This window comes from Cohnella sp. GCM10027633, assembly GCF_042675445.1.
Lineage (GTDB): Bacteria > Bacillota > Bacilli > Paenibacillales > Paenibacillaceae > Cohnella.
Map to the genome: position 1 here is coordinate 1 of NZ_JBHTGV010000018.1, position 57,020 is coordinate 57,020.

The window sequence follows — 57,020 nt, forward strand, 5'->3', positions numbered from 1 at the left end:
CCGTCCGCCGCTAAGCCATCCCCGAAGGAATAACTCCGCTCGACTTGCATGTATTAGGCACGCCGCCAGCGTTCGTCCTGAGCCAGGATCAAACTCTCCATAAAAGTGAAACTTTTATCGAAGAGCCTTTCGGCTCAATCTGTATTGCTGGTTTGTTCACCGAAGTGAACGATTTATTACCGTAAATTACGCTCGATGTTCAGTTTTCAAAGAACAAGCTGTGTTGCTGTTTTGTTTCGTTATCGCGCCGCCTCGTGAAGCGGCTTAAGTAATATATCACGAATCAAAACCCGATTGCAACCCCCTAGGCGAAGGAAATTTCAAACAAATGTTACCGACCCTCATAACAACCAAAAAACCGGCGTCCGCGCAAGGCGTTCGCCGGTCTTCCCGATAATGATTACGCTTGATCCCGCATATGCGGGAACAGCAATACGTCGCGGATCGACGGCGCGTCGGTCAACAGCATGACCAGTCGGTCGACGCCGATGCCGAGACCGCCCGTCGGCGGCAAGCCGTACTCGAGCGCGCGGATGAAGTCGTCGTCCATCTCGTGCGCTTCGTCGTTACCTGCTTCCTTCTCGAGCAGCTGCGCTTCGAACCGCTGGCGTTGATCGATCGGATCGTTCAGCTCGGTGAACGCGTTGGCGTGTTCGCGCGCCACGATGAACAGCTCGAACCGGTCCGTGAAGCGCGGGTCGGCTGCGTTCTTCTTAGCCAGCGGCGAGATCGCGACCGGATGGCCCGTCACGAACGTCGGCTGGATGAGCGCATGCTCGCAGAACGTCTCGAAGAACGCGTTGACGATGTGGCCGAACGTCATATGTTTCTCGACCGGCACCTTATGCTCGGTCGCCAGGCGATGCGCTTCTTCGTCCGTCATATGCGCGGAGAAGTCTACGCCCACGACTTCCTTGATCAGATCGACCATGGATACGCGGCGCCAAGCCGGAGTCAGGTCGACTTCCTGTCCTTGATACGTAATGACCGTCGTACCGTGCACTTCCTTCGCGATATGCGCGATGAGGGCTTCGGTCAGGTTCATGATATCTTGGTAATCGGCATACGCCTCGTACAGCTCGATCATCGTGAATTCCGGGTTATGGCGCGTCGAGATGCCTTCGTTGCGGTATACCCGCCCGATCTCGTACACCTTCTCCAAACCGCCGACGATGAGGCGCTTCAAGTGAAGCTCGATCGCGATCCGCATGAACAACTGCATGTCGAGCGCGTTATGATGCGTAATGAACGGACGAGCGGACGCGCCGCCTGCGATCGCGTGCAGCGTAGGCGTCTCGACTTCCAGGTAACCCCTATCGTCGAGGTACCGGCGCATCGACTGGATGATCCGCGAACGGGTAATGAACGTCTTCTGCACGTCCGGATTGACGATCAGGTCGACGTAACGCTGGCGGTAGCGCGTCTCGACGTCCTTCAAGCCATGGAACTTGTCCGGCAGCGGAAGCAGCGACTTCGTCAGCACTTCCAGATCCGTAACCTTGATCGACAGCTCGCCCGTCTTCGTCTTGAAGACGATGCCCGTCACGCCGATCATGTCACCGATATCGAGCAGGTCGAACGCTTGATACTTATGCTCGGCGACGGAGTCCGCGCGCACGTAGATTTGAATCTTGCCGCTCAGATCTTGAAGATGCGCGAAGGACGCCTTGCCCATCGCGCGCTTCGTCATGATGCGTCCCGCGATGCTCACTTCCAAGGCCTTCTCGTCCAGCTCTTCCTTGGCGAGATCCGCGTATGCGGCGACCAGCTTGCCCGCCTCGTGCGTACGGTCGAATTTCGTGCCGAACGGATCGATGCCCAGTCCGCGCAGCGTATCCAGCTTGTCCCGTCTAATTTGCAGCAGTTCGCTTAATTCGGCTGTTTCGGTATTTTCCACATGTTCCATGTTCGCTCGTTCTCCTTCGTTGCTCTGTCCGCTAATGTTCGATTAACAGGCAAAAAAGCTTCCCGAGGAAGCTTTCCATGCCGCTGGTGACATCGTATCGCTTATGTTTACGCGTTCCATGCGCTTAACCGCCGGTATTACTTCTTGATATCGACAATTTTGTATTGAATAATGCCCGCAGGAACGTTCACTTCCACCGTCGTGCCCTTCTTCTTGCCGATGATCGCCTTGCCGACAGGACTCTCGTTCGAGATCTTGTTCTGCAACGGATTCGATTCCGCGGTGCCCACGATCGTATATTCCATCGAGTCGCCGAATTCGAGGTCTTCCACGATAACGGTAGAACCGATGCTTACCGTCTCCAGGTCGATCTCCTCGTTATTGATAATGCGCGCGTTGCGCAGCATCTTCTCGAGCGTAATGATGCGGCCTTCGATGAACGCTTGCTCGTTCTTCGCGTCTTCGTATTCGGAGTTCTCGCTGATGTCGCCGTAACCGATCGCGATCTTGATGCGCTCCGCGACTTCGCGGCGCTTGACCGACTTCAGGTTCTCGAGTTCGTCTTCCAGCTTCTTCAGCCCATCGGGGGTTAGAAGCACTTCCTTATCGCTCATCTCACCGATCTCCTGTCTGCAAAGGTTTTCAGAGGGGTTACTCAAATATATGGCGGGCCATCGCTTACATGACCACAACGCGGCGCCACGGAAGCAATTTTCTGTATGTCTCGCGAATATTGGTACTGATTATATTTCAACCCCTGAAAAATGTCAATTCGCGGAAACGGTTAGTTGTAACCGCTTCAAATCAGTGCACGCTCGCTTGGGCGGCGCCCGCTTCATCGGCGAGCTGCTGCTCCACGTTGCGCACGTAGTCCTCCAGAATCGTCTGAACGCCGACGCGGGTCGTTAGATCCATGATCGAATCCTTCACTCTCGCCGAGTCCGGCAGTCCCTTCAGATACCAGGCCAGATGCTTGCGCATTTCCCGGACGGCCACGCTCTCGCCCTTCAGATCGGAGAGGCGGTCGAGGTGAAGCATCGCGATGCGGATCTTCTCCCCCGGGGTCGGATCGGGGAGCAGTTCGCCGGTCGTGAGAAAATGAACGGTCCGATACAGCATCCACGGGTTGCCGAGCGCGCCGCGTCCGATCATGACGCCGTCGACGCCCGTATGGTTCAGCATGCGTTGCGCGTCTTCCGGACTGAACACGTCGCCGTTGCCGATAACCGGAATGGAAACCGCCTGCTTCACGTCCCTAATAATGTCCCAGTTCGCTACGCCGGTATAGAGCTGCTCCCGCGTGCGTCCGTGGATGCTGACCGCCGCGCCGCCGGCCCGTTCGACCGCGTGCGCGTTCTCGACCGCGTAGATATGCTCATCGTCCCAACCGATGCGCATCTTGACGGTAACCGGCTTCTTCGCCGCATCCGCGGCGTAGGACACCATCTCGTATATTTTCTTCGGATCGAGCAACCATCTCGCGCCCGCGTCGCACTTCGTGACCTTCGGCACGGGACAGCCCATGTTGATGTCGATAATGTCCGCGTTCGTGTTCTGGTCGACGAACTTGACCGCTTCGACGAGCGATTCCTTGTCGCCCCCGAAAATTTGCAAGCTCAACGGCTTCTCGCGCTCGTCCACGAATAGCATCTCCAGCGTGCGCTGGTTGCCGTGCAGAATGGCCTTGTCGCTAACCATCTCCGCGCAGACGAGTCCGCAGCCGAATTCCTTCGCGATGAGCCGGAACGCCGGATTGCAGACGCCCGCCATCGGGGCCAGCACGACGTTGTTGTTCATTTGCACGTTGCCGATTCTCAGCATGTACCTTCACTCCTCTCCTTGCCAGATCGCCCATTGCTTGATGCCCTCTTGCTCGAGAGACATGGCGCCGAGCTCGCCGGCCCAAGGGAAGGGCTTCCCCTCCGGCCACGCGTCTTGCAACGGCACCAACACGAACGCCCGCTCGCCCATGCGGGGATGCGGGAGCGTCAATTCAGGCGTATCCATGCTCGTCTCTCCGACGAGCAGCAAGTCCAAATCTATATTGCGCGGTCCCCAACGGATGTCGCGGACGCGCCCCATCTCGCGTTCGATCGCGAGCAGCCGGCGCAGCACTTCTACCGGAGACAGTCCCGTAGAGAGCCTGACGACCATATTCAGAAAAGAAGGCTGGTCCGTATAGCCGACCGGAGCCGTCTCGTAAACCGGGGAAATCGCGCGCGTCTCCATGCCCGGTTCGGCGGCGAGCCGCTTCAGCGCTTCGCGCAGCGAAGCTTCGCGATCGCCGAGATTGGCGCCGAGCGCCACGTATGCATCCTGCAAGTAGGTTCAATCCTCTGCGGGTTCGACGGTTCCGTCCTCGCCCCTTCGCCTGCGGAGCTCCACGGTAACGCCGTCGAACGTAATATCGAACGGCGGATTCGGCTTCGTGACCGATACCGTCGCTTCGATGATACTAGTATACGTACCGAGCAGGGCCGACGCAATCTTTTGCGCGAGCGTCTCGATCAGCTTCACGTGGGGGCCTTCGACGATCGCCTTCACGAGCGCGTGCACCTCGGCGTAATTCACCGTATCGTTCACGTCGTCGGACCGCGCCGCCTTGTCCAAGTCGAGGCGCATGTCGAGATCGACGTAATACTTCTGTCCTAGCCGGTTCTCTTCCGGTATTACCCCGTGATAGCCGAAGAAAACCATTCGCTTCAGCAGCATCCGATCCATATCTACGATCTCCCCGTTCTTCCCGCTTGTCGATAGACGATGGCGTCCGTCATGGCCGCCACCCGCTTCATCTGCTTAATATCGTGCACCCGCGCCACTTGGCAGCCTTGCACGATGCCGAGCGCGACGGTCGCGCCCGTTCCTTCGACCGCGTCTTCCGGCGTCACGTCCAGCGTCCGGCGAATGAACGTCTTGCGCGACGTGCCTAGCAGCACCGGATAGCCGAGCGAGACGACCTCGTCCAATCGGCCCATTAATTCGACGTTATCCGCGTAATCCTTCGCGAAGCCGATGCCCGGGTCGAGCCAGATGTCGGCCTCGGCGACGCCGGCTTCCCGTGCGATCCGCACGCTATCGCGCAGATCGTCCAGCACGTCGGGAACGAAGTCTGCGTAATCGCGCGCCTGCCGGTTGTGCATGAGAATGACCGGGCAGCCGTATTCGGCCGCGACGTTCGCGATCTCGGGTTCCCTGCGGAAGCCCCACACGTCGTTGATGATATGCGCGCCCGCGGCGAGCGCCTGTTTGGCGGCTTCCGCCTTGTACGTGTCGACGCTGATCGGCAGGTTCACCGCTTCGCGTACCGCCCGTATGACGGGGATGATGCGCCGCAGCTCTTCCTCGAGCGGCACCGCCGCATGCCCCGGCCGCGTCGACTCCCCGCCGACGTCGATGATGTCCGCGCCTTCCGCCGCCATCTGCTTCGCCCGCTCGACCGCCGCGTCCACCCGGTCGAACCGCCCTCCGTCGGAGAACGAGTCCGGCGTCGCGTTCAGAATGCCCATGATCAGCGTACGTTCGCCGAGCGTTAGCGAGAGTCCATCGCGAAACTTGTAGGTACGTTCGTAAAATGTCGGTCTCATCGCGCGTTCGCTCCTTCCGCCCGCATGCGGTACGCCTGCATGAGTTGCCGAGAGATCGGACCGATGTCCGCCGTTCCTCCAGGACGGCCCGCTTCGCCTCTATCGTTCTCTAGCCGCGTCACCGGAACAAGCTCTTGAATCGAGCTCGTCAGGAATACTTCGTCGGCCGACAGCAGATGCTCCCACCGGTATTCGGCGCTCTGCCGGATGCCGATTCCAAGCTCCGCCGCCAGCTCCAGCACGTATTCGCGCGTAATGCCTGGCAACAGTCCGGTGTCTAGGGAAGGCGTATGGAGAACGCCTTTCGCGATCCAGAACACGTTGCTCACCATGCCTTCGACGATATGCCCGGCGCCGTCCAGGAACAAGCCTTCCGTGCCCATGCCCGCTCCGGCGGCGACGAGCTCCCGCTTCGCCACAATATTATTCATATAATGGAACGATTTTAACCGAATAGCGCCTTCCGGGGTGCTGCGCGGTTGCTTGAGCAGCCGCAGCGTCTTGCCGCTCCGGGTATCCGGATGGTCCGGCGCGAGCGCCTTCGCGTACACGATCTCGTTCGGCTTGTCGTACGTATCCGCCGGCAGGCCGATCGCGCCTTCGCCCGCCGACACCGACAGGCGGATATAGCCTTCGCTCAGGTCGTTCGCGTCGAGAAGCCGCGCAATCGCGTCTTCCAGACGAGGCAGGTCAGGCTCGTAAGCGATGCCGAGCTGTTCGCACCCCTCGCGCAGCCGCTTGGCATGGCGATCAAGGAGCCAAGGCTTCCCACCATACGTGCGGAACGTCTCGAATAACCCCATACCGTACAAAAAACCGTGATCGAAAGCCGAGATCACGGTCGTCTTGCTATCCGTCAGTTGTCCGTTCCAGAGCAATTTCATTGTCTGATGCCCGACTTGTTCTTCAAGAAATTGCGCAGAATCGTCAGTCCGTTCTCCGTCATGATCGACTCCGGATGGAATTGAACGCCTTCGACGACGTACTCCTTATGGCGCAGTCCCATGATCAGTCCGTCGCTCGTCTCAGCGCTGATCTCCAGGCAATCCGGCAGCGTGTCGCGCTTCACGATCAAGGAGTGGTAACGGGTCGCCGTGAACGGGGACTCCAGGCCCTCGAAGATCGACTTGCCGTCGTGCGTAATCTCGGACGTCTTGCCGTGCATGAGCGCATCCGCGCGAATGACGTCCCCGCCGAACGCTTGTCCGATCGCCTGATGGCCGAGGCAGACGCCGAAGATCGGAATCTCGCCTTTGAACCGTTCCAGCAGCGCAAGGCTAACGCCCGCCTCGTTCGGCGTGCATGGCCCCGGCGAGATGAGGATGTGGTCCGGAGCCAGTTGCGCGATGCCTTCCAGATCGATCTCGTCGTTACGATGGACGACGATCTCCTCGCCGAGCTCGCCCAAGTATTGCACCAAGTTATACGTAAAAGAATCGTAGTTGTCGATCACCAATATCATATCGGCCGCTCCCCCTGTCTCTCCCCGTACTGTACCGCTTTCCAGAGCGCCTTCGCCTTGTTCAGGCTCTCGTAGAATTCCCGCTCCGGAACCGAGTCGATCACGATGCCCGCGCCCGCTTGAATATGGCAGACGCCTTCCCGCATGGCGATCGTACGAATAATTATATTAAATTCCATATTGCCGCTATAGTCAATCCATCCCATCGAACCGGTGTACGGGCCTCTGCGGGTCGGCTCGAGCTCTTCGATGATCTCCATCGTTCGGATCTTCGGCGCTCCCGTAATCGTGCCGCCCGGGAACGTCGCGGCCAGCACGTCGAAGGCGTCTTTGCCTTGCGCGATACGGCCCTCGACTTGGGAGACGAGATGCATGACGTGGGAATACCGTTCGACCGTCAGCAGCTCAGGTACTTTGACGGTACCGTACTCGGATACCCGTCCGAGATCGTTGCGTTCCAGGTCGACGAGCATGACGTGCTCGGCGCGTTCCTTGTCGCTGGAGAGCAGCTCGTCCTCCAGCGCGCGGTCTTCCTCCGGCGTGCGCCCGCGGCGGCGCGTGCCCGCGATCGGCCGCGTGGACAGCTTGCCGCCGTCCAGCTTCACGAGCAGCTCGGGCGAAGCGCTGACGAGCGTGAACGACGGCGCGCGCAACATGCCCATGTAAGGCGACGGGTTGACTAGCCGCAGCCACTCGTAGAGCGACTCCGGCGACGCGTCCGTCGGACGGCTCTGGCGCATCGACAGGTTCACTTGGAACACGTCGCCCTGCGCGATATATGCCTGGATGCGGCGGACCGCCTGATGGAATTGTTCCTTGCTCATCGAAGTCGCGAGGTTAGGAAGACTCTCGATGTCGATCTGCAATTGGTCGGCCGCCATCTTCCCGAGCATGTCGCCGTGCCTGCGCCGCGCGTTCTCGTCCTCGTTGATCGCCGTCCATTCGCGCCACTTCTGCGCCATGGCTTCGGCGCGGTCTCGGGCCGAAGCATACAGCGCTTCGAATGCCTCGCCGTCCGCTGCGATCTCGCCGGTAATCGGCAAGTGAACCGCGCAGTAGACCGCATGCTCCGCGTGATCGACGATCCACAGTTCCTCGAATCGCATGAACGCGTAGTCCGGAATGCCGGAATCGTCCGCGGCCGATACGGGTAACCGCTCCAGGCTGCGTACGATATCGTAGCTCCATAGTCCGATGACGCCGCCGATGCAATCCGGCAAGCCGTCCGGCTTCGGCGCGCGGTACGGCTGCATCCACCGACGCACTTGCGCGATCGGCTTGCCTTCATGCTCGCTCGCGACCTGCCAGTCCGGGCCGCCGACGGCAGTCAGCACCCGCGCGCCGTCGCCTTTGCCCTCGATGACGGATACCGGCTCGCGTCCCGCGATCGTATACCGGCCGCCCTTGCCGCTCTCCAGCAACATCGCGTACGGGGAAGCGTCTTGCCAGAAATTGTCCCAGAAGAGCGGCGTAGCGGGCGTCTCTGGCGGGAGCTCGAGCTTCGTAACGTAAGGCAGCAGCGTATATCGGGGCTCTCCGCCGTTGTCGCGGCCTTCTTCGAGCCATATTTTCCACTGTTCGTATCGTATGTACTGCATATGCCGGAACCCCTCATCCATTCTCTATGTAAGCAGAATACCACAAAAGCCGACATCCATGCGCGCGAACGGCACCGAGGACGCGTCTCCCGCGTTCCCGATGCCGTCATTCGCCGGGCTTATAGGCCCAGCTCTTCGATATTCGACTGGTCGATGACTTTCATGCTGAACGGGTTCGGCAGGAAGTCCTCCTTGTTCATGTAGCCGCCGACTCCGCCACCCGCGGTCACGCGATAGCGATCGCCTTGTTCGCCTTCGATATAGACGGTCGTCAGCGGCGGGAGCTCTTGCTGCGCCTCTCCGTTCACGTTGTAGAGGGTTACGGTCTGCCTCGACGGGTACACGAGTCCTTCCTTCGCCTTGCCGTCCTCGTACGGGATTAATTCGTCTTTGCGTACCCACTTGTTCTCCATATAGGGGGAGTCGTAGGTGACGACCTGAATCTCCAGCCAGTCGTCGCCGAACGTACGGATGACGTTCACGACCTTGCCCGCCCACAGCTCGAATCCCGACGGCGTCGGTTCATCCGGATAGAGCCGGTACGTGACCGGCTTGTCGACGATCATGGGGTAGGATTCGGCAACCGTCTCGACTCGTTCGCCCGTATCGCCTTCGTCGACCAAGTACCATGCCGGAATCCATCCCGCGTTGCCATTGGCATCGACGATCTTCGCATGTTCCGCCGCTCGATCGGCGACCGTGTACGTATCCGTCCCGTTGCCCTCGAATACCGCGAATGTCGCATAAGGTTGCGACTCTGGCAATGCCAACACGGGTCCCTTCAGGAAATAGACCGTCTGCACCTCTTGGGACGGACTTGACGAAGACTGCGATTCGGGCGAAGGCGAGGGCAATGGCAACGGTCCGGAATGAATCGGCAATTCCGGAGACTCGATCGGCCAATAATCGCCTACCAGCGGCCCTCGAACCTCCGCCGCCTGCCCCTCGGGTTTTCCGTTACCGGATAACGGTCCAGCTAGCGTCAACCACACGGCCAACCCGGCAACGACGATTCCCCCGCCTATCCCGCTCCACCTCAGCCACATCGCGCTTCTCCCCGCTTCCCCGGACAACGCGCGACGCTCAATCCGATCCATCGCGTCCGCCGTGAACGTGCGCCCCGGGAACTCTTCGTCCGCGCGCAGCCTCTCGTACCATTCCGGCCGTCCCTGCTCCTCGCGATTAGACTCGCTCATACGCCAACTCCTCCTTCCAAGCCTCGGACACCTTCCGTCGAGCGCGTGCGAGCCGCGACTTCACCGTGCCGAGCGGCACGTCCAGTACTCCCGCGATTTCCGCCAGGCTCATCCCGTACTTCGCGTCCAGCAGCAGCACCTCGCGGAACTTCACCGGCAGCGCCAGCACGACTCGCCATAGTTCCTCCGAACGGCTGCGGCTAAGCGCCTCCTGCTCCGCAGACGGATGCGCATTTCTTCCGTGCTCCCCGGGCCGATCGACGAGAATGACGCGCCGCAGGAATGCCGTCCGCCGATAGTTCAGCGCAATGTTGCGCGTAATCGCGAGCAGCCACGTGCGCATCGACGACTGGCCCCTGAACGTGGCGATTCGGCGATAGGCGGCCAAGAACACGTCCTGCGCTACGTCGTCCGCGAGATCGAATCGTCCCGTCACGTAGTACGCGTAGTCCCACACCGTCTGACCGTACGTCTCCATCAGCTCCCGGAAGCTTTCCGAGCCGAAAGCCTCAATGTTCCTCCAATAGTCCGGCTCCATCTGCTCACCTCTTGCTTATTTAGACACCGCAACCTAGAAGAAAGTTCCCCGAAGTCGTTAACGGAATCTCATGCCGTTATTCGATTTCTCCATAGAAAAAGGCCATCCGCGCGATGGCCTTAGTGCGCTATGTCCCTTTATATCCCGCTATATCTATTCCCTTACTCCATAACGAGCCCGCCGGTTACGGGCGTGTAGGTTCCGGTCAGGAAGCGCGCATCGTCTCCGGAGAGAAAAGCGACGACTCCCGCCACGTCCTCCGGCTCCGCGATCCGGCCGAGCGGCGTGAAGCTACCCACCACGCGGCCTTCATCCTCGGTATACGGTTCGCCGGATTCGGATCTCACGAAGCCGGGCGCGACGACGTTCGCCGAGATCCCATAGGGACCGAATTCCTGCGCGATATGGCGGGCGAAGGAATCGAGTCCGCCCTTCGCCGTACCGAACGCAATATGCTCGGGACTCGGGTCTCTGCCTTCCGTGCTGGACACATAGACGATCCGGCCGAATCGCTGCGCCTGCATCGTCGGCAGAACAGCCTTCGTCGATTCGAACGCCGCCTTCAATTCATCCGACAGTTGCCGCTCGAAGTCATCCCAGGCGATCTCGGCGAACGATCTGGCATGAACTCCCGTGTCGGCATGACAGACGAGAACGTCGATACGTCCGAATGCTTCCATCACGGCGTGAACGAGAGAGTTCCATTGCTCCGCGCTGCGGATATCCGCCTGAATCGGCATCGCCTCTCCGCCTTCCGCCCGAATCTCGGACACGACGGATTCCACGGCCTGGTCGCAACCGTAATCGTTGACCACCACCTTCGCGCCCTGTCTGGCCAACCGAATGCAGATCGCCCTCCCTATTCCTCGGGCGCCGCCGGTTACAATCGCTATTTTGCCGCTTAAGGACATAGCTTTCCTCTCCTTCCTCCGCTTAAACCTCGTCAACGCCGACATACTGCCCGGCAATGGCTAGCGCCTCCCGTCTTACCTTCGCGGCTATCCATGCAGGTTCAAGAACGACGACGTCCGTTCGATAATGAAGAACCGTGCCGATCAGCCAATCCTCGTTCGGGAACGTCGTTCTCACGATCAGCTTGTCATCCGGCAGCCGTTCGATATTCTTGTCCTCGAACCGGTCCATCACGGACGCGGCAGCCGATGCTTGGAACTGTAGAACAACAGGGATTGCCGCATTCGCCCCGTTCGTCTCCGGCTTCTTCCATCGCTCGTTAAGTTCCTCGAGCGATCTATCGCGACGGATGAAAGTGTCGGACCGTACGCTTAATTCCCGGATTCGCGACAGCTTGAAGATCCGGTAATCGCCTCGCAATCGGCAATAGCCGTGAAGGTACCAGGCATAGGTCTTGAGCACGAGCGCCATCGGTTCCACGTCGCGCTCTTGCTCGTCTCCTTGCCTGCCCGTGTACTTGAATCGAATCAGCTTCCGATCGTTCGTCGCTTGACGAAGCGATTCGTAACGGCTTCGGTCTTCTTCGCCGTTCTTCCACGGGGTGAAGTCGATATGAATGCGATCGCCTTCTTCGCCCGCTCGACCCTTCTCCGCTTGCGCCACCATCGCGCCCACTTTGCCGAGAAGAAGATCCATATTCGAACGTGCGTAAGCTTGCGTAGATTCAAGACCGCGGAGCGCGGTCGATAGGGCGGTCAACTCCTCGAAGGACAGCAGCTGCCGATCGAGCCGGAAGCTGTCCATAATCTCGTAGCCGCCCTCCATGCCCGTATAGGAGACGATAGGTATGCCGGCCTGGCCGAGCGTCTCGAGATCGCGATACACGGTGCGCAGAGACACTTCCAGCCGTTCGGCCAATTCCTGCGCCTGAATCCGTCTCCGATTAAGAAGCAGAATCGTAATGGTCATGAGTCGCTCTAGCTTCATCGCCATCTCTCCTAGGCCGGCATATCGCTCGCCGATGTCGTTGATTAGTACGCTGCCGCGAATCCTTCTCCTTCGGCAGCCGGGTCCATCTTATCCTTCGTCATCAAGAACGCGGCGACCAGCGCCAGCGCGGCCGGAATGAGGCTCCAGACGAAGGTCGTTCCGATCGAGCTAGACAGCCCGTTCGTAATCGTATCGAGCAGCTGCGTATCGATCGATTGACGGAACTCCGGAAGCAGCAACGCATGGGGATCGCCTAGATCCAGTTCCGCCGGAATTGCCGTATTGCCCGTGCCCAGCGATTGCGTGAGCTTCGAGAGCAGGCTGTGGCTCTGCACGATTCCGAAGATCGTAATGCCGAGCGCCATGCCGAGCGACCGGTTGAAGTTCAACGTCGCGCTTGCGGCCCCCCGTTGCTCGACAGGGAACGAGTGAAGGACCGCAGAGCCTAACACCGAGAACGAAGCGCCGATCCCGAGTCCGATCAGAATCATAATCACGGTAATCAGAAGTCGAGACGATTCTACCGTAATCTGCGAGAGGAGAACAAGACCTGCCAGCAACACCGCTAACGTCCCCAGCATTATCGCGCGATAGGACAGCTTCGTCATCAGCACGCCGCCCAGCGTCGCGGTAATAACCGAACCGATCATCATCGGCAACAACGTGAGCCCCGAATTGGACGCCGAACCGCCGAGCACGCCTTGCACGTAGATCGGAATGAAGATCGCAGCCGTCATATACGCCGCGCCGCTGAGCATCGCGACCAGGTTACTCGTCGTGTACAGTCTGCTGCGGAACAAGCGGAAGGAGATAATCGGCTCTTCGGCTTTCTTCTCGACGACGACGAGCAAGAGAGTAAGCACGACGAACCCGGCGAACAGACCGATTATCTGCAGAGAATCCCAGGCATAGGCTTTGCCGCCGCCAAGCTCGAGTCCGAAGATTAGGCAGACGACAGCCCCGACGAGCAGAATAGATCCCGCCCAATCGATCTTTTGCTTCGAGTGCACCGCGGACTCCTTGTAGAACAGCCCGATTATGAGGAGGGCAATGAAGCCCAGAGGCAGATTGATGTAGAAGATCCAAGACCAGTTAAGGTGATCGGTGATGTATCCGCCCAGCAGCGGTCCGAGCACGCTCGACAATCCGAATACGGCTCCGAATGCCCCCATCATTTTGCCGCGATCCTTCGGCGAGACGACATCGAACAGAATCGTGAACGCAATCGACACCATCGCCCCGGCCCCGACGCCTTGAACCGCCCGATAGACGCTTAGCTCGACGATGGATTGCGCCATTCCGCACAAGGCGGAGCCGATCATGAACACGATGATCCCGAAGATGAAGAACCGCTTGCGGCCGTACATGTCGGACAGCTTGCCGAAGATCGGCATGCACGCCATCTCGGCGACCATATAAGCAGAGGTGACCCACACGAACTTGTCGAGTCCCCCCATCTCGCCGACGACCGTTCCCATCGCCGTAGCGACGATCGTGTTATCCATGGAGGCCATCAGAATAGCGAGCAGCAGCCCTCCCACGATGATGGCTAGTTTGTTATGCGCCTTTGCCATTTGTACCGTTCCTTCCTTTTGCATACCGTAGTGGTTTGATGAACAATCATCTAAGATCATCATAAGCCACCCTTGTTGACATCAGTGTGTCAGGAAGGAACTCTCCACTGCGATACAATCTTATCAATCGTATCCAGCAGCAAGCCGCAAATAAGACAAAACAGCCGAGACGGGATCACCCCGCTCGGCTGCAGTATGCCAAACCTATGATTAGTTGTCGAAGTTGAACAGCGGCGTGCTCAGGTAACGTTCGCCGTTGGACGGAACGACCGCGACGACGCGCTTGCCTTCGCCGAGTTCCTTCGCGACTTTAAGAGCGGCGAAGATAGCCGCGCCGGAGGAAATACCGACGAGCAGGCCTTCTTGCTTAGCGACCGTGCGAGCCGTCTCGAACGCTTCGTCGTTCTCGATCGTGATGACTTGGTCGTATACTTCGCGGTTCAAGATATCCGGAATGAAGTTCGCGCCGATACCTTGGATTTTATGCGGGCCTGGACCGCCGCCGGACAACAGCGGGGATGCCGCAGGCTCGACCGCGACGATTCTGATGTTCGGGAAAGCCTTCTTCAACACTTCGCCCGCGCCGGAGATCGTACCGCCGGTACCGATACCCGCTACGAACGCGTCGATCTTGCCGTCGTAGGAGTTGATCGCTTCCACGATCTCGGGACCCGTCGTCTCGCGGTGAACTTTAACGTTCGCTTGGTTCTTGAATTGTTGCGGCAGGAAGTAGCTCGGATTCTCCTTCACGATTTCTTCCGCTTTCTTAACCGCGCCGTTCATGCCCTCGGAACCCGGCGTAAGCACCAGTTCCGCGCCGTACGCTTTAAGCAGGTTGCGGCGCTCCAAGCTCATCGTTTCAGGCATAACGAGAATCGCGCGGTAGCCTTTCGCAGCGGCGACCAACGCGAGGCCGATACCCGTGTTGCCGGAAGTCGGCTCGACGATCGTGCTCTCGCCCGGCTTGATGAGACCTTGTTGCTCGGCCACTTCGATCATGCTGATCGCAATGCGGTCCTTAACGCTGGAGCCCGGGTTCTGGTACTCGAGCTTCACGTAGATTTCCGCGCTTCCTTCAGGCACGACGCGGTTCAGTCTGACGAGCGGCGTATCGCCGATCAATTGGGTCACGTTCTGGACAATTCTAGCCATTGGATGATTCCCTCCCGAATGAAATGCGGCCTTGCCGCTTTTTTGCGTTAATCCGACTAAATCAGTCGGCATTGTGTTTGCTTTCATCTTATCAATCGAAGGACGGATTGTCAAGACCGCCGGCCCAGATTAGCCAATCTCATCCATTCGTCCGATCGCACATCCGTTTGCATCCGTTCTTGCGTCATCGCAACGATTCGTCCAGCACCTCGGCGCCGTACTTCGTCAGCAGCGCCTGCTCCAGCGCCCGCGGCGATTCCGCCTTGCCGAGCGCCAGCTCCCGCCGGACGGCCGTCCGAATCTCGTCGATCGGACGGGATTGCTCCGAGGAACGGCCGTTCAGGGCCAGGATCGCGAAGCCGTCGCCCGTAGCGATCGGACCGGCGATGCTGCCCACCGTCATCTCGGCCGCGCTTCGCAGCACCTCCGGATCGATGAACGGATCCTGTTCGTCGATCCATCCGAGCGCGCCGCCTTCTTCCGCCGAGAATTCGTCCAGCGAATAACGCTCCGCCAGCGATTCGAACGACGCGCCGCCTTCCAGCTGGGACAATAGCTGTCTTGCCGTCTCCTCGTCTTCGACGACGATCTGCGCGAGCTCGTAATGGTTACGCTCCGACGTCAGCTCCGGGTGAGAGGCGACGTAGTCGTCCACTTCCCGGTCCGATACGATGACGTTCCGAACGGACAGCTTCTCCGTCAAGAGCCGATACCGCGCTTCCTTCCGCACGTCGTCCCGGCTCATGCCCAGCTGCTCGCGCATCGAATCGTAGAACTGCGCTTCCCCGTCGTAGCCTTGCATCATGGCGAGAAGCTCCTGTTCGAGCTCCTCGTCCGTCGCCTGCAAGCCGAGCGACTCCGCCTCCTGCTCAACCGCCGCGGCCAGCATCAGCTCGCGCAGCGTCTGCTTGCCGCTCTGCGACAGCAGCCGTTCGGCGAGCTGCTCGCGCGTGATCGCGGCGATGCCGACTTTGGCGACGATGTCGTTCGCGTGCTCGACCGCCGAATGCGTCTGAACGGGCGAGTCGGTTGCGCCTTCGGTCGGCAGCGCCGAGCTCGCGCTAGGCGTAAGCGACGGCAGCTCCGAAGCGTCGGGCGAGCTTGAATCGCAGCCCGACAATACCCAAGTGAAGAGGGCAAGCAGTACGAGCGGCCATAGCCGTATCGTCTCCCTCATTCGCACCGCCCCCTCTTACTGGCTCAGCGTCCGGTTATGTATGTGTTCCAGCTCTTCCCGAGAGAATTGGTATCTCTCGTTGCAGAAGTGGCAATGCACTTCCGCCTTCCCGTCTTCGTCGATCAGGCTGCGCAGCTCTTCCGTTCCCAAGCTGACGAGCGTTCCCTCGACGCGTTCCCGCGAACATTTGCAGCGGAATACCGGCTCGACGTGGTCATGGATCGTAATATCGTCCCCGACGAGGAATTGAAGCAACGACTCCGGCGTCTCCCCCTGATCGAGCAGCGCCGTCACGTGCGGCATCGAGCCGATCGCGCGCTCCAATTGCACGAGCCGCTCTTCCGGCAAGCCGGGCATGATCTGCACGATGAAGCCGCCGGCATGGATGACCGATCCGTCCGTATCGACGAGCACGCCAAGACCTACCGCGGAAGGCGTCTGCTCCGAATCGGCGAAGTACAGCGTGAAATCTTCCGCCAGCTCGCCCGAGATGATCGGTATGCTGCCGCTATACGGCTCGCGCAATCCCAGATCCTTCGTTACATAGATGTAGCCGCTCGTGCCGACCGCTCCGGCGACGTCCAGCTTCCCCTGGCTATTGCTCGGCAAATGCACGTGCGGATGGTCCGCGTATCCGCGCACTTCCCCTTCCGCGTTCGCGTCGACGACGATTTTGCCGATCGGCCCGTCGCCTTTCACTTGAATCGTCAGTCTCTCGTTGCCCTTGAGCATAATGCCCATCATCGCGCCGACCGTCGCCGTCCGGCCCAATGCCGCGGTAGCCGTCGGCATCGTGTCGTGCCGCCGTTGCAGCTCGGAGACGAGCGCCGTCGTCCGCGCCGCGAACACCCGGATGCCGCCGTTCCACGCGGTGCCGCGTACGATTTCGTCCTTCATCTGTGTCGTGCTCCTTTATTCTGCGTTGCGTTAGCCGTTAGATGTTCCGTTCATAGATCATGCGCAGCCCTTCCAGCGTCAACAGCGGATCGACGTGTTCGATCGTCTCCGACTCTCCCGCGATCAGCTCGGCGAGTCCGCCGGTCGCGATCACCTTAGGCTGTACATTGAACTCGTTGCAAATACGCCGCACGATTCCGTCGACCTGACCGGCATAGCCGAAAATAATGCCCGCCTGCATCGCCGTCACCGTATTGCGCCCGATGACCGTCTTCGGCTTCGTCAGCTCGATCCGCGGCAGCTTCGCCGCGCGCTGGTACAGCGCCTCGGCCGAGATGCCGATGCCCGGCACGATCGCGCCGCCGAGATACGCCCCCGACGCGTCGATATAATCGAACGTCGTCGCCGTCCCGAAGTCGACGACGACGAGCGGCGTGCCGTACTGCTCGATACCCGCGACCGCGTTGACGATCCGGTCCGCGCCGACCTCGCGCGGATTCTCGTAGCGGATGTTCAGTCCCGTCTTGATCCCCGGCCCCACGATGAGCGGTGCCTTGCCTACGTATTTCACGAACAGCTGCTCCAGCGTGTTCATGAGCGGCGGAACGACGCAAGACAGAATGACGCCATCCATCTGGTCGCACCGGACGCCCGCCAATTGCAGCAGACTCGTAATCAGTATGCCGTATTCGTCGACCGTAGAAGAGCGATTCGTGCTCAGGCGCCAGTGGTGCGTCAGTGCCTTGTCCTGGTACAGTCCGAGTACGATATTCGTATTGCCGACATCGACGACGAGTATCATTCGGACGCCCCCTTCTTGATCTCGTTCAGATCGAGGCTGATGTCCAGCGCGCTGAACGAATGGGTTAACCCGCCGACGGAGATGACGTCGACGCCGCAAGCCGCGATCTCGGCGACGCGCGAAGGCACGATGCCGCCCGAAGCTTCCAGTACGACATGAGGAGCGGCGATTCGCAGCACGCGAGCCGCTTCGGTCATCGCTTCCGTGCTCATGTTGTCGAACATGACGACGTGCGCGCCCGCTTGCACCGCTTCCTGCGCTTGCTCCAGCGACTCCGCCTCGACCTCGATCTTCATCGTGTGCGGGATGCGCGCCTTGGCCGCCGTGACCGCTGCCGTGATGCCGCCAGCAGCCTTAATATGATTATCCTTGATCATGACCGCGTCGTATAAGCCGAAGCGATGGTTGTAACCGCCCCCGACGCGAACCGCGTACTTCTCGAGCGTCCGGTGTCCCGGCGTCGTCTTCCGCGTATCCGCGATGCGCACCGGACGATCTCCCGCCGCGGCGACGTATTCGCTCGTCTTCGTCGCGATGCCCGACAGCCGCTGCATCAAGTTCAGCGCCAGCCGTTCGCCCGTCAGAATGCTATGCGACGCGCCTTCCACGACCGCGAGCACCGTGCCGCGTTCGACGCGATCGCCGTCCGCCGCCTGCGGCCGGAACGTCAAGCCCGGGTCGATGACCTCGAAGACGAGCCTTGCCAGCGGAATGCCCGCTAGCACGCCCGGCTGCTTAGCATGGATAATCCCCCGGGACACGTGCCCCGCCGGCACCGTCGCCATCGTCGTCGCGTCGCCGGAGCCGATATCTTCGGCCAGCCATTCTCGCAGCTGCGCTTTTACCATCTCTATCGCAGGGCCCGCAATCGCCCAATCGCTCATCTTCTCAAACATCGTCGATCCTCTCTTTTCCGATCCCTTTTTCCCTCTGCAATATCGTATGCATGCGCCAGAAGCGGTCATCCCGCTCGGGATAATCTTCCCGGTAATGCGCTCCCCGGCTCTCTTCCCGGTTGATCGCCGCCTCGGTGACGAGAATGGCGCAAGTGAGCAGATTCGCAAGCTCCAGCTCTTCGCGCTTCTCCAGACGCGTCTCGAAGATCGGCAGCAGCCGCTTCAGCTCTTCAAGCCCCTTAAGCAAGCCGCCCCGATCCCGGTGCAAGCCTACGTAGCGTACCATCGCCTTCTGCAGCTTCAACCTGCGTTCTACAAGGGTTCCCATCAGAGAAGCGATTCTTTCGTCCAGCGTATACGGATGATTGCTGATCGTAAGCTCGGAGATGACGATCGGCGACAGCTCGTTAATGCGATCGACGATCCGTTGGCCGAAGACGATCGCTTCCGATAGCGAATTGCTCGCGAGCCGGTTCGCGCCGTGCACGCCGGTGGACGACACTTCCCCGCACGCGAACAGGCGCGTAATGTTCGTCTCGCCTTGCAAGTCCGTCTTCACGCCACCCATCATATAGTGGGCAGCCGGCGCGACCGGAATCCAATCCGTCGTCAGATCGAGTCCGTAGTTCAAGCAATACTCGTGAATCGTCGGGAACCGATGCCGGATGAGCTCGGGCGATTCGTGCGTAATGTCGATGTAGACGTACGTCGACTTCGTCTCTTCCATCTCGGCCACGATCGCGCGCGCGACGACGTCCCGCGGCGCCAGCTCGAGCTGCGGATGGTACTTCTCCATGAAGCGCTCGCCCCGAATGTTGCGCAGATAAGCGCCTTCTCCGCGTACGGCCTCGGAGATCAAGAACCGCGGAGCCCCCGGATAGCAGAGCGACGTCGGATGGAATTGGATGAACTCCATGTCGCGAATGATCGCGCCCGCGCGGTATGCCATCGCGACGCCGTCGCCGGTCGCGACGTCCGGGTTCGTCGTATAGCGATACAGTTGACCCGTACCGCCGGTACAGAGCACGGTCGCGCTGCCGAACACGGCCACGCGCTCGCCGTCCGGCTTCTGCACGATCGCGCCGACGCATTCGCCGTTCTCCGTCAGCAGATCGAGCACGAGATGATCGTCCCACAGCTCGATCCCCGGATCGGACTTTGCCTTGTCCGCGAGCGCCCGGACGATCTCGTAGCCCGTCGCGTCGCCGTTCGCGTGCAGAATGCGGCGCTGGCTATGCGCGCCTTCCTTCGTCAGCGCGTAATGCCCGTCTTCTTCGTCGAAGTTCGTCCCGAAGCGGATGAGCTCTTGCACGCCGTGCGCGCCTTCGTGCACGAGGACGTCGACGGCCGTCGAGTCGCAGAGGCCCGCGCCCGCGATCATCGTATCCTGCATGTGGAACGCCGGCGAGTCGTCATCCGAGATAACGGCGGCGATGCCGCCTTGGGCATAGCGCGTATTGCTGTCGAACACGGACTTCTTCGTGATCATGAGGACGCGCTTCGATTCGCTCGCTTTGAGCGCCGTATATAAGCCGGCAATGCCGGCGCCGATCACGATGACGTCGGTCTGCACGCGCGGAAGCTTGTCTAGATCGAAATCGACTACGTAACGTGGAATCATGGTTGTTCGTCTCACCTCGAGAGAATCGTTCTCCGTGTCTAACGCCATATACGAATACAGCCGACCAATGGTCGGCTTCTTCGCGTTTTATTTAACGAGCAGCATGCGCTCCAACGACAGTCGGGCTTTGTCCGCGACGTCTTGCGGCACGTAGATCTGCGGTTGCATCGTCTCCAAGCATTTGACGACCTTCTTCAAGTTGTTCACCTTCATGTTCGGGCAGACGAGGAACTTCGAAGCGAAGTGGAACGTCTTGTTCGGGCTGTCCACCCGGAGCTGGTACCCCGTTCCGTCCTCGGTGCCGACGATGAACTCCTGGTGGGAGGATTCGCGGCAATACTTCAGAATTCCCGTCGTGCTGCCGACGAAGTCGGCCATCTCGACGACTTCCGGACGGCATTCCGGATGCACGACGAATTGCGCGTTCGGATGCTTGGCGCGCATCTCTTCGACGTCCTTGATCGTCAGCATGTCGTGCGTATTGCAATAGCCTTCCCAGATGATCATCTTCTTGTCCGTGTGCTGCTGCACGTAGTGACCGAGATTCTTGTCCGGACACCAGATGACTTCGTCCGAGTCGACCGAATTGACGACATTGACCGCGTTCGCCGACGTACAGCAGATGTCGGTCTCTGCCTTCACGTCCGCGGAGGAGTTAATGTACGTGACGACTTTCGCGTTCGGATGCTTCGCCTTCAACTCGCGCAGGCCGATCGGATTGACCATATCCGCCATCGGACAGCCCGCGCGCTCGTCCGGCACGAGCACGACCTTGTTGGGAGCGAGAATCTTCGCGCTCTCCCCCATGAAGTGAACGCCGCAGAATACGATGACCTCCGCGTCCGTCTCGGCTGCCTTCTGCGCCAACAAGAACGAGTCCCCGCGGAAATCCGCGACCTCTTGTATTTCATCGCGTTGGTAATAATGCGCGAGAATGATGGCATTGCGTTCCTTCTTCAGCTGCAGCAGACGCTCGCGAAGCTCGCGGTTCTGCTCCGCCTTGCGTTCCAGGGCTAATGCTTCCATGTCGGTCTCCTCCCTACGGCCTGAGCACGTGCCGTGGCCTGATGCGATAATAGATTGCAATGATGCTTCGTCTGGCGAATCGATTATAATAACGCCTAACCTACTGCGCAACTTTGTGAATGAAAGCACAAGCTAGGTCGAGAATCCTCTCATTCGAACGTTAAAATGCGGTTTCTCATTAACACCAATTTACACTCGTCGAGATAGGCTGTCAATTGATCTGGACAAGAAGATTCCGCCCTTTTTTGAGAACGCTTGTCTCGGTTGGACGGATTCGTCAACGGTGCTCTTCTTACTATATTGACGATCGATATATCGTCTGTTATTATATCGTCATACGATATATTGATCGGCGATATATCGACGATGACAAAATGACCGTTCGAGGTGAAACGAATGAAGGAGCTACTTCCCCTGACCGAAGCGTTCTATTACATCCTGGTTGTTCTCTATTCGGGAGACGCGCACGGCTATGCGATCATGCAGGACGCGGAACGACTGAGCGGCGGACGGGTGCGCATCGGCGCGGGCACCTTATACACGGCGCTCGGCACGCTGCAGAAGAAAGGAATGATCGACTATTCGGCCGGAGTCGACAACGCCGATCCCAGACGCAAGCTATATGCGATTACCGACACGGGCAGAGCGGTATTGAGAGCCGAGATGGATCGACTGGAAGAGCTATTGGAGAATGGAAGAAGAGCGGTCCGACCGATAGGAGGAGAACGATGATGACGATAACGATGAACGCGAGCAACCCCGTTGTATACCGGAAGAGATTATCGCTCGTATGGAATTACCGGACTGACGAGAAATGGCTGAGCGACTTGTCGGCCCAAGGTTTGCACCTGACGAAGCCTGGCGTATTCCGCTATCGATTCGAGCAGGACTCTTCCGTGCGGTACGAATATCGACTCGATTATCAGACGATTCATGACGCGAAGGAACTGGAGACGTACGTTGCCTTCTTCGAGGATTCCGGCTGGACGCTAGCAGGTTCGATCATGGGCTGGCATTATTATCGCAGACCGTATTCGGAAGGCAATTCCGCGGAGATCTATACGGACCGTTCCTCCTTGAAGCAGCTTTATCGGAGGGTACAGTTCACGTTGGCCGTCGTTGCAATCCTTAACCTCTTCCTGTTGATCGTGAATTCCTTCAACGCGTTCAGGAATGATGATGAGCCCGTCATACGCAACGTGTTCATCGTCCTGATGAGCATTCAGCTGCTAGCTTCGCTGTTGCTTGCATACGGCTGCGTAAAATTTCAGAAGAAAATCAAGCAAATAGACGTTCCCGAAACCTGACGGTTAACCGACGCCGACGATTCCGGGCCCGCTAATGAAAAACAAGGTGTTCCCTCGCCATGCGGCAATGGGAACACCTTGTTGCGTAATTGCGTTACTTGTTATCTTCCGGGTCGCCTTCCGGAGGACGCGTATCTTGCGTCGGCTCGTCGTCGCGCGTCTGAATGCGCACGCGAACGCCGCTGCCGAGCGTATCGACGATCGGCTCGGCTTTCGATTCCTCGATCGCCGCGGAGCCGCCTTCTTCTTCGTTGATCTCGCCCGTCTCGATCAGTTGCTTGATCTGATCCAGGTCGAGCGTCTCTTCCTCGAGGAGCGTCTTGGCGATGAGGTGCATCTCCCGGCTCTTCTCTGTGAGCAGCTTCTTCGCGCGATCGTAACAATCGCGAGTGATGCTCTGCATCTCTTGGTCGATCTCGTAAGCGATCGCGTCGGAGTAGTTCTGCTCGTGCCCGATGTCCCGGCCGAGGAACACTTGGCCTTGCGTCGCGCCGAATTGCATCGTGCCGAGCTTCTCGCTCATGCCGTATTCCATGATCATCGCGCGTACGATGCTCGTCGCCGACTTGAAGTCGCTATAAGCGCCGGTGCCGATCTCGCCGATGTAGATTTCCTCGGCGGCGCGACCCGCGAGCAAGCCCGTTACCTTATCGAGCAGCTCTTGCTTCGTGACGAGCATGCGATCTTCCTTCGGCAGCATGATGACGTAGCCGCCGGCCTTGCCGCGCGGAATGATCGTAACCTTGTGGACCGTGTCGGCATGCTCCAGGAAGAAGCCCGCGATCGTATGTCCGGCCTCGTGGTAAGCGACGATGCGTTTCTCCCGATCGCTGATCACGCGGCTCTTCTTCTCCGTACCGACGATGACGCGGTCGATCGCTTCGTCTACCTCTTGCATCGCGATGTCCTTCTTGTTCTTCCGAGCCGCGAGGAGCGCCGCTTCGTTGAGCAGGTTCTCCAAGTCGGCGCCGGTGAAGCCGGTCGTCCGCTTCGCGATCGTGCCGAGGCGCACGTCCTTGTTCAGCGGCTTGTTGCGCGCATGAACCTTCAGTACCGCTTCGCGGCCTTTCACGTCCGGACGGTCTACCGTAATCTGACGGTCGAAGCGTCCCGGGCGCAGAAGCGCCGGATCGAGAATGTCCGGGCGGTTCGTCGCGGCGACGATGATAATGCCTTCGTTCGCGCCGAAGCCGTCCATCTCGACGAGCAATTGGTTCAGCGTCTGCTCGCGCTCGTCGTGACCGCCGCCGAGGCCTGCGCCCCGCTGACGACCGACGGCGTCGATCTCGTCGATGAAGATGATACAAGGCGAGTTCTTCTTCGCGTTCTCGAACAAGTCGCGGACGCGGGATGCGCCGACGCCGACGAACATCTCGACGAAGTCGGAACCCGAGATCGTGAAGAACGGCACGCCGGCTTCGCCTGCGACCGCGCGGGCGAGCAACGTCTTGCCGGTACCCGGAGGACCGACGAGCAGGACGCCCTTCGGAATGCGGGCGCCGAGCGCCGCGAACTTGCGAGGGTCCTTCAAGAATTCGACGACCTCGACGAGCTCTTGCTTCTCTTCGTCCGCTCCGGCCACGTCTTCGAACGTTACGCGTTTTTTCTCTTCATTATAGAGACGCGCGCGGCTCTTGCCGAAGTTCATTACCTTGCCGCCGCCGCCTTGCGCCTGATTGATCAGGAAGAAGAACAGAACGAACATAATAATGAAAGGAATAATGGAAGTCAAGAACGTCAGCCAGAAGCTCTGGCCCGGCATCTTCTTGATTTCGACTTCGAAGTTCTTCTCTATGCCGAGATCAGTGAATTGCTTCATGGAATAATCGGCAAGCGGAGCGCGTCCCGTGAACGTCTCGCCCTTCTCGCTGCCGTCCGTCGGCTTCAATTCCCCGGTTACGAGATAAGTGCCGCTTTGAATTTGAATGGTCAGCTTGGCCACGTTGCCCTGCTGTACCGTCTGAACGAGCTGATTGTAGTTCAGGTCCTTCGTCGTCTCGTTCTTGCCGATGAAGAACTGAACGATGCCGACGGTCACCAAAAAGATAAGTAGGTAAAAGCCTGTATTCCGGATGAACCGATTCATCCCTGACCTCCTCTCGACACGCTTACATCATTTTACCATAGCCTGTCTTGGCATCTCAATAGAACGCACCGCCGCATAACGCCGCGCGATTCCGCCCGTATTAACTCGAGTAAATCTCGGGCTTCAGCACGCCGACGTACGGCAGATTGCGGTACTTCTCCGCGTAATCGAGCCCGTATCCGACGACGAACGCATCCGGAATCGTGAATCCCGTATAATCCGCGTTCAAGTCGACCGTACGGCGACCCGGCTTGTCGAACAGCGCCACCACGTTAACCGACAGCGCGTTGCGGCGCTCCAGCACGTCGATCAAGTAGCTCAGCGTCAATCCGCTGTCGATAATATCTTCGACGATAAGGACGTCGCGGCCTTCGACCGAGGCATCCAAATCCTTGATGATCTTCACTTCGCCGGAGGAGCGCGTCGAATTGCCGTAGCTGCTCACCGCCATGAAGTCGAGCTCGATCGGGATCGCGATGTTCTTGGACAAGTCCGCCATAAAAATAAAAGCGCCTTTCAGAACGCAGATCACGAGCGGATTGCGTCCGGTGTAGTCGCGGGTAATCGCGGCTCCCAGTTCTTGTACCTTCTTCTGGATGACTTCTTCCGAGTAAAGAACTTCTTGAATGTCGTTGCGCAAAGATGGTGCCTCCTAGCGAGATTATTACACGGTATGACGGTGTTCCTTCGATAATGCCCTAGTTTTCCGGATGTTCGATCGCGATGCGCAGCGTCTTCCGGGTGCCTTCCCCGATCAACGCGTGCCGCGAACGCCTCAGCCCCGGAATCCATAGGACGCGCCCTTCCCCGTCGACGAGCAGGGGCATGCGGTCCCGCAGGTAACGCGGTACTTTGGCATCGACGAACATATCTTGCACTTTTTTGGAGCCGTTTAATCCATGGGGTTCCATGACGTCTCCGGGCGTCCGGCTGCGAATCCGAAGCGGATAGACGAGCTCTTCCTCGTCGAAGCAAGCTTCGGCCGATCGATCGCCCGAACTCTTCGCGGCGCCCTGCAGCCGTTCGATCGCGAAGCGTTCGCCCGTCTCCCCGACGAGGACCGCATCCGTATCCGTATCGATCGGATAGCAGTAGCTTGCCGGATTCGGCCTGATAGGACCGATATATACCTCATCGTACTCCCGTACGAGCTCCCAACCGCCGCCGAGCTCCATTCGAGTGGCCGCGGGCAGCTCCGGCGTTACGACCGAGACGATGTCCTCCACGAGCCGATAGTCGAATTGCCGCTCCAAGCCCTCAGAACAACTTAATATTAGTTTAACTAATCTGCGTTGTAAAGCGACGTGGAGGCCGCGGAACCGGCGCCGCCCAACCCGATATCCTTCCCCGTCGGCCGTTACGCCGAGCCGGAAAGCTTGAAGCGTCTCCGCTTCCATGTACGCGTCGTCCGCGGCCGCGAGCTCGGCCAGCCTGGCGAGCGAAGCCTTCAGCCGGGGATTGAACGTCTCCAGCATCGGCATCACGTCGAGCCGAACGGCGTTGCGGAAGTAGTGACGGTCGACGTTGCTGCTATCAACCGCGTAAGGCACCCCATTTCGCTTACAATAGGCGAGAAGCTCACCTTTGGTTATACGCACCAGCGGACGAATCAGTTCCATTTCTTCTTCTCGTCGCCGATGAGGGATGCCGGCGAGTCCGCCTGGACCCGTGCCCCGAATGATCCGCATGAGCACCGTCTCCGCCTGATCGTCCGCGTGATGCCCGAACATCGCGTAGGAGCAGCCGTGCCTCGACGCGACTTCCCTTAGAAAAATGTACCGCTTCTCCCTTGCCGCCGTCTGCGCGTTCATTCCCGTCTCTTCAATATAAGCGGGAACGTTCAAGGCGGCCGCCTCGAACGGCAGCCCCCAGTCGCGCGCTACGCCGCGGACAAGCGCTTCCTCGGCGTCGGATTCCGCGCCCCGGAACTGATGGTTCGCGTGGGCGACGACGATGCGCATCGGCGTATGCTCCGCCAGCGTCTTCAGCAGATGCAGAAGCGCCATCGAATCCGGGCCGCCCGATACCGCCGCCAAGACGGCGACGTCTCGCTTCAACCAGCCTTCCGCGCTCGCGTCCGCCGCGAAGCGGACGGCCAATTCGTCTTGCTGCCGCACCTTCATTCCCTCGCGATCGTTATTGGAATAACCACATGGCGACGACCGAGACGCTGGCGATCACCGTCCCCGCGAACAGGCTCGCCATCCAGACAGGCACTTGGCCCGTTGCCGGCTTCGCCAGCTGCGACCGCTGAAGCGCCTCGCGCCATTGCTTGGCCGCGTCCCTCGTGTCGGCGAACCGGCCCGCGAGCGCCCGCTCCATCCAGCCCTCTAACGGCTTCAACCGCGCGTTGGTGCGAACGAGCTTCATCAGCTCGCCCGGATGCCTGTTCTGCGGCAGCAGCGTCTGAGTCAGCTGCATGAGCCGTTTGCGATCCAGCGCGTGCAGCCACAGCACGGCCACCGAGAACCAATCGTACGCCGAATCGGCCGTGCGGCTGCCCGCCGACCAATAGCCGCGATCGTAGATTTCGGTGAACTGCCTGACGCTGCGCCCGATCGCCGACACGCCGCCGTAGTCGACCAGCTCCAGCTTGCCGTATTGGCCGACGAGCACGTTGTCGCTCTTCAGGTCGCCGAACGCCCAACCGGCCTCGTGCAACTGCGCGAGCCTCTCGAGCAGGCGATAGCCGACGACGCCTACCCACTGCGGGCCGTGCTCGCGGATGAACGCGTTCACCGGCACGCCCGATATATATTTCATGCTATAGTAGGGAACTTCGCGCCCGCTCAGGAGCGCATCGTCGACGTCGAGCAAGAACGGCTTGCGCTTCTTCTCCGCGCCGTCGAGTGCGGCCAAGATATTCGCTTCGCCTTGAAGCTCGGCCGCTTCGAGACCGAGCTTCACCGCGCACTTATAATGGCCGTTCATCGTCGCCAAATACACTTGCCCGTTCGCGCCAAGCCCGATCAGCTTCTCCAGCCGGTACGTATTCCCGTTCCACTTGCCGCGCAGCACCGTGCCTTGCGGCAAAGGCTTCGCTTCGACTTCAGACGACGTAGTCACTCCGCACCTCGTTAGATACGCTTCTCGTTGCCTCTTGCCGTGCGTTCGCCGGCTCTGATCTGATCTTACCACATGTTTCGCCTATATACGCGACGACTTGCTGGAGCGCCGGCCCCGTCGGGGTCGTTCCCTTCATCCGGATCTGGCCGAACAGCTTGCCGATCTTGGACGGGCTGTCCGTCCATTCGGAATCGAGCACGCAGATTTCGTCTTGGGAATTGCCGGGGAAATGAAACACCGCGACTTCGCTCCTGCCCTCTCTCGCCTGCAAGCTGAGCGTCAGGTCGCGAATCGCTTCCTCTACCGCGCGAAGCTTCGGCTTCATGCTGGCGCTCGCGTCGATGAGCAAGGCGACAGACAGAGACATCGTCTCCTCCATCTCTTCCATGACCTTCACGACTTCGGAGCGCTTCGTCGGCGGCAAGGCGCCGACGTTCTCCACGCCGAACAGCTGCCGCAGCTCCTGATTCACCGCCTGCTTGATGCTGCCCGCGATCGTCTGCCGCGTCATCATCTGCACCGTCCGGGACAACTGCGCGCTCGTGACGATTCGGCTAATGCCGCCGCCCGCTCTCGCGATCTCCGCGATTTCCGTGGCGCCGTACTCCCCGATCGCTCCCTCGTCGATAATGCCCGCCACGTTAACCGTTATACCCTCCGCGAACGCTTGCGCGGCTGCGACGACCGGGCTGTCTCCGACGTTGGAGCCCCCGTCCGTAATGAGTAATATTTGCTTCATCATCGCTATTCCTCCCATTCTATCGTTCCTATTAGCATTGTCGCCAAGGAATGAGAGGTTTAGACGATCGTTATTCGGTTACGCGACCGGGTAACGACTTCTCGTAGAGACAGAATCCGTCTCGTTCGCCTATATACGCGTAGCCGGCTTCCCTATAGAAGGCATTCAGCGTCGGATTGCTTGCGATGCAATCTAGCCGGATGCACGTCTTGCCCGGAGGAAAATCAACGCCCTCGTCGAGCCACTTCATAATCTGCCGCCCGAGTCCGTTACCTGCGAAGACGCGATGGACGGACAACCTGTGCAGATAGACGGCATGCTCGTCCGCGGCGAGGTCGCCCCACAAGCCGTTGTCCCATTCGCTCGGACGGGGCATCAGAATAACGACGGCCGCCGGACTGTCGTCTTGCTTGAACAAGATAACCTCCAGCCTCTCGATGGCAGCCGCCGTATCGTGCCGATCGATGCCGACAAGCAAGTCGGCCCATTGGGCGGAGCCCTTCGAGCGCAGCCACTCCGCGGTTATTCTGAACAGCTCCATGATGCGCGGCGCGTCCTCCGGCGTTGCGAGATGCGCTTGTATGCTCGGGTTGACGGCGGCAGTCGTTATCGTCATCTTCTTCGGTGTCATGATCGCTCGCCTCCATATTCGTTTCCTTCGTCGTTTACTAGCTTAGCATGTCCCATACCGAATGACGAAACCGGACGCGCAATAAGCCCCCGCTTCGTCCGGCGCCTCTCGCGCCGAATCGAATGGGGGCTTCATCTTCATCTATATGAACCTTCCTATCTCTCGGTAACGAGATCAGCTCACCGTCCTTGGCCGTTCCATCCGGTGGAAGCCCGGCCATCGGAAGGCCGCCCACTCCGGCTGGTGGCGCGTCATTCGCGTCACGATGACCGTCATATCGTCTTTCACGCCGCCCGGATATTGCCGCAGCGCGGTTTCCAGCAGCGCGTCCGCGATGTCCTGCGGATCGTCCGCGTCCAGTTCCTGAAGCACGCGCTTCATCCACTGCTCCTTGTTGAGCGCGTGTCCCGGCGCATCGAGTATGCCGTCGGTCATCATGACGAGCGTATCGCCCGGCAGCAGCTGAACGCGCAGCAGGTCGATCTCGATGTCCTGCAGAATGCCGATCGGCAAGTTGCTCGCGGCGATCGGGATGATCTCCCTCCCTCTCTTAATGAAGCTCGGCGTGGAGCCGATCTTCAGCATCGTGGCATGTCCGCTGTGCAAGTCGATGAGGGCAAGATCGACCGTCGCGAACATCTCTTCCGGGGAGCGGAGCAGCAGGACGGAATTGACCGACTTGACCGCCAGCCGCTCGTCGATGCCGGATTGGAGCAGCTGCTCGAGCATCGACAGCGCCGCGCTGCTCTCCTCTCGCGCCCGAATCCCGTTCCCCATGCCGTCGCTCAGCGCGACCGCGAACTTGCCGGTAGGCAGCTCCATCATGCTGAAGCTGTCTCCCGACAGCACGTCGCCGTCTTTGGCGGCGCCGGCGACTCCCGTCTCGACCTCGAACACCTTGGCGGAGGCGAACATGACCGTCGACAGATGAGCCGCCGGCACGCCCGATCGCTCCGAGCTTACGGTAACCGTCTCGCCGAGTATTTCGGTGAGGATGGGCGCGATCATTTTCCGGCATTCGTCGTAGCCGGACCGGAACGCGTGCACCATCTCGATCTCCACGTGCCCTTCCTCCAGGGTTATAATATCGACGCTCTGAATCGCCAGCCCCAGGCGGTCCAACGCATCGCGGATTTGTTCTTCCTGCTGCTCCATCTGCTTCGACTCGCGGCGAATTTCCTTCACGAGGTCGTCCATGACCTGCGATACGCCGGACAGCTGGTCGGCGACGAGGAACCGGCTGTCCTGCAGCTGCTGCCGCCAATGCAAGTCGTGGCGGTACATGTCGTACTCCCGTTTCAGCACGTCGAGCACGAGAGGAACCTTCACGCAGGTCCGGTTCCAGCTCTTCGGCAATTGAGCCGCCCTCACGGCGGGATTGTTCTCGATCGTCGTCATCATGTCGGTCATCAGCTTGTACGTCTGGAAAAACTGTCCGTCCCAGCACAGCCCCCGCTTATGACAGCTGTCGCACGCTCCCTCGTGGACCGCGTTCACGAAGTGATCGATATCCTGGCTCTGCCTCAGCGACTCTCCGGCATGGGTAATTTGCCGGAAGCTGCGGGACAGCTGGCGGAACACCTCCGAGAACCGCTCGACCCGCTCGGCGGTCAAATCTCTCACTTTCTGCGCGTATTCTCGTTGATTCTGCGCATAATTGAGCGTACCCGGCACATATCTTGATAGTGACTCCGCCGCCGACCGCGGCGTGAGCAGGAGCATGACGGCCGCAGCGACCGTCGCCCACGTCGACGCCATCGTGCCAGCCGCGTCTCCTCCGTACAACGCCAATACCGAAGTGCCTAGTATCATTCCGAATCCCGTCGCGGCTTTCCCTCCTTCTCGTATGAGTCCGGCCATGAGTCCTCCGAGCGCCAGCAAGCCGATGTTCGAGGCGGCGGCCAGATCGGACAAGCTGAGGATCATGCCGGCTACGACGCCGGCCGACGTCCCGATCGCGGGACCGCCGACGAACGCCGCCAATAGAACGAAGTAACGGGACAACACATATACGATAGCAACGCCATAGATCGTCCATCCGGTTAATCCGGTGAGCAAGCAGGCTAATAAGATGACGACGCCGACCCACTCCTCGTGCCGCAGATGAGCGGCTCTCCTCGTACGCGCCAGTACGGGCATCGAGTGTATGAACAGCAGCGTAAGCACGAACGCCAATCCCGCCTCGGTAAGCGTCAGCACATAAGGCAGCCAAGTCGGCTCGTCCATGAGTACCGTATCGAACAGCCGCACGATGAGCGTCGCCGCGAAGACGACGACCGGCGCGTGCGAGAGATCGGCTCTTTCATAGAGCACGAGCCCCCGATAGAGCAAATAGATAACCCCGATCTCCGCGCAGATGAGCGCGGGCATCGGGTCCGGCGACCAGAAGCTGCCCGCCGCGACGGCGATCGCCGCCCAGAACGCCAGATCCCTTCGCAGATAGAGCACGACGCCGTAGAACGCGGCGGCGAACGGCGCGAGCCCCTCCAGCATGACGGCTCGTCCGAGCAAGAACCCGGCGACGATGACGACGATGAGCCATATCTGCTCCCGCACCGCCTCTCGCCATCGCCCGAACGCGTTGGCCGGCGGATCTCCCTTCTTCGCCGATCGATCGTCCGATTCGCCTTTATTGAACCACCTCTTCTTCCGCTTCGCCGCGGGAGCGTAGGCGGGCCCGGTCCCCGGACGCGGCACGAAAGGAATAACGGACGGCTTGTCCATGTTACGTACACCCCATTCACCAGATTGAATTGTGTTCTTAATTATAGGGGGGTACCCAAAGGAAGTTTGTCAGAAACAGGAGGCGGGGAAAAAGTTTTTTCCGACACTTTAACGCCGATCATGGCGCGGTTGCGGCGACACAGATGCGACATATTCGGGATGCGAACACTTCGGGCCTTCGTTCCCGCTAGCACGGGATTCGGCATGCGAACAGTCCGCCGTCCCGCGTTCGCGCGGCTCGGAATCCGACAACGCATACGGCGCGCATCCGACGGCGGATGGCGCTTCTTCCGATTACGCCAGTAGACGGCATCCGCGCGAGCTTGCCGGATACCCGCGAATGATTGCACGGGGTTAAAATTTTCAAATGTTGTTGGGCGATCGAACGGATGGGTATGATGCGGGGTAGTGCCCCGGTGGCGGGGGCGCGACGATTTAGCGGAATGTGGTGCCGCTAACGTGCACCGGTGGCGGAGGCGCGCCGATTTAGCGGAGTGTGGTGCCGCTAATGTGCCTCGGTGGCGGTGGTGCGACGATGTAGCGGAGTGTGATGCCGCTAACGTGCACCGGTGGCGGAGGCGCGACGATTTAGCGGAGCGTGGTGCCGCTAATGTGCCTCGGTGGCGGGCGCGCGCCGATTTAGCGGAGTGTGGTGCCGCTAATGTGTCTCGGCGGCGGGGGCGCGCCGAAGTAATGGCGTGTGTGCCGCTAGTTATTTCCGCGCACAAAAAAAGCCGAACCTCATCGGTTCGGCTGCAGCTTCATCTATTACGAACGGCGTCCGCCACGTCCGCCGCGCTTGGATTCGGTGCTCTTCTTCAGGTTGGAAATCCGCTCTTCGCTATCCTTCATGAATCTGGAGAGCTTGTCATCGAAAGAAGGAGATCTTCCCGGGCCTCCCTGCTTGAAGGGGCGACCTCCGCGATCGCGCGGGCCGCGTTGTTGCGCTTGCTGCATTTGTTGCTCCGGCGGTTTGTCCACGGCTTGACGAATGGACAGACCGATCTTGCCGTCCTTGTCCACGTTAATGACCTTGACCGTAACCATGTCATTAATCTTCAAGTGCTCATGAACGTCTTTCACATAGCTGTCTGCGATCTCGGAGATGTGAACGAGCCCCGTAACGCCGCCCGTCAAATCCACGAACGCTCCGAAATGCGTAATGCCGGTAACTTTACCCTCAAGTTTGGTGCCTACTTCGATGGCCATAAAAACAGATGTTCCTCCCTGAACATAATTGTACCCGAACGACATAGGTTCGGTTATGCCGATTATAACCGAGAACGGAAACCAAGGTCAACAGACGTTAGACCATACTGCCAAAGGGGACGAGCCTTATTCTTCGATATTCAGCGGGATCTCTCCCGGATAACCCAAGCCTTGCTCCTTGCGCGCGATCTCGCTGATATATTCCCGATCGTTCAATCTGACGATCTCTTGCTTCAGCGCGTCGCTCTGGACGGTGGCATCGGTAAGCTTCTTGTTCGCCTCTCGCAAATCGCTGGAGCGATCGCTCATCTGGCCGTATTGGACGTATAGCACGTAAGCTGCCCAGCTCATGAAAATAACCATGACAAATAACAGCAGCTTCAACCTTCTGCGCGCGCCCGTCATTGCCGATGTAGTCGTCGCCATGGTGCGAGATGACATTCCGATGCCTCCTTTCACGGTGTTATTATAGCATATATTGGATAAACGAAAATATCCTTCTTACGATGCAATTACCCACGCGGGACATGTCGAAACATCGACGCTACTTTCGGCGGAACACCGCCATGATCTCGCGCCACTTGTCCCTCGCGTACCGCCCCGCCCGAACGACCCGCATCGCGGGCGGACGAAGCCTGACGCGAACCGGCAACAGCAGCTTCCACGCCAACTTGGCGAGCCCCGACAGCGGCTTGTAGAGCAGCTTGCCGACCCATAGCAGCAGCGCCGCCGTCACGATGAACGTAATATCCAGTATCTTCGCCAGCAGGCGAACGATCCAGCGCACCGGCTTGAAGACCAGCGCGTTGCCGATTCGCCATAGCAGTCTGGACAGTTGCTGCAGTCGCTCGATCAACCAGCCGGACAGCTTGGCCACAGTGCGGCTGAACAGCCCGAAGTAGCCGGTGACGCCGATGCCGAGGCCCAGGAACACGTACATTCGCACTTCGCCGTGGTTGCTGTCGAGCAGCAAACTGAATACCGCGAGCGTCGCCGCCGCCCAATAGACGACGTCTAGACCCGGCAGCAACCAGCGCGCGACATGAAACCGATGGCTCGCGACCCGATAGACGTCGAATACGGTGCCCATGGCGAGTCCGCTCAGGATCATCGCTCCGATCGTCGTCCATTGCGCCGCCGCGTTCATTTGAACAACTTTCCGAACAAACCTTTCGATTTGTTCGCGGATTGGCCGTCCAGGTAGACGAGCGAATGGATCGAGCCCTCGATCGAGACGAGCTTCTGCTCTAGGCTTAAGTTCTTCATGTGCAGGTTTTGGCCACGAACGGTCAGAAACCCGCATTCGGTCTCAAGCAGAAATTCTTCGTTGTCGAAGCTCTCCACGTTGTTGACGCCGGTAATGTCCAGCGACTTGCGGTTCAACATGCGAACTTCTTGATGCTTGATGCCTTTGGCGTGTTCCATGGCGCGTCCCCCCTAGCCTTTAAGACTAGCTTATGGGGGACAGGCTACGATTAGAACAGACGCTTAGCCCCGAATGTAGACGCAGACAGGCTTGCTTACCGCGACTTCGCTGCCCGCGTAGACCGGCAATCCGGAAGCGGTATCGATCCGGAACAGCACGACCGTGTCCGAGCCTTGGTTCGCGGCGAGCAGCCACCGTCCGTCCGGCGTGATCGCGAAGTTGCGCGGCGTCTTGCCGCGCGTCGAGACGAAGCCCGCCGAGCTCAGCGCGCCGGTCGTCTCGTCGACCGCGAAGATCGCGATACTGTCGTGCCCCCGGTTGGAGCCGTAGACGAATCGGCCGTCCGGCGAGACGACGATCTCCGCGCACCAGCTCTCGCCGGCGAACGAAGCCGGCAGCGTCGGGAGGCTGTCTTGCTTCGTCAGCTTGCCGCCCTCGGCATCGTAGTCGAACCGGGTCACCGTGCTGTCCAGCTCGTTGATGACATAGGCATACCGTTGCGACGGGTGGAACTTCATGTGCCGCGGGCCGGCGCCCGGCTCGAGGCTGACGGCGTCGTGCACCGCCCATTGGCGTTCTTCGCCCAGCGCGTACGCCATGATCTTATCCATGCCGAGATCGGGAATGAACAGGAAGCGCCCGTCGGGGCTGAACACCGCCGAATGCGGATGCGGCGCTTCTTGGCGGTCCGCGTTCGGGCCCGTGCCGGAATGGCGGAACCGGACGTTCACCGCGCCGGGCACGCCGCTCTGATCGATCGGATAGACGACGACCGAGGCGCCGCTGTAATTCGATACGGCGATCCATTGCTCGCTCGCGTCTAGCATCACGAAGCACGGATGAGCGCCGAGCGTCGGATGGGACATCGCTTCCTGCAGCGAATAACCCTCTTCCCCTTCCTCGACGAGGAACGTGACGACTTCCCCTCCCGGTTGACCGTTAAGCGTATCGACTTCGCTGACCGCGTGCAGATACTTGCCCGAACGGTCCATCGTCAAGAACGACGGGTTCTCGATTCCCGTGAATTCCGCTTCCTTCGTCAGCTGCGCCGAGTCCGGGTCCAGCCTAAGCCGGGTAATCCCGACGTCCTCGCTCTTGCCGTACGCGCCGATCCATACTTCGAATGCTCCAGCCATGCTTGCAATCCCCTTTCGTCCTTACCCGCCCAAGGCGGCCGAATCGTAAAAAAAGACCGCCCGAAGGCGGTGCTGTTCGTGGTGACGGTTGAGCGAAGTCGCTTTACAGGAACGGATCTTCGTCCCTCTTGCGCGCTTCTTCCTTCAGCACCGTATACATGCCCTCGACGTCTTCCTTGCGCGTCGATTCGCTCAGCCGCTCGACCTTGACCGTCAGCGTGCGCTGTCCGAACTGAACGTCGAGCACGTCTCCGACCTTGATCGTCGTGCTCGGCTTAGCCTCTCTACCGTTGAGAAGGACGCGCCCTTGATCGGACACGTCCTTCGCGACGGTGCGGCGCTTAATGAGCCGCGACACCTTCAAAAATTTATCCAGACGCATGAATTACTTAACGGCGTCTTTCAGCTTGTTGCCCGCTTTGAAAGCAGGAACCTTGGAAGCAGGGATCTCGATGGAGTTGCCCGTTTGCGGGTTGCGGCCTACGCGGCCGGAACGGCTGCGAGTCTCGAACGTGCCGAAGCCGATCAGTTGAACTTTGTCGCCGCTGGCAAGAGCGTCGGTTACTTCGCCAAGGAAGCCGTTCAATACGGATTCTACGTCTTTCTTCGTCAAGCCGCTTTTGTCTGCGATGTTGTTGATCAGGTCGGTTTTGTTCATGGTACAGATTCCTCCTAATAGGTCGTTTCATATTTCGTCCCGCGAGGCCGCTTAGGGCCTGGAACGTTGCTTGTTTAAAACACGATGAATACTATTCTGTCCGTTGCTAAAAAAATCCTGCCGAACATTCAAAAAAAATCGCGAAATAGGTAGAAAGTATGGGAATTTCGTCGCAATTTACAAAGATTTTAGGTGGATTTGTGCTCTTTGGCCTCCTGCCACCAAGCTTCCATCTCTATCAAGCTAGTATCTCCGAACGTTCGGCCGTCTATACGCAGCCTCTCTTCGATATAGCGGAACCTCTGGGCGAACTTGCGATTCGTGCCCGCTAGCGCCTCCTCAGGATCGACCTTGAGGAATCGGGAGACGTTGACGACGGCGAACAACAGGTCCCCGAGCTCGTCCTGCTGGCGGTCCCGATCCTCGTGCGCGGACGCGTGGCGAAGCTCTTCGAGCTCCTCCTCGATCTTGTCGAACACGCCGGTCAGGTCCGGCCAATCGAAGCCGACGCCGGCCGCCTTCTTCTGCTGCTTATGCGCGCGCGGCAACGCGGGCAGATCCTTCGGAATGCCGTCGAGAATCGAATCGCGCTTCTCGCGCCCTTTGCGCTTCTTCTCCTCGGCTTTCATCTGCTCCCAGTTGCGGAGCGCCTCCTCGGCGTCCTGCGCGTTCTCCCCGCCGAACACGTGGGGATGACGGAAGATCAGCTTGTCGTTAAGCTCGGCAAGCACGTCGAACACGTCGAACGTGCCGACCTCCTCTTCCATCTGGCTATGCAGCAGCACTTGGAGAATGACGTCGCCGAATTCCTCCTTCATGCCGTCCGGATCGTCGTTGTCGAGCGCCTCGACCGCCTCGTACGTCTCCTCGATGAAGTTCTTGCGTATCGACAGGTGCGTCTGCTCGCGGTCCCACGGGCAGCCTTCCGGGCTGCGGAGCGTCGCGACGATCTCGTGCAGCCGCTCGAACGAACCACGGCGCAGCTTGTCGTCGTCGCTGGCCGGCACGTAGATCAGCATCAGGTTGCCGTAATCCGGCTGGCGATCGAGCTCGTGCAACGGCACGACGCGGATCGATTCCCGGCCGGGCACACCGAGCGCCTGGCCGATCGTGACGGGATGATCGTCCGGATAGACGCCCATGAGTGCAAGCTTCACGTCGGAAGCGGTGAACGAATCGTACACTTGGCCGATGACCGTATGCAGGCGCGGGCGGAGCATGTCCCGCGTCAGTCCGGACGCGTCGAGCAGCTGGAAGCCTTCAATCGGATCGAAGCCGAGCCGCGTGAACGATTGGTCGAGGAAGCTCTCCCCGCCGAGGATATGTAGGGCGATGCCGCTCTCCGGCGCTCGGGCGCGCAGCAATTGCACGGCGCGCTCGGCGACCATTGGATGGCCGGGTACGGCGTAGATAATAGTGGCTTCGGCGTCGGTTTCGGCGCCGGCTAGTTCGAGCAGCTTCGCGGCGATCGCTTCGTACACGTCCTCGAAGGCGTCATGCTGCTCGTAGATCGCGTCGAACGACTCGAAGCGGATATCCCGCTTGCTCAGGTCGGCGACTGCGGGATGATCGGACGTGCGGACGTAGCGGCGCGAAGCGCGCTCGAGCGCCTTCAACGCGCCGAGCGTCAGCTGGTCCTCGCCGCCGGAGCCGAGGCCGATTACGGTAATGGAAGCTGGCATAGGTATGAGTCATCCTTCCTTGGATCGGTTTCTGTTCGAGACGGCATCCGCGTAGGTATGGACGCGGTCCAGCCAGCGATCTACGCGGGTGCCGGACAAGCCGGGCAGCACTCGCCACTCGCGAGGAAGCGCGGCGCCGAAGGCGACGAGCGACGCGGCGAATACGGCGGCGCCTACCGCGATGCAGGGCAGCGCGGTGAGGAGCGCCGATGCGCGCGCGGGCAAGGCGCCGGTCAGGGCGCCCAGCAGGAGCGCGCATGCCGCGACCGCCGCCGCCATGGCGGCGAGCGCAGCGGCGGAGCGTCCCGCGACGCTTAGGCGCGGGGCGGGCAGTCGGACGCGCTGGCGCAGGCTCAGCGCGTTCAGGGTTGCCGCGGCGGCGAAGGCCGCGGCTAGGGCGATCGCGGCGCCGCGGATGCCGTACGCGGGGACGAGGGCCGCGTTGAGCGCGAGCTTGAGCAGCGCGGCGGCGGCCAGGTTGACGGCGGGCGACCGCATGTCGCCGAGCCCCTGTAGCAGCGCGGAGCTGACCGCCTGCAGCGTGCCGCCTAGGGCGGCGACGGCGAGGAGCGCCAGCGCGATCGTGCCGTTATCGTCGGCGAACAGCGCGACGTTGATCGGCTGGGCGAGAACGGCGAGGCCGACGGCGGCCGACGCGCCGAACCACCACGCCAGCCGGGTGGCGCGATGCGCGCCGGCGACGATCGATTCGCCGTCTCCGCGAGCGCGCGCCGCGGTCAGCGCGGGCACGAGCGCGGCTGCCGCGCCCGCAGCCGCCATAATGACGAGCTGGTTTAAGGCGATGCCGCGGTTGTAGACGCCGAACTCCGAGAGAGAGAGTGCGGCGGCCGTATCCGAATGCTGTCCCAGCAACCTCGGGATGGAGAACGCGTCGATCAAGCCGATCAGCGGAGCGACGACGGACGCGAGCGCCACCGGCACGGCAACCGCCGCGATGCGCCTGAGCAGCTTGCCGCGCGATTCGGGCAACTGAACCTTGCGCGCCCCATCGCTCGCAGCAGCCCCACCCGGCTTGCCGGCCTTACCGCTCTTGGCGCCCTTGCCCCGAATGACGATCGGCTCGGTTCGCCGCCAAGGCCAACGCCAGAGCATCGCGATCAGGCCGGCTACGGCTCCGGCCGCCAAGCCCCCATGGACGGCGGCCGCCGTCGAAGCAGGCGACCAAGCCATACGAACGGCATAGATAAGCATGATCAACATAAAGGCGACGCGAGCGACTTGCTCGGCGATCTGGGAGAGGGCGGGCCGAGCCATCTCCATTCGGCCTTGCCGATAGCCTCTGAGCACGGCGGTAGCCGGCGCGAATAACAGCGCGATGGACGACATGCGGATCGCGGAAGCGGCCGACTCAACGCCCATCCAGCTCGCGAATTGCTCCGCGAAGACGCACAATATCGCGAACATGACGAACCCGCTCGCGACGAGCAAACCGAGCGACCAACGCAGCACTCGTCGCGCTCCGTGCTCGTCGCTAGCGGCCACGCGCTCGGCCACCAGCGCGCTGACCGCCACGGGCACGCCGGCCGCGGCCAGCGTCATCCACATGATCGCTAGCGCGTATACCGCGCTATACAAGCCGAACGTCTCGTCGCCGGCCATGTTCTGCAGCGGAATTTTCTGCAGCGTGCCGATGACCTTCGACAGCAGCGCCGCTCCTCCGAGCAGCGCGGCCCCTTGCCATAACGCCTGCTTCGCTGATTGCTTGCCTTGCCCGGATTCCAGATCGACCGACATCGACGCCCATTCCCCATTCCTGATCGTTGCACAATAGAACCATTATAAGCGATTGCGCTCGTCGTACGCCAAAAAGAACCGCAGCACGGCACCGGGAACGTCCGCCCTCTAACGGTGCGCGACAACGTTGCACGATCAATGACGCGCTTTCCGCGCCTCTAACTGTGCGTGGCACCGTTGCATGTTCGCCGACGCGCTTTCCGCCTCTCTAACGGTGCGCGACAACGTTGCACGATCGCCGACGCGCTTCCTGCCTCTCTAACGGTGCGCGACACCGTTGCATGATCGCCGACGCGCTTTCCGCCTCTCTAACGGCACGTGACACCGTTGCACGATCACTGACGCGCTTTCCGCGCCTCTAACTGTGCGTAGCACCGTTACAGCAACGTTGCAGCATTTTTCTGCACCGCCACCGCCACACCCCAATCCACATAAAAGCGCCTGTCCCGTCGCGATGGAAGGTACAGACGCTTCGTTGCCCTATTTATGCGGTCGGCGCGGCGGCGCCTATTGTTCCATCTGCTTCGCGAGAAACCCTGCCGCCGTCTCCACCATCTTGCTCTCCATCTCTCCGACGCTCGCCGTATCGTCCTTGCTCAGCAGGACGACCGTTCCGATCGGATCGCCCCCGGCGACGATCGGAGCCGCGACGAACGAGCCGTTCGCGTCGTTGCCGTCGCGCATGATCTCGTGATTGCCGGCGCTCGGTTCCAGCAGAATCTTGCGGTTCTCCATGCAGCTCTCCAGAAGAGCGCCGATCGCCTTGTCTAGGAATTCCTTCTTCGACGCTCCCGCGACGGCGATGACGGTATCGCGATCGGAAATCAAGCAGATGTGCCCCGTGCTCTCCGACAAAGATTCGGCGTATTCTTTGGCGAAGTCGCCCAACTCGCCGATCGGGGAATATTTCTTAAGAATGACTTCGCCGTCCCGATCCACGAAAATTTCCAGCGGATCGCCTTCCCGGATCCGAAGCGTGCGGCGAATTTCTTTCGGTATGACGACCCGCCCCAGGTCATCAATGCGACGTACAATCCCGGTTGCTTTCATAGCTCGTGTTGCCCCACTTTCATTGATGTATTAACCTGCCTGCTACCGGTGCCAATGACTTCCGGCCTTTATGGCGAACGCTGGAGTACGGTCGGAAAATGGTGTCATCAAGTCGTGAGTGTAGTATTCAACCTCTCCCATTTTCTTATGCGCATCCCCTGCTCTGGATCATTCCGCCAAATCCGGCCGCGGGCGGTCATTCACGGCTTGGCGATTCGTTCGCCTTCTAAGGATTTCCCCGATTCTTTGGCATATTCCCCGCCGCGCGACAGCAGCTTCCAGATGAGCTGCGCCGCTTCCTTCACCGTGCGCGGGCGGTAATCCCCGACCCCTGCCCCGCTCCCGGCGCCCGCACCCTGCAGCAACCGGAACGGTCGGGCCAGCCGAGGAAGATGAAGCGATGCTTGCTCGAGCAGCTTGTCGTCGAAAAGCACGTCAGCCGTTCCCGAAGCGAGCAGCTTGCCGTCCTTCAGCAGCAGCACCCGGTCCGCCCACTCCGCCGCGAAATCGACGTCGTGCGTGGCGACCATGATCGTAAGCCCTCCCTCGTGCAGCTTCCCGAGCAACGCCTGCAGCTCGTCGCGTCCTCGCGGGTCGAGGAACGACATCGGTTCGTCCAGAATCATGAACGCCGGACGCATGGCGAGCACGCCCGCGATCGCGACGCGGCGCTTCTGACCGTAGCTCAGCTCGAAAGGCGACCGATCCCTTAGCTCGAGCATGCCGACGCTCTCCAGTGCCTCTGCCGCCCGCTCGGACGCTTCCTCGGCGGTCAGCCCCAGATTGCGCGGGCCGAAGGCGACGTCCTCCAGGACGGTGGCCGAGAAGATCTGGTCGTCGGGATCCTGATACACGACGCCGACGCTCCGCCGTAACCGGTGCTCGTTCGCTCGGGTAACCTTCTCCCCGAACAACCGCACCTCGCCCGCTTGCGCCGGTTCCAGTCCGTTCAGCAGCGAGATAAGCGTCGACTTGCCGGCCCCGTTCGGCCCCATAAGCGCTACCTTCGAGCCGGCCGCAATGTCGAAGCTGACGCCCTTCAACGCCGGAATGCTCCCGTAAGCGTAGCCGACGTCCTTCACTTCCACGACGGGCCCCTTCGCGCCACTAGCCGCCTGCTCGTCCTTCACCGGATATCCCCCTTCCAATCCGCCTCTTGCCAACATCGCCGTATAGATCCGCCCGCTTCGCGAGTAAGCCCGGACGAACAACGCGCCCATGAGCTGTCCGAATCGCTTGTACGCGATCGCGTTCCACAGCCACCCCGTCGTATTCATCCCGCGCGATCGTTGCGCCTTGGACATGCCGTGCGCCTCTTCCTTGAGCAGGAAGAAGTACCGCAGCAAGAGCGCCATGATCTCGAGCATGACCGCCGGAATGCCGACGGCCCTCAAGCTGCGAATGAGCACGAAGATCGGCGTCGCCGCCAGCAAGTAGGTAAGCAGCAGATTGGCGCTCGCCAGCTTCAGCAAGATGACGGTCGCACGTTCCACTCCCTCATGCGTCGCCGTAAATCCGAGTACGTCGAACGCCGGCTCGCCCGCCGTATGGAACGGAACGAACAGAGCCGCGCCCGCCCCGAACGGGAGCAGCAGCAGCATTCTCCGCAGGATCGTCCGAAGCGGAATGCCGCACCAAAGCGCGATAAACAATAACAACCCGGCCGTTCCGGCAAGAACGGCGGGTTGCCTTATCGCGACGATCGCGACGAGAAGTATGACGACGGTCCACAGTCGATAGGTTGGATTGACGATCAGCGGCTTGACGCCTTCGCTCTCACGAAGGACGATGGTCGCCTTGCCCGACATCGTCATCCCCCTTACTCCGGCGCGATAACGTTCCGGTTAACAGATATAACGCCCCGTACATCAAGCCGATGCCGATCACCCCGGCAAGCCCGACCTTCACGATCGGAACGCCGATGCCCGGCACCTCGTAATCCGGAATCCACGCCGTCCAGGAAGGCTCCTTGGCCTCGTCCAGGAAGCCGTGGTCTTCCGCCACCCGTTCCAGACCGTCCGGATGCGGGGAAGCGAAGTAAGAGATCAGCCCTCCAGCCAGCAGCGTGACGATCGCAAGGACGATCCACTTCTTCTTGTTGCCCGTTACTTGACGCGGTTCGTTCATGAGAGCGGCACCTCCCGCTTCGCCGCGATCGGCGAGATCGCGAGCTTCCGTTCCGTTAAGTAGGCGACGACCATCGCCGTGAGGAGTCCTTCGCCGATGCCGATGAGGCTATGCCAGCCGGCCATCGCGGCGAGCGCTACGTCAAGCGGGAACGTTCCCGACCAAGCGAGCAATACCGCGACGCCGCACGATGCGGCTACGATCGAGACCCAAGCGGCGATGAAAGTCACGACGGGGGACGCGCGGCCCTTCAGCAACGCGAGTCCCGCGCGATAGACGCCGTAGCCGGCGTAAATGCCGATAACCCCGGTACACAGAATGTTCGCTCCCAGCACCGTTAAGCCGCCGTCCTGGAACACGAGCGCCTGGATAATGAGCACGCAAGACATGACGATAACCGCGATCGAGGGGCCGAACAGAATCGCCGCCAGCGCCCCGCCGAGGAAGTGTCCGGACGTTGCGCCCGCGATCGGGAAGTTGAGCATCTGCGCCGCGAAGATGAACGCGCCGATGAGCGCGATCTTCGGCACCTCGGAACGGACGAGCGTATCTCGGGACTTCCGCAGGCTGTACGCGAGCGCGCCGGCGCCCAACGCCCCTGCCGCCACGCACGATTTAACGTCTAGGAATCCGTCTGGAATGTGCACGTCGATCCCCTCCTTGTTTCCATAATGATCCCCGATCCGGAGAGGCTCGTCAATAGTTATGTCAGCTAATCTTCCTTATGTTTAAGAAGTGCCGCCAGCTCGCGCCGCAGCTTCAGGAACTCGGGATGCTCGCGCACGTCCGGCGTCCTCTCCGCGGGCAGCGTGACGGGGAATTCCCGCAGAATGCGACCCGGCCCCGCGCCCATGACGATGATTCGCTGCGATAGGAAGATCGCTTCGTCGATGTCGTGCGTGATGAACAGGACGGTCGTCTTCTCCTTGTCCCATACGTCCAGCAGCGCTTCCTGCATCTCCAGCTTCGTCTGCGCGTCGAGCGCGCCGAACGGTTCGTCCATGAGCAGCACCTTCGGCCCGTTCGCCATTGCCCGCGCGATGGCCACCCGTTGCTTCATGCCGCCGGACAGCTGCTTCGGCAAATGGCTCGCGAATCGCTCGAGACGCGTCACGCGCAAATAATGGTTCGAGAGCTTGCGCCGCTCTAGAATCGGTACGCTCTTCAGCTTCGGACCGTACTCGATGTTCTCGCGGACGGTCAGCCAAGGGAACAGCGTGTACCCTTGGAACACCATCCCCCGGTCCGCGCCGGGACCGACGACGGGCGCGCCGTCCAGCAGCACCTCGCCTTCGTCCGCTTCCTCCAAGCCCGCCACGATGCGCAGAATGGTCGACTTCCCGCAGCCCGAAGGACCGAGAATCGTCACGAATTCGTTCGCGCCGACCGACAAGTTAATGTCTTCCAGCGCTCGGAACGAGGTCTTCTTCGCCTTGAACGTCTTGCCGACGCCTTGAATCGCGATCGCTCCCGATCCGACCGAAGCGCTGACTTGCCGTACCGCTTCGCTCATAGCCAACGCCCCCTTCGTTCTACGTAGATGATTACACCCATGGATACAAGCGACGGTTCAAGAAGGCGAAGATCCGGTCGCAGATCAAGCCGAGCAAGCCGATCACGATGATGCCGACGAAGATCTGATCGGTATTCAAGAACCGCTGCGCCTTCAAGATCGAATATCCGAGTCCCGTGTTGGCGGCCATCAGCTCGGCGACGACCAAGTACGTCCACGCCCACCCCAGAATGAGGCGCATCGTATTCAGCAGCTTCGGCTGGACGGCGGGAATGATGACGGTCTGGATCGCCTGCCAGCGACTTGCCCCGAGCGTGAACGACGCGTGCACGAGGTCCTTGGAGACGAGACGAACGTCCGAGGCGACCATCAGCACGAGCTGGAAGAAGCACCCGATGAAGATAAGCAGCACCTTCGCCCATTCGCCGATTCCCGCCCACACCATAATGAGCGGAATGAACGCGACGGCCGGCATATAGCGGATGAATTCCATCGGCGGCTCCACGAACGCCTCCCCGTACTTGAACGTGCCGGCGAACAAGCCGATCGGGATCGCGACGAGGCAGGCGAGCGCGAACCCCGCGCTGACGCGGAACACGCTGACGCCGATATGGTTCCAATACGCGGACGTGCCGAGCAGGTCGAACATCGTGTTCAGCACCGTGCCGGGCGTCGGCAGGAAGATCGGATTCACGAATTCTCCGTAGCTGAGCACCGCCCAGACCGCCAGCATGACGGCGAAGGAGACGACGGCCACGATCGTGAAGCCGGTCTTCGGCACGTCCTCGAATATTCGCATCGCGCTGCGTTTCTTCGCCGCCGGCTTCGCTGCGCTCGTCTTCGCGTTCGACGGCTGCGCGGCGGCCGCGACTTGCTGTCCTCCCAATTGCTCGTTCGCCATACTCATGCGATCACTCTCCTGCGGCTTTAATGACGAACTTCGGTTCCAGCAGCGCTTCTACGTCCGGAATGGACGAGATCATGTCCAGTCCCTTCAAGAATTCCGCCGTCTTCTTGCCCGTGTAAGCGAGCGACGTATACTCCTCGCGAACTTCGAACGCGTTCACGTTGTCCTCTGCGGTGAACAGCTTAATGCTCTCTAGCCCGAGCTTGAAGTCCTCCGGCGACGTCTCCGCCTTCTTCGCCATCAGCTCGATCGACTCTTGCTCATGGTCCTTGAAGTAGGCGAGCGCATCGAACCATGCGTCGATGATCTTCTGCACGTCGTCCGGACGGTTCTCCACGACGCTCTCCTTGAAGACGAGCAGGTCCGGAATGAGCCCCGGCGTGTCTTTGGACGAGAACAGAATCTTGCCCTTGCCTTCCTTGACCGCGGTCGTCTGGAACGGCTCCCATAGGACGGAGGCGTCGGTCTTGCCGGAGATGAAGGCCGGCGCGGCGTCGTTGACCGTCATGTTCGTGTATTTAATGTCGCTCTCCGACATGCCGTTCTGTTCAAGGGCGGTCAGCAGCAGCAAGTGATCGACCGTGCCGAGCTCGGTCGCGACGGTCTTGCCCTTCAGATCTTGGATCGAGTTGAACTCCGGCTTGCTGACGATGGCGTCTCCGCCGTCGGAGTTGTCGTTCACGAGGACGGCCTTCAGCCCGATTCCCTTGGACAGCGGCGCGAGCGTGTCGGACAGCGTTTGGCTATTCGCGTCGACTTTGCCGGTCGCGAGCGCCTGCAGGGAGTCGCTGTATACCGGGAACCACTCCAATTGAACGTCGACGCCGTGCTTCTCGAAGAAGCCTTTCTCCTCTACCAGGAACCAGAAGAACCAGCCCGGCCACGGGCTCAGCGCGATCTTGATCGGTCCGTCCGCGCTTCCGGCGTTATCTTTGTTACCGCAAGCGGACAACAGGAGGCTGCTGACCAACACGACCGACAGTAGGGCGGACATCAACTTGCGAGGGCGTAATCCAATCGGTTTCATGACTCTCCCACTCCTTTGTTATTTGTCTGTTTAGAATAGAAAAAGCCTGAGAGAGAGGGTCTCCCAGGCTTTTGTCCTTCCGTGTAATTGACCGAGGCGGCAGATCGCGCGCCTTAGCCAAGCGCCGTCTCTCGGACCAGCTTGGCGCAGCCAACGGAACCCTAGACGACTTGGCGTTTCCCATGATCGTTCGGGAAACCGATATATAGTTGTTAGATTTACTAACATACTACCAACTGTTTGTGTGATTCGTCAATAAGCATGTTAGTTTTTTTAACATATTTCATTTCAATGTTCGGTTACACCGTCAAATACTTCATGACCGCCGGATCGTCTAGCTCCTCGCGACCGCCATGCCACACGATCGTACCTTTCTCCATAATATAGAACCGGTCCCCGACGCTACGGACGAAGTCCAGACTCTGCTCGACGAGCAGAATCGCCGTCTTCCCCTCATCGCGTATGCCCCGAATGACGTCCTGGATCGCCTCGACGATCGACGGCTGTATGCCCTCGGTGGGCTCGTCGAGCAGCAACAGCTCCGGATCCGAGATGAGAGCCCGCGCGAACGCGAGCTGCTGCTGCTGGCCGCCGCTCAGGTCGCCGCCCTTCCGGCCGTAGAACTCCGGCAGGATCGGGAATTTCTCGACGGCGACAGCCGGGATGTCCTTGCCTTTGCGCTTCGCCGAATCGCGGTTCGCCTCGAGTCCGATGCGCAGGTTCTCGTACACGGACAGCTGGGAGAAGATCTCGCGCCCTTGCGGCACGTAACCGATCCCGCTCCTGGCCCGCTCCCCCGGCGCCCGCTTCGTAACATCCGCGCCCTTGAAGGAGACGGACCCCTTCCTCGCCTTAAGCAACCCCATGATGCTCTTCACGAGCGTAGATTTGCCGACGCCGTTGCGCCCCATCAGGCAGACGACCTGCCCCGGCTCGACCGTCAACGTCACGTCGCGCAGGATGACGCTCTCCCCATAACCCGCTTCAAGCCGTTGAACTGACAGCATCGTAATCCCGCCTTTTGCCGAGGTAGACTTCCGCTACCCGATCGTCTCTTTGCACCTCGTCCATGGAACCTTCCTTCAACAGCTTCCCTTCGTGCATAACGGTGACCTTGCTTGCAAAATTGCGCACGAACTCCATGTCGTGCTCGACGACGACGACGGTCCGCTTGCGCACGATTTCCTGCAACAGCTCGCCCGTCTTGTCGGTTTCCTTGTCGGTCATTCCCGCGACCGGCTCGTCGAGCAGCAGAATTTCCGGCTCCTGCAACAGCATCATGCCGATCTCGAGCCATTGCTTCTCCCCGTGGGAGAGCAAGCCCGCACGCAGCTCCTTCTTGTCGCCGAGGCCGATGAGCGCAAGCTCGGCGTCGATCCGCTCTTGGTCGGCTTTGCGCATCTTGGCGCGAAGGGTCGACCAGACGCCGCGATTCTGCGCCATGGCGATCTCCAGATTCTCCTCCACCGTCAGCCCGGCGAAGATCGAAGGCGTCTGGAACTTGCGTCCGATGCCGAGCTGCGCGATCTCGTGCTCCTTGCGCTTCGTCACGTCGACGGCGCCACTCTTGCCGTTGAACAGCACCGAGCCGCCGGCAGGCTTCACCTTGCCGCAGATCGCGTCGAGCATCGTCGTCTTCCCCGCCCCGTTCGGGCCGATCAGAAACCGCAGTTCCCCGGGCAACAGCTCCAGACTCATCTCTTGAACGGCTTTGAAGCCGTCAAACGACACGGTTACCTTCTGGCACGACAGAATTGAGCTTGATTTCATTCGTCTTCCGCCTCCTAGTGAGTAGTTGCCCCCCTTGCCGAATGACGCCGACGATGCCGCCCGGCAGGAATACCGTCACGACGATGAACAACGCGCCGAGCATGAACAGCCAGAAATCCGGATAAGACGCGCTCAGCTCGCTTTTCGCTTGCGTCATGATGATCGCCCCGATGACCGCGCCCACGAGCGTTCCCCGGCCGCCGATGGCGACGAGCAGCACGAGCTCGATCGACGGCACGATGGCCATCATCGTAGGCGAAATAATGCCGACGTGGAACACGAACAACATGCCCGCGAGCCCCGCCAACGCCGCGGATACGGCGAAAGCCGCCATCTGATACTTCGCCGGATCGTAGCCGAGGAACCGGGTGCGGTTCTCCCCGTCTCGAATGGCGCGCAGCACCTTGCCGAACCGACTCTTGACCAAGTATCTGCAGACAAGGAACGCGACGAGGAGCGCGACGACCGTCGCGAGATACACCATTGTCTTGGCCGTATCGGACTTCAAGCTGTACCCGAACAGCTTCGTGTAGCCCGTCAATCCGTTCGTCCCGCCCGTGTACGCCTGCTGACCGACGAACAGGGTGACGGTAATGATAACGAGCGCTTGCGTCAGAATCGTAAAATAAACGCCGCGGATCCGGTTACGGAACGTGAAGAAACCGAGCACGAGCGCCAGCGCCGCCGGTATGACGATGCCCATGACGGCCGCGAAGGCGAAGCTCTTGAACGGCTCCCAGAACCACGGCAGCTTCGTCAGCCCCATCCAATCCATGAAGTCGGGCAAGCGCGAACCGCTCGCTTCGAGCTTCAGGTGCATCGCCATCGCGTAAGCGCCGAGGCCGAAGAATACGCCGTGGCCCAAGCTGAGAATGCCGGTGTACCCCCACAACAGATCAAGGCCGAGCGCCACGATCGCGAAGGCGAGACACTTCGCCAATAAGTTCAATCTGAAATCGCTCAAGTAGAGCGGAGCCGACAGCAGCGCGCCGGCGGAAACGGCATAGACGACGAGCAGCCAAATCCGGCGCGACGCATGAATGGAAGACAACAACGCGATCACCTGCTTCCCTACGAATATCCCTTGCCTTGCGCGAACCTCCGAAGCTTAGTCGAGCGAACGCGTCCGAACCGCGAACATGCCCATCGGCTTCCACTGCAGGAAAGCCACGATGCACAGGAAGACGAGAACCTTGCCGAGCGAAGCGTCCGTCCACCATTCGAATAGCGTGTTGAACACCCCGATGCCAAGCGCGCCGGCCACGGTGCCGACGAGCTTGCCGACTCCGCCGAGGACGACGACCATGAACGCGTCGACGATATAATAAGTGCCGATAGACGGCCCGATCGGTCCGATTAACGTAAGCGCGCAACCTGCGATGCCCGCGATGCCCGAGCCGATCGCGAAGGTGATGGCATCCACCCTGCGCGTCGATATGCCGAGGCATGCCGCCATGTCGCGATTCTGCATGACCGCGCGCATCCGACGCCCTGCGCCGCTGCGGTAAATATACAAGTACATGCCGACCAGGATGAGAATGACGAGCGCGATGATGAACAGCCTTTTGTACGGAAGCACGACCCCGCCCATCAAAGTCAGTCCGCCGTTCAGCCAGGAAGGACTCTCGACGCCGACGTTGGGCGCCCCGAAGATGGAACGCGCGAGCTGCTGCAGCATGAGACCGACGCCCCAGGTGGCAAGCAAGCTATCCAGAGGCCGGCCGTACAAGAAACGAATTAACGTGACCTCCAGCAGGAACCCGATCGCGAACGCGAGCGCGAAGCTCACGAGAATGGCCAGCGGGAAGTAGGCGTCGAACATGCTCTTGGGAAAAGACGACTTAAAGATTTCTTGCGTCATATAAGCGCCGTAAGCGCCGATCATGATGAATTCGCCGTGCGCCATGTTGATGACCCGCATAAGACCGAACGTAATCGCGAGCCCGAGCGCGATAAGCAGCAGAATGGAGCTGACACTGAGGCCGTTGAACATTTGCGTTACCCATATTTCCATCGACGATAACCTCCCTTGCCTTCGGTAAAAGCGAGGGGAAGGCCCGGCTGAACGCCGAACGCTTCCCCTGCTTGTGCTGCGGCTAGATTACGACCCTTCGCTGAGCCCCTTCGCCCATTCGTAAGTCTTCAGGTACGGATCCGGCTTCACCGGACCGCCGGAGTTCCACAGCTCCACGATTTGACCGTCGGCTTGGATCTCGCCGATCCGCACGGTCTTATAGATATGCTGGTTGTCTCCGTCGATCGTGACTTTGCCTTCCGGCGCGTTGAATTCAATTCCCTTGGCAGCTTCTTTCACTTTGTCTACGTCGAAGGAACCGGCCTTCTCGGCCGCTGCCGCCCACAGATAGACCGCCACGTATCCGGCTTCCATCGGGTCGCTCGTAACGCTGTCCGCGCCGTATTCCTTCTTGAAGTTCTCGACGAACGCCTTGTTCTCCGGCGTATCCGTCGTCTGATAGTAGTCCCACGCGACGAGGTGGCCCGTTAAGTATTCGGGACCGATGCCCTTCACTTCTTCCTCCGCGACGCTGACGGATACCGTCATCAGGTCCGCGGAAGAGATGCCCGCATCTTTCAATTGCTTGAAGAACGCCACGTTGCTATCGCCGTTCAGCGTGTTGTACACGACGTCCGGCTTCGCTTCCTTGATCTTCGCGATGATCGTCGTATAATCCGTATGTCCAAGCGGGGTGTATTCCTCCGCGACGGCTTCTCCGCCGTTGGCGGCGAGCTGCGCCTTGATGATCTTGTTGGCTGTACGCGGGAATACGTAGTCGGAGCCGAGCAGGAACACTTTCTTCTTGCCCTTCTCCAGCAGGAAGTCGACGGAAGGGATGATCTGTTGGTTCGTCGTTGCGCCGGTGTAGAAGATGTTAGGGGATGATTCCAAGCCTTCGTATTGCACCGGATACCAGAGCAGGCCGTTCAATTCTTCGAATACCGGAAGCATCGCTTTACGGCTGGAGGACGTCCATCCGCCGAATACCGTCGCGACTTTGTCTTCCGATAAGAGCTTGCGCGCCTTCTCCGCGAATGTCGGCCAGTCGGACGCTCCGTCTTCCACGACCGCTTCGATCTGCTTGCCGAGCACGCCGCCCTTGGCGTTGATTTCTTTGATCGCCATCAGCTCGGAGTTCTTGACCGTCACTTCGCTGATCGCCATCGTGCCGCTCAAGGAGTGCAGAATACCGACCTTGACTGTGTCTCCCGATGCCGCGGACGACGCCGGCGCCGAAGACGAGCTCCCCGCTTCTCCGTTGTCGTTGTTGTTGCCGCACGCCGCGAGCACCATGCTCGCGCTCAATGCCAATACGAACCCTTTGATCCAATTACCCTTCCTCATCCTTCCACTCCCCGATCTTTTGTATGGTTTCTCTCTTTAAATCCGAACGTTAGGTTCTCTCCACAACCTCACCGTTCGTGAATCCATTATATGGCGATTTTCTATGTGGTGTCAATATACATGACATAACATTTGAGAAATATCTATTTTTCGGGATAAAATCTTCAACGTCCTCATAGTTTATGTTAGTTTTATTAACATTATAATGCGATTTAATGACAAAACTGCGGGTTTGTGTCGGGTTCTTCGCGAGTGTTGCACGGTCGGCGCGATCCCCATCTGCGGCGATTTAGCGCCATCATATAACGTTATTCCGGCGCACTCCCCATCCACGGAGATTTAGCGCCATCACATAACGTTATTCCGGCGCACTCCCCATCCACGGAGATTTAGCGCTATCACATAACGTTATTCCGGCGCGCTCCCCATCCACGGCGATTTAGCGCCATCACATAACGTTATTCCGGCGCGCTCCCCATCCACGGCGCTGTAGCGTTACCACATAACGTTGCATCGGCGTATTCCCTAATCGCGGCGCTGTAGCGTTACCACATAACGTTACACGGGTGCATTCCACTTCTGCCCATGAAAAGACGCCCCTTCGCATCGAAGGAGCGTCCGCTTACCGCATATACCTTAGTACACTCTTACTTCCACGATCTCCGCCCGCTCCCCGCCGTTCGTCTCGCGGACGACGACGCGGATGCTCTCCGCGCGCATCGGCGCGGCCAACCGATGGACGCGCTTGCGTTTGCGGTTATCGTCGACGCTCGCGATCGTCTTCCACTCGCCAGAGGCGAGCGCTTCGACGTCGTAGCGCTTGGCGAGCTCGGGAATGACCGCGAACGGCGTCTCGTGGTGGTGCAGGTTGATCAGATCTTCGTTGACGTCGTCGTTGAACGTCAGGTGGACTTCCGACACGTCCGCCGCGCCGCCCGTCAAGCGGACTTCCAGCCACTCGGCCCCGCCCGCCGCGAGCGGCTCGGACACCCACGCATGCGGACCGCCGTAGGGGCGAGCATAACCGTCGATCGCTTTCGCCGCATCGTACGCGCCCGTCTTGACGTCGAAGCAGAACGGCTGACGCACGAGCCGGCGCTGGGTCCATTCGACGACCGGCTGATCCGGCTGATGGTCCTCGAGGTTGGAGCTGACGAGCGGCTTCGTGCCTCGTTCGAACGCGATGACGCCCGTGATCGGTACCGCCGACTTGAACAACCCGACCGCATCGTTCGCCCGAACGATTAGGAAGGCGTTGCAAGGCTCGTCGCCGAACAGATCCGCCGCGACCGGCACGTCCACCCATTGCGACTCCCCGGCTGCCACCGCAATATCGACCGCATAACGCTCGTTCGCGGGCACGTAATTTTCCGCGCGGCCCGTATCCCACAGCTCGACCCGAAGCGTCGTCGCCTCGCTCGCGGACACCAATAACCTCAACCCGCCAAGCGAGCCCGCTACCGGGAACAGCAAGCCTACGTCCTTCTCCAGCGCATACGCATCCGCCGGCCGGTCCAACCGGATCTCTCCCATGACGCTCGAAGCGCTCGCAGCCCCGTCCCGCGCCAGATCCGCCGCATCCTCGTTACGCAGCCCGATGATCGACGAATCGTGCCTCAGCATCGTCTGCTGCAGCTCCGCCAGATGCTTCTCCCGCAGCTCGCGAGGCGTAATGCCCTTCTTCAGCGCCAGCGCCGCGCCGAACCCGGCCGCCTCGCCCATGACCGCGCACGTCGCCATGACGCGCGTCGTGCCGAACGCGACGTGCGTCGCGCTAACGTTGCGGCCCGCGAACAGCAGGTTGCGGACGTTCTTCGAGTAGAGCGAGCCGAACGGAATATGGTAGATGCCGTCCGGATGCAGATGCTTCGAGCCGCTCTCCTGCGCGTACATTCCTTGCGGCGGGTGAAGGTCGATCGACCAGCCTCCGAAGGCGATCCGATCGTCGAACGGCCGCTGCGAGATAACGTCGCTCTGCGTCAGCACCGTGTCGCCGAGGAAGCGGCGATACTCGCGCTTGCCCGGAATGGAGCCGACCCACTCGAGCGTCATGTTATCCGCTTCGAACTTGCCGCTGTTTTTAATATAGTTCCAAATTCCGTAGATGACCGACCACAGCTCGTCGCGAATTCGCTCGTTCTCGTGCACCGTGTCCAGCTCTCCGCCCCACTCGATCCACCAATAATGGCAGCCGGAGTCGCCGCTGCGGATAACGCGCTTGATCGGAATCGACGTCTGCTCGATGTCCTTCGCGAACGACGGCGCGACGAACCGAACCGGCTTGCCGACGTCCTTCGTGTAGAACAGCAGCGTGCTGCCGAGCGTAATATCGTCGGCGACTTCCGGCGCCCAATCTTCGCCGTACTCATGGCGCGCTTCGCGTCCGATCCGGTACGCCGCCCCCGCGAGGAAGCCGACGAGTCCGTCGCCGGAGCAATCGAGGAACATCTCGCTCTCGAAGCGGATGAGCCGCTCCGAGCCCATCATCCAGCCGGTGACGCTGCGGATCGTCCTGTCGTCCAACTCGCCTTCCGCCTCGACTTCGCGCACGTCGGTGTTCAAGTACAAGCCGATGTTCGGCTCCGCCTTCACCGCCTCGAGCAGCGTCACGTCCCACAGGTACGGATTGCCTTCCGGGTTGCGGAACTGGTTCTCCACGAACAGCTCGCCCATGATGCCAGTCTCCCGAGCGAACCGGTTGACGCCGTGGCTCGTCGCGCCGCACACCCAGACGCGCACCTCGGAGCTCGAGTTGCCGCCGAGCACCGGACGGTTCTGCACGAGGGACACCGTAAGCCCCATGCGGGCCGCGGCGATGGCGGCGCTGATGCCGGCCAAGCCTCCCCCGACGACGGTAATGTCCGTTCTGACCGTTTCTTGTCTCATGCCTATGACCTCCTGGGATTACGATTCCGGATCAGCCTTTGACGGCGGAGCTGGAAATGCCTTGAATGATATATCGCTGGCCGACGAGGAAGATGACGATCATCGGGATGATCGCCGCGGCGGATGCCGCCATCATGCCGTTGTAGTCGACGTTGTTCTCGAGAATGAAGTTCTGCAGGCCGAGCGGAATCGTGTACAAATCCGGACTCGTCAGGAACACGAGCGCATTCTCGTAGTCGTTCCAGTGCCAGGAGAAGTCGATGATCGCGAACGTCGCGAGAGCCGGCTTCGCCAGCGGCAGAATGAGACGGAAGAAGATGCGGAAGTGGCCCGCTCCGTCGAGGAACGCCGATTCCGTAATTTCCTTCGGCACGCTCATGAAGAACTGCCGAAGCATGAACACTCCGAAGATCGAGAACATGCCAGGAAGAATGAGCGCCCAGTGCGTATTGTAGATATGAAGCCAATTGAACATGATGAACTTCGGCACGAAAATAACCTGAGGAGGAATCATCATCATCGACAAGTACACGATGAACAACGTATCGCGGCCCTTGAATTCGGTACGCGCGAACCCGTACGCCGCCAGTGCGGACAGGAATACCGCTCCGACGGTCGAGATGACCGCTACTTTGATCGAGTTGAGGTAATACGGCACGAAGCTGTAATCGCCCGTCCAAATCCGCTTATGGTTGCTCCAATCGAGCTTCGACGGCAGCCACTTCGAGAACACTTCGCTCGGCGTCTGGAACGACGTGCTGATCATCCATAGGAAAGGAAGGATCATGAACAGGCCCGCGATAAGCATGACGACGGTGACGGGCGCTTTCACCCTTTTTCCGGTTTCAATCATGAGATTCCCTCCTTCCTAGTAATGAACCCAGCGCTTCTGGCCGACCCATTGGATAACGGTAATGACCAGGATGACCGCGAACAAGAACCACGAGATCGCGGACGCATAGCCCATCTCGTAATAGCTGAACGCCGTCTTGTAGACGAACAGCGACAGAATCGTCGTGCTTCCGCTCGGACCGCCCTGCGTGATCGCCTGGATGAGCGAGAACGACTTGATCGTCATGATCAGGCCGGTAATGAGCAGGAGGAACGTCGTCGGGCTGACGAGCGGCCATACGATCTTCCACGTGATCGTCCGCGTGCCGGCGCCGTCGATCTTCGCCGCTTCGAGCTGCTCGGTCGACACTTCCTGCAGCGCCGCCAAGTAGATGATCATGTTGTAGCCGAGCATGAACCAGATCTGCACGATGTCGATCGCGTACATCGCCGTGTCCGAATCGGCGAACCAGCCCGGAGGCGACGCGATGCCGATCCAGCGAAGCACCTCGTTGATCGGCCCGTGCGACGGCTGGAACAGCAGCATCCAGACGAACGCGACGGCGACGCCGCTCGAGATGTACGGCAGGAAGAACATCCCTCGCAAGAGGCCCTTCAGGTAGACGCTCCGGTTCAGCACCATCGCGACGAGGAACGCCAGCACGAGCGATACCGGAACGGAGAGCAAGAAGATCGCGGTATGCTTGATCGCCGCGTAGAAGTTATCGTCCTCGAACATCCGCTTCAGGTTGTCGAGTCCCGTGTAATGCCAGTTCGGATTGGCGAATTGATAGTCGGTGAACATCAGTCCGAACGAGAACAGCGCCGGCAAGATGAAGAACGCGAGGATGCCGAGCATGTTCGGCATGATGAACGCGTATCCGATCCACCCTTGCTTCTGAATCCAGCTTCTCCGTTTCACGGTATCGCCGCCTTTCGTATACAGCTTTCTGGATGCGACAAAGAGAAGAAGGAAGCGATGTACCTTCTTCTCTTTGTCGTGTCGTGCCTATGGGTGGCTTACTTAATGTAATCCTGGTGGCGCTTCGCCATGTTCTTGAGCGTCGTATCGATATCCTGCTTGTTCAGGAGATATTTCTCATACTCTTCCTTGCGCGCGTCGAGCGCTTGTTGAGGCACGCTAAGCTGGAACGATTCGAATTGGCCGAAGACGACTTTGTTCATCGAATCCGTATCGTACTTGTCTTCGACGCCCTTCAGCAGCAGCTTCATCGCTTCGGCGTTGTCTACGCTCTTCGAGGAAGGAATGCGTCCGCCGCTCGCCATCGGCAGCATGCCGCCGTCGGAGTACCACTTCGCGAACTTCCATGCCGCTTCTTGGTGCTTGGACTTCGCGTTGACGGACAACACGTCGCCGAGACCGCCGGAATACTTGTAGTTCGTCTGTTCCTTGTTGACCTTCGGAATCGTCGCGAACGCGATCTGGAAGTCGTGCGGGAAGTCCTTCAGGTTGTTCGCGTTGCGGAAAATAAACTCGCCCGCGCTCAGCATCGCGCTCTCGCCCTTCAGGAACATCGTGTCGACCGGCATCTTGCTGGTCAGCTGCTCGCCGTATTCAGGCGTCGACTTGTCGACGAACATCATCTCGTGCAACGTCTCGAACTGCTCTTTCCAGAGAGGGTTGTCGAAGTTCGACGTACCGTCCGCCTTCGTGACGCCAAGACCCGCGATCGTGCCGTCGATCGTCGCAGTGAACATCGCGTCGTGCTGCAACAGGCCGTATACGCCGTCTTTGGTCAGCTTCTTCGCGTAGTCTTGCAGGTCCGCCCACGTCCAG

Annotated in this window: 55 protein-coding genes, 1 rRNA gene and 1 riboswitch (1 of these 57 running past the window's edge); of the genes, 2 read left to right on the forward strand and 54 right to left on the reverse strand. The window is 60.1% G+C overall.

Features of this window, described 5'->3' with window-relative positions; genetic code table 11:
* The 22 genes from ACFQZG_RS25045 to nadA all read right to left on the reverse strand — a co-directional run.
* Window positions 1-104 (reverse strand): 16S ribosomal RNA (locus ACFQZG_RS25045); the annotation flags it as partial.
* 296 nt (window positions 105-400) lie between these two features.
* Window positions 401-1,906: a lysine--tRNA ligase gene (gene lysS, locus ACFQZG_RS25050; protein WP_378157486.1), complete on the reverse strand. Its 1,506-nt coding sequence runs from the start codon at window positions 1,904-1,906 to the stop codon at window positions 401-403.
* A 137-nt stretch (window positions 1,907-2,043) separates the two neighbouring features.
* Window positions 2,044-2,520, reverse strand: a complete 477-nt coding sequence (gene greA / locus ACFQZG_RS25055) for a transcription elongation factor GreA (RefSeq protein WP_378157487.1) — start codon at window positions 2,518-2,520, stop codon at window positions 2,044-2,046.
* A gap of 190 nt (window positions 2,521-2,710) precedes the next feature.
* On the reverse strand, window positions 2,711-3,727 hold the full coding sequence (gene dusB / locus ACFQZG_RS25060; RefSeq protein WP_378157488.1) for a tRNA dihydrouridine synthase DusB: 1,017 nt from the start codon (window positions 3,725-3,727) through the stop codon (window positions 2,711-2,713).
* 6 nt (window positions 3,728-3,733) lie between these two features.
* The gene (gene folK / locus ACFQZG_RS25065; RefSeq protein WP_378157489.1) at window positions 3,734-4,228 is read right to left on the reverse strand and encodes a 2-amino-4-hydroxy-6-hydroxymethyldihydropteridine diphosphokinase; all 495 of its coding nucleotides are present in this window, start codon (window positions 4,226-4,228) and stop codon (window positions 3,734-3,736) included.
* A 6-nt stretch (window positions 4,229-4,234) separates the two neighbouring features.
* Window positions 4,235-4,627, reverse strand: a complete 393-nt coding sequence (folB, locus tag ACFQZG_RS25070; protein ID WP_378157490.1) for a dihydroneopterin aldolase — start codon at window positions 4,625-4,627, stop codon at window positions 4,235-4,237.
* Window positions 4,628-4,629: 2 nt separating this feature from the next.
* On the reverse strand, window positions 4,630-5,490 hold the full coding sequence (folP, locus tag ACFQZG_RS25075) for a dihydropteroate synthase (protein WP_378157491.1): 861 nt from the start codon (window positions 5,488-5,490) through the stop codon (window positions 4,630-4,632).
* Window positions 5,487-6,374 (reverse strand): aminotransferase class IV, encoded by an 888-nt coding sequence (locus ACFQZG_RS25080; RefSeq protein WP_378157492.1) that lies wholly within the window; start codon window positions 6,372-6,374, stop codon window positions 5,487-5,489. Before ACFQZG_RS25080 ends, folP begins: the two co-directional genes overlap by 4 nt.
* On the reverse strand, window positions 6,371-6,952 hold the full coding sequence (pabA, locus tag ACFQZG_RS25085; RefSeq protein WP_378157493.1) for an aminodeoxychorismate/anthranilate synthase component II: 582 nt from the start codon (window positions 6,950-6,952) through the stop codon (window positions 6,371-6,373). Before pabA ends, ACFQZG_RS25080 begins: the two co-directional genes overlap by 4 nt.
* Window positions 6,949-8,550, reverse strand: coding sequence for an anthranilate synthase component I family protein (locus ACFQZG_RS25090; protein ID WP_378157494.1), 1,602 nt, complete (start codon window positions 8,548-8,550; stop codon window positions 6,949-6,951). Before ACFQZG_RS25090 ends, pabA begins: the two co-directional genes overlap by 4 nt.
* A gap of 119 nt (window positions 8,551-8,669) precedes the next feature.
* Window positions 8,670-9,746: an SH3 domain-containing protein gene (locus tag ACFQZG_RS25095; RefSeq protein WP_378157495.1), complete on the reverse strand. Its 1,077-nt coding sequence runs from the start codon at window positions 9,744-9,746 to the stop codon at window positions 8,670-8,672.
* Window positions 9,733-10,284 (reverse strand): RNA polymerase sigma factor, encoded by a 552-nt coding sequence (locus ACFQZG_RS25100; protein WP_378157496.1) that lies wholly within the window; start codon window positions 10,282-10,284, stop codon window positions 9,733-9,735. Before ACFQZG_RS25100 ends, ACFQZG_RS25095 begins: the two co-directional genes overlap by 14 nt.
* A 161-nt stretch (window positions 10,285-10,445) precedes the next feature.
* On the reverse strand, window positions 10,446-11,195 hold the full coding sequence (locus tag ACFQZG_RS25105; RefSeq protein WP_378157497.1) for an SDR family NAD(P)-dependent oxidoreductase: 750 nt from the start codon (window positions 11,193-11,195) through the stop codon (window positions 10,446-10,448).
* Window positions 11,196-11,217: 22 nt separating this feature from the next.
* A complete protein-coding gene (locus tag ACFQZG_RS25110; protein WP_378157498.1) occupies window positions 11,218-12,183 on the reverse strand; it encodes a helix-turn-helix transcriptional regulator in 966 nt (321 codons plus the stop codon).
* A gap of 44 nt (window positions 12,184-12,227) precedes the next feature.
* Complete coding sequence (locus ACFQZG_RS25115) at window positions 12,228-13,760, reverse strand: MDR family MFS transporter (protein ID WP_378157499.1); 1,533 nt, start codon at window positions 13,758-13,760, stop codon at window positions 12,228-12,230.
* Between the two features lie 210 nt (window positions 13,761-13,970).
* Window positions 13,971-14,912, reverse strand: coding sequence for a cysteine synthase A (cysK, locus tag ACFQZG_RS25120; RefSeq protein ID WP_378157500.1), 942 nt, complete (start codon window positions 14,910-14,912; stop codon window positions 13,971-13,973).
* 184 nt (window positions 14,913-15,096) lie between these two features.
* Window positions 15,097-16,089: a peptidylprolyl isomerase gene (locus ACFQZG_RS25125; protein ID WP_378157501.1), complete on the reverse strand. Its 993-nt coding sequence runs from the start codon at window positions 16,087-16,089 to the stop codon at window positions 15,097-15,099.
* A 15-nt stretch (window positions 16,090-16,104) separates the two neighbouring features.
* On the reverse strand, window positions 16,105-16,986 hold the full coding sequence (hslO, locus tag ACFQZG_RS25130; protein ID WP_378157502.1) for an Hsp33 family molecular chaperone HslO: 882 nt from the start codon (window positions 16,984-16,986) through the stop codon (window positions 16,105-16,107).
* Between the two features lie 37 nt (window positions 16,987-17,023).
* Entirely contained in the window at window positions 17,024-17,788 is a 765-nt protein-coding gene (locus tag ACFQZG_RS25135) for a type III pantothenate kinase (protein WP_378157503.1), read from the reverse strand.
* Entirely contained in the window at window positions 17,785-18,684 is a 900-nt protein-coding gene (gene nadC / locus ACFQZG_RS25140) for a carboxylating nicotinate-nucleotide diphosphorylase (RefSeq protein ID WP_378157504.1), read from the reverse strand. The genes ACFQZG_RS25135 and nadC overlap by 4 nt, the downstream gene beginning before the upstream one ends.
* The gene (gene nadB / locus ACFQZG_RS25145; protein WP_378157505.1) at window positions 18,677-20,305 is read right to left on the reverse strand and encodes an L-aspartate oxidase; all 1,629 of its coding nucleotides are present in this window, start codon (window positions 20,303-20,305) and stop codon (window positions 18,677-18,679) included. The genes nadC and nadB overlap by 8 nt, the downstream gene beginning before the upstream one ends.
* Window positions 20,306-20,392: 87 nt before the next feature.
* Window positions 20,393-21,331, reverse strand: coding sequence for a quinolinate synthase NadA (nadA, locus tag ACFQZG_RS25150; RefSeq protein WP_378157506.1), 939 nt, complete (start codon window positions 21,329-21,331; stop codon window positions 20,393-20,395).
* Between the two features lie 396 nt (window positions 21,332-21,727).
* Between nadA and ACFQZG_RS25155 the strand changes: the two genes are divergently transcribed.
* Entirely contained in the window at window positions 21,728-22,063 is a 336-nt protein-coding gene (locus ACFQZG_RS25155; RefSeq protein ID WP_378157507.1) for a PadR family transcriptional regulator, read from the forward strand.
* A complete protein-coding gene (locus ACFQZG_RS25160) occupies window positions 22,060-22,638 on the forward strand; it encodes a DUF2812 domain-containing protein (RefSeq protein WP_378157508.1) in 579 nt (192 codons plus the stop codon). Before ACFQZG_RS25155 ends, ACFQZG_RS25160 begins: the two co-directional genes overlap by 4 nt.
* Window positions 22,639-22,732: 94 nt before the next feature.
* Here the strand turns inward: ACFQZG_RS25160 and ftsH are convergent, their stop codons facing one another.
* The 32 genes from ftsH to ACFQZG_RS25320 all read right to left on the reverse strand — a co-directional run.
* A complete protein-coding gene (gene ftsH, locus ACFQZG_RS25165) occupies window positions 22,733-24,724 on the reverse strand; it encodes an ATP-dependent zinc metalloprotease FtsH (RefSeq protein ID WP_378157509.1) in 1,992 nt (663 codons plus the stop codon).
* Between the two features lie 100 nt (window positions 24,725-24,824).
* Complete coding sequence (gene hpt, locus ACFQZG_RS25170) at window positions 24,825-25,364, reverse strand: hypoxanthine phosphoribosyltransferase (RefSeq protein ID WP_378157510.1); 540 nt, start codon at window positions 25,362-25,364, stop codon at window positions 24,825-24,827.
* A gap of 58 nt (window positions 25,365-25,422) precedes the next feature.
* Entirely contained in the window at window positions 25,423-26,841 is a 1,419-nt protein-coding gene (tilS, locus tag ACFQZG_RS25175; protein WP_378157511.1) for a tRNA lysidine(34) synthetase TilS, read from the reverse strand.
* A gap of 19 nt (window positions 26,842-26,860) precedes the next feature.
* Window positions 26,861-27,790, reverse strand: a complete 930-nt coding sequence (locus ACFQZG_RS25180; protein WP_378157512.1) for a protein kinase domain-containing protein — start codon at window positions 27,788-27,790, stop codon at window positions 26,861-26,863.
* A complete protein-coding gene (locus tag ACFQZG_RS25185; RefSeq protein WP_378157513.1) occupies window positions 27,774-28,529 on the reverse strand; it encodes a vWA domain-containing protein in 756 nt (251 codons plus the stop codon). The genes ACFQZG_RS25180 and ACFQZG_RS25185 overlap by 17 nt, the downstream gene beginning before the upstream one ends.
* A gap of 70 nt (window positions 28,530-28,599) precedes the next feature.
* The gene (locus ACFQZG_RS25190) at window positions 28,600-29,160 is read right to left on the reverse strand and encodes a GNAT family N-acetyltransferase (protein WP_378157514.1); all 561 of its coding nucleotides are present in this window, start codon (window positions 29,158-29,160) and stop codon (window positions 28,600-28,602) included.
* A gap of 174 nt (window positions 29,161-29,334) precedes the next feature.
* Window positions 29,335-31,884, reverse strand: a complete 2,550-nt coding sequence (spoIIE, locus tag ACFQZG_RS25195; protein ID WP_378157515.1) for a stage II sporulation protein E — start codon at window positions 31,882-31,884, stop codon at window positions 29,335-29,337.
* A gap of 768 nt (window positions 31,885-32,652) precedes the next feature.
* Window positions 32,653-33,093: a S1 domain-containing RNA-binding protein gene (locus ACFQZG_RS25200; RefSeq protein WP_378157516.1), complete on the reverse strand. Its 441-nt coding sequence runs from the start codon at window positions 33,091-33,093 to the stop codon at window positions 32,653-32,655.
* Window positions 33,094-33,219: 126 nt separating this feature from the next.
* Window positions 33,220-33,534 (reverse strand): FtsB family cell division protein, encoded by a 315-nt coding sequence (locus ACFQZG_RS25205; protein WP_378157517.1) that lies wholly within the window; start codon window positions 33,532-33,534, stop codon window positions 33,220-33,222.
* Window positions 33,535-33,637: 103 nt separating this feature from the next.
* On the reverse strand, window positions 33,638-34,240 hold the full coding sequence (gene yabQ / locus ACFQZG_RS25210; protein ID WP_378157518.1) for a spore cortex biosynthesis protein YabQ: 603 nt from the start codon (window positions 34,238-34,240) through the stop codon (window positions 33,638-33,640).
* A complete protein-coding gene (gene yabP, locus ACFQZG_RS25215) occupies window positions 34,237-34,518 on the reverse strand; it encodes a sporulation protein YabP (protein WP_378157519.1) in 282 nt (93 codons plus the stop codon). Before yabP ends, yabQ begins: the two co-directional genes overlap by 4 nt.
* Window positions 34,519-34,581: 63 nt before the next feature.
* On the reverse strand, window positions 34,582-35,655 hold the full coding sequence (locus tag ACFQZG_RS25220) for a lactonase family protein (protein WP_378157520.1): 1,074 nt from the start codon (window positions 35,653-35,655) through the stop codon (window positions 34,582-34,584).
* Between the two features lie 103 nt (window positions 35,656-35,758).
* Entirely contained in the window at window positions 35,759-36,037 is a 279-nt protein-coding gene (locus ACFQZG_RS25225) for an RNA-binding S4 domain-containing protein (RefSeq protein ID WP_378157521.1), read from the reverse strand.
* A 3-nt stretch (window positions 36,038-36,040) separates the two neighbouring features.
* Window positions 36,041-36,313: an HU family DNA-binding protein gene (locus ACFQZG_RS25230; RefSeq protein WP_378157522.1), complete on the reverse strand. Its 273-nt coding sequence runs from the start codon at window positions 36,311-36,313 to the stop codon at window positions 36,041-36,043.
* Window positions 36,314-36,501: 188 nt separating this feature from the next.
* Window positions 36,502-37,995 carry a bifunctional methyltransferase/pyrophosphohydrolase YabN gene (yabN, locus tag ACFQZG_RS25235; RefSeq protein WP_378157523.1) on the reverse strand — a complete coding sequence of 498 codons (1,494 nt, stop codon included), beginning with the start codon at window positions 37,993-37,995 and terminating at the stop codon, window positions 36,502-36,504.
* A 9-nt stretch (window positions 37,996-38,004) separates the two neighbouring features.
* The gene (locus tag ACFQZG_RS25240) at window positions 38,005-39,750 is read right to left on the reverse strand and encodes an oligosaccharide flippase family protein (RefSeq protein ID WP_378157524.1); all 1,746 of its coding nucleotides are present in this window, start codon (window positions 39,748-39,750) and stop codon (window positions 38,005-38,007) included.
* 507 nt (window positions 39,751-40,257) lie between these two features.
* Entirely contained in the window at window positions 40,258-40,800 is a 543-nt protein-coding gene (spoVT, locus tag ACFQZG_RS25245; RefSeq protein WP_378157525.1) for a stage V sporulation protein T, read from the reverse strand.
* Window positions 40,801-41,000: 200 nt separating this feature from the next.
* Window positions 41,001-42,614 (reverse strand): cobalt ECF transporter T component CbiQ, encoded by a 1,614-nt coding sequence (gene cbiQ / locus ACFQZG_RS25250; protein WP_378157526.1) that lies wholly within the window; start codon window positions 42,612-42,614, stop codon window positions 41,001-41,003.
* A complete protein-coding gene (locus tag ACFQZG_RS25255; RefSeq protein ID WP_378157527.1) occupies window positions 42,577-42,927 on the reverse strand; it encodes a PDGLE domain-containing protein in 351 nt (116 codons plus the stop codon). Before ACFQZG_RS25255 ends, cbiQ begins: the two co-directional genes overlap by 38 nt.
* Window positions 42,924-43,574 carry an energy-coupling factor ABC transporter permease gene (locus tag ACFQZG_RS25260; RefSeq protein WP_378157528.1) on the reverse strand — a complete coding sequence of 217 codons (651 nt, stop codon included), beginning with the start codon at window positions 43,572-43,574 and terminating at the stop codon, window positions 42,924-42,926. Before ACFQZG_RS25260 ends, ACFQZG_RS25255 begins: the two co-directional genes overlap by 4 nt.
* 65 nt (window positions 43,575-43,639) lie before the next feature.
* Window positions 43,640-44,440 (reverse strand): ABC transporter ATP-binding protein, encoded by an 801-nt coding sequence (locus tag ACFQZG_RS25265; RefSeq protein ID WP_378157529.1) that lies wholly within the window; start codon window positions 44,438-44,440, stop codon window positions 43,640-43,642.
* Between the two features lie 31 nt (window positions 44,441-44,471).
* Entirely contained in the window at window positions 44,472-45,347 is an 876-nt protein-coding gene (locus ACFQZG_RS25270) for an ABC transporter permease (protein WP_378157530.1), read from the reverse strand.
* A gap of 4 nt (window positions 45,348-45,351) precedes the next feature.
* Entirely contained in the window at window positions 45,352-46,374 is a 1,023-nt protein-coding gene (locus ACFQZG_RS25275) for an ABC transporter substrate-binding protein (RefSeq protein ID WP_378157531.1), read from the reverse strand.
* Window positions 46,375-46,432: 58 nt separating this feature from the next.
* A riboswitch (guanidine-I (ykkC/yxkD leader) is annotated at window positions 46,433-46,550 on the reverse strand.
* 123 nt (window positions 46,551-46,673) lie between these two features.
* Entirely contained in the window at window positions 46,674-47,381 is a 708-nt protein-coding gene (urtE, locus tag ACFQZG_RS25280) for an urea ABC transporter ATP-binding subunit UrtE (RefSeq protein ID WP_378157532.1), read from the reverse strand.
* On the reverse strand, window positions 47,359-48,144 hold the full coding sequence (urtD, locus tag ACFQZG_RS25285) for an urea ABC transporter ATP-binding protein UrtD (RefSeq protein WP_378157533.1): 786 nt from the start codon (window positions 48,142-48,144) through the stop codon (window positions 47,359-47,361). The genes urtE and urtD overlap by 23 nt, the downstream gene beginning before the upstream one ends.
* Window positions 48,095-49,198, reverse strand: coding sequence for an urea ABC transporter permease subunit UrtC (gene urtC, locus ACFQZG_RS25290; RefSeq protein ID WP_378157534.1), 1,104 nt, complete (start codon window positions 49,196-49,198; stop codon window positions 48,095-48,097). The genes urtD and urtC overlap by 50 nt, the downstream gene beginning before the upstream one ends.
* Before the next feature lie 54 nt (window positions 49,199-49,252).
* Window positions 49,253-50,158, reverse strand: a complete 906-nt coding sequence (urtB, locus tag ACFQZG_RS25295) for an urea ABC transporter permease subunit UrtB (RefSeq protein WP_378157535.1) — start codon at window positions 50,156-50,158, stop codon at window positions 49,253-49,255.
* A gap of 87 nt (window positions 50,159-50,245) precedes the next feature.
* Entirely contained in the window at window positions 50,246-51,505 is a 1,260-nt protein-coding gene (gene urtA / locus ACFQZG_RS25300) for an urea ABC transporter substrate-binding protein (RefSeq protein WP_378157536.1), read from the reverse strand.
* Between the two features lie 636 nt (window positions 51,506-52,141).
* Window positions 52,142-54,391 carry an FAD-dependent oxidoreductase gene (locus tag ACFQZG_RS25305; RefSeq protein ID WP_378157537.1) on the reverse strand — a complete coding sequence of 750 codons (2,250 nt, stop codon included), beginning with the start codon at window positions 54,389-54,391 and terminating at the stop codon, window positions 52,142-52,144.
* A 31-nt stretch (window positions 54,392-54,422) separates the two neighbouring features.
* A complete protein-coding gene (locus tag ACFQZG_RS25310) occupies window positions 54,423-55,244 on the reverse strand; it encodes a carbohydrate ABC transporter permease (RefSeq protein ID WP_378157538.1) in 822 nt (273 codons plus the stop codon).
* 15 nt (window positions 55,245-55,259) lie between these two features.
* Window positions 55,260-56,144, reverse strand: a complete 885-nt coding sequence (locus ACFQZG_RS25315; protein WP_378157539.1) for a carbohydrate ABC transporter permease — start codon at window positions 56,142-56,144, stop codon at window positions 55,260-55,262.
* A gap of 98 nt (window positions 56,145-56,242) precedes the next feature.
* Window positions 56,243-57,020, reverse strand: the 3' portion of a protein-coding gene (locus ACFQZG_RS25320; RefSeq protein WP_378157540.1) for an ABC transporter substrate-binding protein. Its footprint extends 551 nt past the window's final position; the window shows 778 of its 1,329 coding nt (coding positions 552-1,329); its start codon lies beyond the right edge, outside the window; it ends in the stop codon at window positions 56,243-56,245.

What these genes read in the sequence shown, in the direction of transcription:
- lysS (WP_378157486.1), bottom strand. Translation starts at nt 1,906, where the DNA reads ATGGAACATGTGGAAAATACCGAAACAGCCGAATTAAGCGAACTGCTG.
- greA (WP_378157487.1), bottom strand. Translation starts at nt 2,520, where the DNA reads ATGAGCGATAAGGAAGTGCTTCTAACCCCCGATGGGCTGAAGAAGCTG.
- dusB (WP_378157488.1), bottom strand. Translation starts at nt 3,727, where the DNA reads ATGCTGAGAATCGGCAACGTGCAAATGAACAACAACGTCGTGCTGGCC.
- folB (WP_378157490.1), bottom strand. Translation starts at nt 4,627, where the DNA reads ATGGATCGGATGCTGCTGAAGCGAATGGTTTTCTTCGGCTATCACGGG.
- folP (WP_378157491.1), bottom strand. Translation starts at nt 5,490, where the DNA reads ATGAGACCGACATTTTACGAACGTACCTACAAGTTTCGCGATGGACTC.
- ACFQZG_RS25080 (WP_378157492.1), bottom strand. Translation starts at nt 6,374, where the DNA reads ATGAAATTGCTCTGGAACGGACAACTGACGGATAGCAAGACGACCGTG.
- pabA (WP_378157493.1), bottom strand. Translation starts at nt 6,952, where the DNA reads ATGATATTGGTGATCGACAACTACGATTCTTTTACGTATAACTTGGTG.
- ACFQZG_RS25090 (WP_378157494.1), bottom strand. Translation starts at nt 8,550, where the DNA reads ATGCAGTACATACGATACGAACAGTGGAAAATATGGCTCGAAGAAGGC.
- ACFQZG_RS25095 (WP_378157495.1), bottom strand. Translation starts at nt 9,746, where the DNA reads ATGAGCGAGTCTAATCGCGAGGAGCAGGGACGGCCGGAATGGTACGAG.
- ACFQZG_RS25100 (WP_378157496.1), bottom strand. Translation starts at nt 10,284, where the DNA reads ATGGAGCCGGACTATTGGAGGAACATTGAGGCTTTCGGCTCGGAAAGC.
- ACFQZG_RS25105 (WP_378157497.1), bottom strand. Translation starts at nt 11,195, where the DNA reads ATGTCCTTAAGCGGCAAAATAGCGATTGTAACCGGCGGCGCCCGAGGA.
- ACFQZG_RS25110 (WP_378157498.1), bottom strand. Translation starts at nt 12,183, where the DNA reads ATGAAGCTAGAGCGACTCATGACCATTACGATTCTGCTTCTTAATCGG.
- ACFQZG_RS25115 (WP_378157499.1), bottom strand. Translation starts at nt 13,760, where the DNA reads ATGGCAAAGGCGCATAACAAACTAGCCATCATCGTGGGAGGGCTGCTG.
- cysK (WP_378157500.1), bottom strand. Translation starts at nt 14,912, where the DNA reads ATGGCTAGAATTGTCCAGAACGTGACCCAATTGATCGGCGATACGCCG.
- ACFQZG_RS25125 (WP_378157501.1), bottom strand. Translation starts at nt 16,089, where the DNA reads ATGAGGGAGACGATACGGCTATGGCCGCTCGTACTGCTTGCCCTCTTC.
- hslO (WP_378157502.1), bottom strand. Translation starts at nt 16,986, where the DNA reads ATGAAGGACGAAATCGTACGCGGCACCGCGTGGAACGGCGGCATCCGG.
- ACFQZG_RS25135 (WP_378157503.1), bottom strand. Translation starts at nt 17,788, where the DNA reads ATGATACTCGTCGTCGATGTCGGCAATACGAATATCGTACTCGGACTG.
- nadC (WP_378157504.1), bottom strand. Translation starts at nt 18,684, where the DNA reads ATGTTTGAGAAGATGAGCGATTGGGCGATTGCGGGCCCTGCGATAGAG.
- nadB (WP_378157505.1), bottom strand. Translation starts at nt 20,305, where the DNA reads ATGATTCCACGTTACGTAGTCGATTTCGATCTAGACAAGCTTCCGCGC.
- nadA (WP_378157506.1), bottom strand. Translation starts at nt 21,331, where the DNA reads ATGGAAGCATTAGCCCTGGAACGCAAGGCGGAGCAGAACCGCGAGCTT.
- ACFQZG_RS25155 (WP_378157507.1), top strand. Translation starts at nt 21,728, where the DNA reads ATGAAGGAGCTACTTCCCCTGACCGAAGCGTTCTATTACATCCTGGTT.
- ACFQZG_RS25160 (WP_378157508.1), top strand. Translation starts at nt 22,060, where the DNA reads ATGATGACGATAACGATGAACGCGAGCAACCCCGTTGTATACCGGAAG.
- ftsH (WP_378157509.1), bottom strand. Translation starts at nt 24,724, where the DNA reads ATGAATCGGTTCATCCGGAATACAGGCTTTTACCTACTTATCTTTTTG.
- ACFQZG_RS25185 (WP_378157513.1), bottom strand. Translation starts at nt 28,529, where the DNA reads ATGAAGCAAATATTACTCATTACGGACGGGGGCTCCAACGTCGGAGAC.
- ACFQZG_RS25190 (WP_378157514.1), bottom strand. Translation starts at nt 29,160, where the DNA reads ATGACACCGAAGAAGATGACGATAACGACTGCCGCCGTCAACCCGAGC.
- spoIIE (WP_378157515.1), bottom strand. Translation starts at nt 31,884, where the DNA reads ATGGACAAGCCGTCCGTTATTCCTTTCGTGCCGCGTCCGGGGACCGGG.
- ACFQZG_RS25200 (WP_378157516.1), bottom strand. Translation starts at nt 33,093, where the DNA reads ATGGCCATCGAAGTAGGCACCAAACTTGAGGGTAAAGTTACCGGCATT.
- ACFQZG_RS25205 (WP_378157517.1), bottom strand. Translation starts at nt 33,534, where the DNA reads ATGTCATCTCGCACCATGGCGACGACTACATCGGCAATGACGGGCGCG.
- yabQ (WP_378157518.1), bottom strand. Translation starts at nt 34,240, where the DNA reads ATGAACGCGGCGGCGCAATGGACGACGATCGGAGCGATGATCCTGAGC.
- yabP (WP_378157519.1), bottom strand. Translation starts at nt 34,518, where the DNA reads ATGGAACACGCCAAAGGCATCAAGCATCAAGAAGTTCGCATGTTGAAC.
- ACFQZG_RS25220 (WP_378157520.1), bottom strand. Translation starts at nt 35,655, where the DNA reads ATGGCTGGAGCATTCGAAGTATGGATCGGCGCGTACGGCAAGAGCGAG.
- ACFQZG_RS25225 (WP_378157521.1), bottom strand. Translation starts at nt 36,037, where the DNA reads ATGCGTCTGGATAAATTTTTGAAGGTGTCGCGGCTCATTAAGCGCCGC.
- ACFQZG_RS25230 (WP_378157522.1), bottom strand. Translation starts at nt 36,313, where the DNA reads ATGAACAAAACCGACCTGATCAACAACATCGCAGACAAAAGCGGCTTG.
- yabN (WP_378157523.1), bottom strand. Translation starts at nt 37,995, where the DNA reads ATGCCAGCTTCCATTACCGTAATCGGCCTCGGCTCCGGCGGCGAGGAC.
- ACFQZG_RS25240 (WP_378157524.1), bottom strand. Translation starts at nt 39,750, where the DNA reads ATGTCGGTCGATCTGGAATCCGGGCAAGGCAAGCAATCAGCGAAGCAG.
- spoVT (WP_378157525.1), bottom strand. Translation starts at nt 40,800, where the DNA reads ATGAAAGCAACCGGGATTGTACGTCGCATTGATGACCTGGGGCGGGTC.
- cbiQ (WP_378157526.1), bottom strand. Translation starts at nt 42,614, where the DNA reads ATGACGATGTCGGGCAAGGCGACCATCGTCCTTCGTGAGAGCGAAGGC.
- ACFQZG_RS25255 (WP_378157527.1), bottom strand. Translation starts at nt 42,927, where the DNA reads ATGAACGAACCGCGTCAAGTAACGGGCAACAAGAAGAAGTGGATCGTC.
- ACFQZG_RS25265 (WP_378157529.1), bottom strand. Translation starts at nt 44,440, where the DNA reads ATGAGCGAAGCGGTACGGCAAGTCAGCGCTTCGGTCGGATCGGGAGCG.
- ACFQZG_RS25270 (WP_378157530.1), bottom strand. Translation starts at nt 45,347, where the DNA reads ATGAGTATGGCGAACGAGCAATTGGGAGGACAGCAAGTCGCGGCCGCC.
- ACFQZG_RS25275 (WP_378157531.1), bottom strand. Translation starts at nt 46,374, where the DNA reads ATGAAACCGATTGGATTACGCCCTCGCAAGTTGATGTCCGCCCTACTG.
- urtE (WP_378157532.1), bottom strand. Translation starts at nt 47,381, where the DNA reads ATGCTGTCAGTTCAACGGCTTGAAGCGGGTTATGGGGAGAGCGTCATC.
- urtD (WP_378157533.1), bottom strand. Translation starts at nt 48,144, where the DNA reads ATGAAATCAAGCTCAATTCTGTCGTGCCAGAAGGTAACCGTGTCGTTT.
- urtB (WP_378157535.1), bottom strand. Translation starts at nt 50,158, where the DNA reads ATGGAAATATGGGTAACGCAAATGTTCAACGGCCTCAGTGTCAGCTCC.
- urtA (WP_378157536.1), bottom strand. Translation starts at nt 51,505, where the DNA reads ATGAGGAAGGGTAATTGGATCAAAGGGTTCGTATTGGCATTGAGCGCG.
- ACFQZG_RS25305 (WP_378157537.1), bottom strand. Translation starts at nt 54,391, where the DNA reads ATGAGACAAGAAACGGTCAGAACGGACATTACCGTCGTCGGGGGAGGC.
- ACFQZG_RS25310 (WP_378157538.1), bottom strand. Translation starts at nt 55,244, where the DNA reads ATGATTGAAACCGGAAAAAGGGTGAAAGCGCCCGTCACCGTCGTCATG.